The sequence below is a fragment of the Shewanella sp. 1CM18E genome (assembly GCF_023161665.1).
Lineage (GTDB): Bacteria > Pseudomonadota > Gammaproteobacteria > Enterobacterales > Shewanellaceae > Shewanella.
Window position 1 is genome coordinate 1 of record NZ_JALNTW010000002.1, and the last position, 57,671, is coordinate 57,671.

55 protein-coding genes and 1 rRNA gene are annotated in these 57,671 nt (G+C 44.1%); 11 read left to right on the forward strand and 45 right to left on the reverse strand.

What is annotated here, in order from left to right:
* Both MSG37_RS03295 and gmhB read right to left on the reverse strand, forming a co-directional pair.
* A 16S ribosomal RNA gene (locus MSG37_RS03295) occupies positions 1-550 on the reverse strand; the annotation flags it as partial.
* An 835-nt stretch (positions 551-1,385) separates the two neighbouring features.
* A complete protein-coding gene (gene gmhB / locus MSG37_RS03300) occupies positions 1,386-1,940 on the reverse strand; it encodes a D-glycero-beta-D-manno-heptose 1,7-bisphosphate 7-phosphatase (RefSeq protein ID WP_248469149.1) in 555 nt (184 codons plus the stop codon).
* A gap of 168 nt (positions 1,941-2,108) precedes the next feature.
* On the opposite strand from gmhB, the gene MSG37_RS03305 reads away from it, so the two are divergent.
* Positions 2,109-3,416 (forward strand): aminopeptidase P N-terminal domain-containing protein, encoded by a 1,308-nt coding sequence (locus MSG37_RS03305; protein WP_248469150.1) that lies wholly within the window; start codon positions 2,109-2,111, stop codon positions 3,414-3,416.
* Positions 3,417-3,946: 530 nt separating this feature from the next.
* Here MSG37_RS03305 and MSG37_RS03310 read toward each other — a convergent pair.
* Both MSG37_RS03310 and MSG37_RS03315 read right to left on the reverse strand, forming a co-directional pair.
* Entirely contained in the window at positions 3,947-5,287 is a 1,341-nt protein-coding gene (locus MSG37_RS03310) for an FAD-dependent oxidoreductase (protein ID WP_248469151.1), read from the reverse strand.
* Between the two features lie 39 nt (positions 5,288-5,326).
* A complete protein-coding gene (locus MSG37_RS03315; RefSeq protein ID WP_248469152.1) occupies positions 5,327-6,379 on the reverse strand; it encodes a proline racemase family protein in 1,053 nt (350 codons plus the stop codon).
* A 310-nt stretch (positions 6,380-6,689) separates the two neighbouring features.
* Between MSG37_RS03315 and MSG37_RS03320 the strand changes: the two genes are divergently transcribed.
* From MSG37_RS03320 to MSG37_RS03335, 4 genes are all read left to right on the forward strand, one after another.
* Entirely contained in the window at positions 6,690-7,691 is a 1,002-nt protein-coding gene (locus MSG37_RS03320; RefSeq protein ID WP_248469153.1) for a 4-hydroxyproline epimerase, read from the forward strand.
* A 41-nt stretch (positions 7,692-7,732) separates the two neighbouring features.
* Entirely contained in the window at positions 7,733-9,298 is a 1,566-nt protein-coding gene (locus MSG37_RS03325; protein WP_248469154.1) for an aldehyde dehydrogenase (NADP(+)), read from the forward strand.
* A gap of 312 nt (positions 9,299-9,610) precedes the next feature.
* Positions 9,611-10,282, forward strand: coding sequence for a GntR family transcriptional regulator (locus MSG37_RS03330; RefSeq protein ID WP_248469155.1), 672 nt, complete (start codon positions 9,611-9,613; stop codon positions 10,280-10,282).
* Positions 10,283-10,380: 98 nt separating this feature from the next.
* Complete coding sequence (locus tag MSG37_RS03335; protein WP_248469156.1) at positions 10,381-11,445, forward strand: ketoacyl-ACP synthase III; 1,065 nt, start codon at positions 10,381-10,383, stop codon at positions 11,443-11,445.
* 313 nt (positions 11,446-11,758) lie between these two features.
* Here MSG37_RS03335 and MSG37_RS03340 read toward each other — a convergent pair whose 3' ends face one another.
* Positions 11,759-12,337, reverse strand: a complete 579-nt coding sequence (locus tag MSG37_RS03340) for a lecithin retinol acyltransferase family protein (RefSeq protein ID WP_248469157.1) — start codon at positions 12,335-12,337, stop codon at positions 11,759-11,761.
* 252 nt (positions 12,338-12,589) lie between these two features.
* Here MSG37_RS03340 and MSG37_RS03345 point away from each other — a divergent pair, with 252 nt between their 5' ends.
* Positions 12,590-13,123 carry a heme NO-binding domain-containing protein gene (locus MSG37_RS03345; RefSeq protein ID WP_248469158.1) on the forward strand — a complete coding sequence of 178 codons (534 nt, stop codon included), beginning with the start codon at positions 12,590-12,592 and terminating at the stop codon, positions 13,121-13,123.
* Positions 13,124-13,146: 23 nt separating this feature from the next.
* Positions 13,147-14,910, forward strand: a complete 1,764-nt coding sequence (locus tag MSG37_RS03350) for an ATP-binding protein (RefSeq protein ID WP_282446567.1) — start codon at positions 13,147-13,149, stop codon at positions 14,908-14,910.
* Between the two features lie 65 nt (positions 14,911-14,975).
* Here MSG37_RS03350 and MSG37_RS03355 read toward each other — a convergent pair whose 3' ends face one another.
* The 4 genes from MSG37_RS03355 to MSG37_RS03370 all read right to left on the reverse strand — a co-directional run bounded on the left by MSG37_RS03355 (position 14,976) and on the right by MSG37_RS03370 (position 19,787).
* On the reverse strand, positions 14,976-15,653 hold the full coding sequence (locus MSG37_RS03355) for an exonuclease domain-containing protein (protein ID WP_248469159.1): 678 nt from the start codon (positions 15,651-15,653) through the stop codon (positions 14,976-14,978).
* A gap of 68 nt (positions 15,654-15,721) precedes the next feature.
* On the reverse strand, positions 15,722-17,569 hold the full coding sequence (locus tag MSG37_RS03360) for a DUF294 nucleotidyltransferase-like domain-containing protein (RefSeq protein ID WP_248469160.1): 1,848 nt from the start codon (positions 17,567-17,569) through the stop codon (positions 15,722-15,724).
* 203 nt (positions 17,570-17,772) lie between these two features.
* A complete protein-coding gene (locus tag MSG37_RS03365) occupies positions 17,773-19,491 on the reverse strand; it encodes a sodium:solute symporter family protein (protein ID WP_248469161.1) in 1,719 nt (572 codons plus the stop codon).
* A gap of 29 nt (positions 19,492-19,520) precedes the next feature.
* Entirely contained in the window at positions 19,521-19,787 is a 267-nt protein-coding gene (locus MSG37_RS03370; RefSeq protein ID WP_248469162.1) for a DUF4212 domain-containing protein, read from the reverse strand.
* Positions 19,788-20,390: 603 nt separating this feature from the next.
* On the opposite strand from MSG37_RS03370, the gene MSG37_RS03375 reads away from it, so the two are divergent.
* On the forward strand, positions 20,391-20,600 hold the full coding sequence (locus tag MSG37_RS03375) for a DUF2158 domain-containing protein (protein WP_248469163.1): 210 nt from the start codon (positions 20,391-20,393) through the stop codon (positions 20,598-20,600).
* 2 nt (positions 20,601-20,602) lie between these two features.
* Positions 20,603-20,869, forward strand: a complete 267-nt coding sequence (locus MSG37_RS03380) for a hypothetical protein (protein ID WP_248469164.1) — start codon at positions 20,603-20,605, stop codon at positions 20,867-20,869.
* 53 nt (positions 20,870-20,922) lie between these two features.
* Here the strand turns inward: MSG37_RS03380 and MSG37_RS03385 are convergent, their stop codons facing one another.
* The 14 genes from MSG37_RS03385 to MSG37_RS03450 form a co-directional block, all read right to left on the reverse strand.
* Complete coding sequence (locus MSG37_RS03385; protein WP_248469165.1) at positions 20,923-21,144, reverse strand: hypothetical protein; 222 nt, start codon at positions 21,142-21,144, stop codon at positions 20,923-20,925.
* Positions 21,141-23,078, reverse strand: coding sequence for a hypothetical protein (locus MSG37_RS03390; RefSeq protein WP_248469166.1), 1,938 nt, complete (start codon positions 23,076-23,078; stop codon positions 21,141-21,143). Before MSG37_RS03390 ends, MSG37_RS03385 begins: the two co-directional genes overlap by 4 nt.
* Positions 23,075-23,278 (reverse strand): hypothetical protein, encoded by a 204-nt coding sequence (locus MSG37_RS03395; RefSeq protein ID WP_248469167.1) that lies wholly within the window; start codon positions 23,276-23,278, stop codon positions 23,075-23,077. The genes MSG37_RS03390 and MSG37_RS03395 overlap by 4 nt, the downstream gene beginning before the upstream one ends.
* 94 nt (positions 23,279-23,372) lie before the next feature.
* The gene (locus tag MSG37_RS03400) at positions 23,373-23,786 is read right to left on the reverse strand and encodes a hypothetical protein (RefSeq protein ID WP_248469168.1); all 414 of its coding nucleotides are present in this window, start codon (positions 23,784-23,786) and stop codon (positions 23,373-23,375) included.
* Positions 23,787-24,391: 605 nt separating this feature from the next.
* Positions 24,392-26,872, reverse strand: coding sequence for a hypothetical protein (locus tag MSG37_RS03405; RefSeq protein WP_248469169.1), 2,481 nt, complete (start codon positions 26,870-26,872; stop codon positions 24,392-24,394).
* Positions 26,873-26,898: 26 nt separating this feature from the next.
* Entirely contained in the window at positions 26,899-27,264 is a 366-nt protein-coding gene (locus MSG37_RS03410; protein ID WP_248469170.1) for a hypothetical protein, read from the reverse strand.
* The gene (locus tag MSG37_RS03415; RefSeq protein WP_248469171.1) at positions 27,261-30,947 is read right to left on the reverse strand and encodes a tape measure protein; all 3,687 of its coding nucleotides are present in this window, start codon (positions 30,945-30,947) and stop codon (positions 27,261-27,263) included. The genes MSG37_RS03410 and MSG37_RS03415 overlap by 4 nt, the downstream gene beginning before the upstream one ends.
* A gap of 124 nt (positions 30,948-31,071) precedes the next feature.
* Positions 31,072-31,827, reverse strand: coding sequence for a hypothetical protein (locus tag MSG37_RS03420; protein ID WP_248469172.1), 756 nt, complete (start codon positions 31,825-31,827; stop codon positions 31,072-31,074).
* Between the two features lie 10 nt (positions 31,828-31,837).
* Complete coding sequence (locus MSG37_RS03425) at positions 31,838-32,293, reverse strand: hypothetical protein (RefSeq protein ID WP_248469173.1); 456 nt, start codon at positions 32,291-32,293, stop codon at positions 31,838-31,840.
* On the reverse strand, positions 32,293-32,733 hold the full coding sequence (locus MSG37_RS03430) for a DUF1320 domain-containing protein (protein ID WP_248469174.1): 441 nt from the start codon (positions 32,731-32,733) through the stop codon (positions 32,293-32,295). The genes MSG37_RS03425 and MSG37_RS03430 overlap by 1 nt, the downstream gene beginning before the upstream one ends.
* 2 nt (positions 32,734-32,735) lie before the next feature.
* The gene (locus MSG37_RS03435; RefSeq protein WP_248469175.1) at positions 32,736-33,137 is read right to left on the reverse strand and encodes an HI1506-related protein; all 402 of its coding nucleotides are present in this window, start codon (positions 33,135-33,137) and stop codon (positions 32,736-32,738) included.
* Between the two features lie 67 nt (positions 33,138-33,204).
* The gene (locus tag MSG37_RS03440) at positions 33,205-34,131 is read right to left on the reverse strand and encodes a Mu-like prophage major head subunit gpT family protein (RefSeq protein ID WP_248469176.1); all 927 of its coding nucleotides are present in this window, start codon (positions 34,129-34,131) and stop codon (positions 33,205-33,207) included.
* Positions 34,131-35,357: a phage protease gene (locus MSG37_RS03445; protein ID WP_248469177.1), complete on the reverse strand. Its 1,227-nt coding sequence runs from the start codon at positions 35,355-35,357 to the stop codon at positions 34,131-34,133. The genes MSG37_RS03440 and MSG37_RS03445 overlap by 1 nt, the downstream gene beginning before the upstream one ends.
* 82 nt (positions 35,358-35,439) lie before the next feature.
* Entirely contained in the window at positions 35,440-37,722 is a 2,283-nt protein-coding gene (locus MSG37_RS03450) for a restriction endonuclease (protein ID WP_248469178.1), read from the reverse strand.
* A gap of 218 nt (positions 37,723-37,940) precedes the next feature.
* On the opposite strand from MSG37_RS03450, the gene MSG37_RS03455 reads away from it, so the two are divergent.
* Positions 37,941-38,825: a hypothetical protein gene (locus MSG37_RS03455; RefSeq protein WP_248469179.1), complete on the forward strand. Its 885-nt coding sequence runs from the start codon at positions 37,941-37,943 to the stop codon at positions 38,823-38,825.
* Here MSG37_RS03455 and MSG37_RS03460 read toward each other — a convergent pair.
* The 22 genes from MSG37_RS03460 to MSG37_RS03565 all read right to left on the reverse strand — a co-directional run bounded on the left by MSG37_RS03460 (position 38,814) and on the right by MSG37_RS03565 (position 56,447).
* Positions 38,814-39,284: a phage virion morphogenesis protein gene (locus MSG37_RS03460; protein WP_248469180.1), complete on the reverse strand. Its 471-nt coding sequence runs from the start codon at positions 39,282-39,284 to the stop codon at positions 38,814-38,816. The genes MSG37_RS03455 and MSG37_RS03460 overlap by 12 nt on opposite strands.
* A 56-nt stretch (positions 39,285-39,340) precedes the next feature.
* Positions 39,341-39,607, reverse strand: coding sequence for a hypothetical protein (locus MSG37_RS03465; protein WP_248469181.1), 267 nt, complete (start codon positions 39,605-39,607; stop codon positions 39,341-39,343).
* On the reverse strand, positions 39,604-41,046 hold the full coding sequence (locus tag MSG37_RS03470) for a phage minor head protein (protein ID WP_248469182.1): 1,443 nt from the start codon (positions 41,044-41,046) through the stop codon (positions 39,604-39,606). Before MSG37_RS03470 ends, MSG37_RS03465 begins: the two co-directional genes overlap by 4 nt.
* A 2-nt stretch (positions 41,047-41,048) precedes the next feature.
* Positions 41,049-42,704 (reverse strand): DUF935 domain-containing protein, encoded by a 1,656-nt coding sequence (locus MSG37_RS03475; protein ID WP_248469183.1) that lies wholly within the window; start codon positions 42,702-42,704, stop codon positions 41,049-41,051.
* Positions 42,704-44,323, reverse strand: coding sequence for a hypothetical protein (locus MSG37_RS03480; protein ID WP_248469184.1), 1,620 nt, complete (start codon positions 44,321-44,323; stop codon positions 42,704-42,706). The genes MSG37_RS03475 and MSG37_RS03480 overlap by 1 nt, the downstream gene beginning before the upstream one ends.
* Positions 44,323-44,895 carry a DUF3486 family protein gene (locus MSG37_RS03485; RefSeq protein WP_248469185.1) on the reverse strand — a complete coding sequence of 191 codons (573 nt, stop codon included), beginning with the start codon at positions 44,893-44,895 and terminating at the stop codon, positions 44,323-44,325. The genes MSG37_RS03480 and MSG37_RS03485 overlap by 1 nt, the downstream gene beginning before the upstream one ends.
* Positions 44,895-45,194 carry an ArsR family transcriptional regulator gene (locus tag MSG37_RS03490; RefSeq protein ID WP_248469186.1) on the reverse strand — a complete coding sequence of 100 codons (300 nt, stop codon included), beginning with the start codon at positions 45,192-45,194 and terminating at the stop codon, positions 44,895-44,897. The genes MSG37_RS03485 and MSG37_RS03490 overlap by 1 nt, the downstream gene beginning before the upstream one ends.
* Positions 45,194-45,523: a DUF2730 family protein gene (locus MSG37_RS03495; protein WP_248469187.1), complete on the reverse strand. Its 330-nt coding sequence runs from the start codon at positions 45,521-45,523 to the stop codon at positions 45,194-45,196. Before MSG37_RS03495 ends, MSG37_RS03490 begins: the two co-directional genes overlap by 1 nt.
* On the reverse strand, positions 45,516-45,728 hold the full coding sequence (locus tag MSG37_RS03500) for a hypothetical protein (RefSeq protein WP_248469188.1): 213 nt from the start codon (positions 45,726-45,728) through the stop codon (positions 45,516-45,518). The genes MSG37_RS03495 and MSG37_RS03500 overlap by 8 nt, the downstream gene beginning before the upstream one ends.
* Entirely contained in the window at positions 45,729-46,343 is a 615-nt protein-coding gene (locus tag MSG37_RS03505; RefSeq protein ID WP_248469189.1) for a hypothetical protein, read from the reverse strand. It lies immediately after the preceding gene.
* Positions 46,344-46,445: 102 nt separating this feature from the next.
* Positions 46,446-46,874 carry a DUF5675 family protein gene (locus MSG37_RS03510; RefSeq protein ID WP_248469190.1) on the reverse strand — a complete coding sequence of 143 codons (429 nt, stop codon included), beginning with the start codon at positions 46,872-46,874 and terminating at the stop codon, positions 46,446-46,448.
* A 75-nt stretch (positions 46,875-46,949) separates the two neighbouring features.
* Positions 46,950-49,604, reverse strand: coding sequence for an anti-phage protein Ppl (gene ppl / locus MSG37_RS03515; protein ID WP_248469191.1), 2,655 nt, complete (start codon positions 49,602-49,604; stop codon positions 46,950-46,952).
* Between the two features lie 83 nt (positions 49,605-49,687).
* Positions 49,688-50,158: a Mor transcription activator family protein gene (locus tag MSG37_RS03520; protein ID WP_248469192.1), complete on the reverse strand. Its 471-nt coding sequence runs from the start codon at positions 50,156-50,158 to the stop codon at positions 49,688-49,690.
* Complete coding sequence (locus MSG37_RS03525; RefSeq protein ID WP_248469193.1) at positions 50,151-50,786, reverse strand: regulatory protein GemA; 636 nt, start codon at positions 50,784-50,786, stop codon at positions 50,151-50,153. Before MSG37_RS03525 ends, MSG37_RS03520 begins: the two co-directional genes overlap by 8 nt.
* 130 nt (positions 50,787-50,916) lie before the next feature.
* Complete coding sequence (locus MSG37_RS03530) at positions 50,917-51,207, reverse strand: hypothetical protein (protein WP_248469194.1); 291 nt, start codon at positions 51,205-51,207, stop codon at positions 50,917-50,919.
* Positions 51,208-51,229: 22 nt separating this feature from the next.
* Positions 51,230-51,880 (reverse strand): DUF3164 family protein, encoded by a 651-nt coding sequence (locus MSG37_RS03535; RefSeq protein ID WP_248469195.1) that lies wholly within the window; start codon positions 51,878-51,880, stop codon positions 51,230-51,232.
* A 3-nt stretch (positions 51,881-51,883) separates the two neighbouring features.
* Complete coding sequence (locus MSG37_RS03540; RefSeq protein WP_248469196.1) at positions 51,884-52,093, reverse strand: hypothetical protein; 210 nt, start codon at positions 52,091-52,093, stop codon at positions 51,884-51,886.
* The gene (locus tag MSG37_RS03545) at positions 52,074-52,622 is read right to left on the reverse strand and encodes a helix-turn-helix transcriptional regulator (protein WP_248469197.1); all 549 of its coding nucleotides are present in this window, start codon (positions 52,620-52,622) and stop codon (positions 52,074-52,076) included. The genes MSG37_RS03540 and MSG37_RS03545 overlap by 20 nt, the downstream gene beginning before the upstream one ends.
* A complete protein-coding gene (locus tag MSG37_RS03550) occupies positions 52,615-53,190 on the reverse strand; it encodes a hypothetical protein (RefSeq protein WP_248469198.1) in 576 nt (191 codons plus the stop codon). The genes MSG37_RS03545 and MSG37_RS03550 overlap by 8 nt, the downstream gene beginning before the upstream one ends.
* 41 nt (positions 53,191-53,231) lie before the next feature.
* Complete coding sequence (locus MSG37_RS03555) at positions 53,232-53,966, reverse strand: ATP-binding protein (RefSeq protein ID WP_248469199.1); 735 nt, start codon at positions 53,964-53,966, stop codon at positions 53,232-53,234.
* 74 nt (positions 53,967-54,040) lie between these two features.
* On the reverse strand, positions 54,041-56,278 hold the full coding sequence (locus MSG37_RS03560) for a DNA-binding protein (RefSeq protein WP_248469200.1): 2,238 nt from the start codon (positions 56,276-56,278) through the stop codon (positions 54,041-54,043).
* Entirely contained in the window at positions 56,271-56,447 is a 177-nt protein-coding gene (locus tag MSG37_RS03565; protein ID WP_248469201.1) for a hypothetical protein, read from the reverse strand. Before MSG37_RS03565 ends, MSG37_RS03560 begins: the two co-directional genes overlap by 8 nt.
* 210 nt (positions 56,448-56,657) lie before the next feature.
* Between MSG37_RS03565 and MSG37_RS03570 the strand changes: the two genes are divergently transcribed.
* Positions 56,658-57,377, forward strand: coding sequence for an XRE family transcriptional regulator (locus tag MSG37_RS03570; protein WP_248469202.1), 720 nt, complete (start codon positions 56,658-56,660; stop codon positions 57,375-57,377).
* The last annotated feature ends 294 nt before the right edge of the window (positions 57,378-57,671 follow it).

The following is a 57,671-nucleotide window of genomic DNA, read 5'->3' on the forward strand; positions in this document are numbered from 1 at the left end:
CGCTTGCACCCCTCGTATTACCGCGGCTGCTGGCACGAAGTTAGCCGGTGCTTCTTCTGCGAGTAACGTCACAGCTAGTGAGTATTAATCACTAACCTTTCCTCCTCGCTGAAAGTGCTTTACAACCCGAAGGCCTTCTTCACACACGCGGCATGGCTGCATCAGGCTTTCGCCCATTGTGCAATATTCCCCACTGCTGCCTCCCGTAGGAGTCTGGACCGTGTCTCAGTTCCAGTGTGGCTGATCATCCTCTCAGACCAGCTAGGGATCGTCGCCTTGGTGAGCCATTACCTCACCAACTAGCTAATCCCACCTAGGTTCATCCAATCGCGGAAGGCCCGAAGGTCCCCTCCTTTCCCCCGTAGGGCGTATGCGGTATTAGCAGTCGTTTCCAACTGTTATCCCCCTCGACTGGGCAGATACCTAGGCATTACTCACCCGTCCGCCGCTCGTCACCTCAGGAGCAAGCTCCCTTGTGTTACCGCTCGACTTGCATGTGTTAGGCCTGCCGCCAGCGTTCAATCTGAGCCATGATCAAACTCTTCAATTAAAGTTTTGTTTGCTTCATCCACCTTACAAGTAAGGAGAAATCAGCGGCTCAACGAATTCTGTATTACATAAATTATTTTTGATTTTACTTTCTATAAGAAAGTGAAGACCAAAGTTGCTATGAACACTCATTCATTAAGTAATTTTTGACTGCTTCGTTAGAAGACAGTTTCGAATAACTTAATCTCTGTGAGTGCCCACACAGATTTGCTTGTCATATTGTTAAAGAGCGTTGCCATCATTGGCGTTCTTGCGAACCGTTCCAAGTGGCTAGGGGTGCGTATTCTACACTTCCCGTTGTTGGCGTCAAGCGTTTATTTTAAGAAGTTTTTCAAGCGTTGATTTCTTAATCAGAAGTCATTGCAAGAAGCTCTTAAACCGCTTTCACCAGAGTTATCATCCTAAGGCATACTAACTCTCTAACACCGCTGCAAGTCCCTTGCTACCTAAGCTTTCGTTTAGCTAGTTGGCCTGCTGTGCCGTGTCAGTGGATGCGCATTATAGGGAGTTCTCGGACTAGCGCAACCCTCTTTCTGTAATAAAATTAGCTTTTTCGAATCAAACGAATAGTTACTGCACAATATGTGCTTTTTAACGGCTAAACGGCCTATTTAACGTAGGAGTCGCGAGTTGTAAAAGCCCAATCCCGTCAATAAGATCTACATATAGCAAAGTAAAAGCTCCACCTACTGAAGAAGGTGGTTTAGGGCTGAAAACAAAAATACCTCATAACTGAGTTATGAGGTATTACGTTTCACGACATTAGCTTATATATGTCAAAGTAGGCGCCTAGATGAATCATATATAGTGTTGCGTTTTACTATTTAACTTGCACACTAGCCCTGATTAGCTAAATACTCAGGCACATCGGCAATTGAATCTAAAACAACTGTGGCAGCGGCGATAGCATCATCAGTCACCGTCTTACCCGTTCTAACTAAAATACGAGTCGGCACACCTGCCGCCTGAGCAGCTAACATATCATCGCGTTTATCACCCACCATGACTGATTGAGATAAATCGATTTTCAAAAATTGCGCTGCTGAGTTAAGCATACCTGGTTTTGGCTTACGGCAATCACAATCAATTTTGTATTCACCAATGCCTTTTTCTGCATGATGCGGGCAATAGTAGATCCCATCAAGCTCAACACCTTTATCGACAAAGTTCCAATCCATCCACTCTGTTAATGAGTGAAATTGGTCTTCGCTATACATTCCTCGAGCAATACCTGACTGATTGGTAACGACAGCAAGCAAATACCCCATATCCTTTAGAGATGCGCACGCGTCAAATACACCGTCTACATATTCAAAATCGTCTACTTGGTGTACATAACCATGGTCTAAATTGATAACGCCATCTCTGTCTAAAAATACCGCTCGATTCACAATACATTCTCTCTAATATGCAATAGCTATTATTATTTCATTCCTTACAAGAAATTGCACCGTGAACTTGCTATAAAGCAGCGAATATCGTGTAATGAATAAAGTATACCATTTTATCCATTCGTAGCTAATCATTACTGTTTTAGTAAAGATAGGGAAAATAACAAGATGTCTGATATCTACCAACAAAGACGCCAAGCTCTACTTGCTGAGCTGCCAGAGAACAGTGTCGCAATTATCGCTGGCTACCAACAAAAAGTACGCAGTAAAAATATTAAGTATCACTTTAGACAAGACAATGACTTTCTCTATCTTACTGGATTTGAAGAACCTGACGCTGTAGCAATATTAGTTAAGCATGAAAGCTACGAATACTTATTATTTTGTAGGCCTAAAGATCATGCACAGGAGGTCAGCTTTGGAGAACGTGCTGGAGTTGAAGGTGCAGTTTCAATATATGGTGCAGATAAAGGCTATAGCATCGCAGATCTGGAGGATACCCTTCTACCACTGTTAAACAGGACTACAAATATCTATATAAGTGATGAATTAGGTCGCTTTGCTGCACAAATCGTGAATTGGGCAAATTATCAAAGACACCATTGCTCCTTTGATACACCAAAACAATTTACTAGCATTAAACCACTAGCCGAGCTGTTGCATCAAAAGCGGGTAATAAAAGACGAGAATGAGATCAAAAAAATCCGTTCAGCAGTCAGAGCCTCCGTTGCCGGGCACATCGCGGTCATGCGTGCCTGTAAACCCGGCGTTAATGAACGAGAGCTATCATCCCTTTTTGATTTCACTATCTCTAAAGGCGGCTGTAACGATGTCGCTTACCCGAATATCGTAGCCGGAGGCAATAATGCATGTTGTTTGCATTACGAACAAAATTGCTGCGAACTAGTTGACGGACAAATGCTATTGATTGATGCAGGCGGTGAATATGAACATTATGCCGCAGATATTACCCGCAGCTATCCTGTAAATGGCAGATTTACAGCAGAGCAAAAAGTAATTTATCAACTAGTATTAAGCGCACTTGACCAAGCAATTGCCAAAGTAAAGCCTGGCGCTAGTTGGAACGTACTATATGAAACCTGTATGCAGGTGATGGCTCAAGGACTAAAAGAGCTAGGGCTACTTACGGGTTCAATTGAAGAGATCATGGCAACTGAGAGCTACAAGCGATTTACCGTGCATAAAACTGGTCATTGGCTTGGAATGGATGTTCACGACGTGGGTCCGTATCATGATCAACAAGGAGATTGGCGTACTTTAGAAGCTGGAATGGTATTTACAATAGAGCCCGGTATTTATATACCGTTAAATGCTGAAGGTATTCCTGAAGCCTACCGCGGTATGGGGATCCGTATTGAGGATGATATCCTAGTCACTGACAATGGATTTGAAAACTTATCAGCCGACGTTCCCCGCACAGTCCAAGAAATTGAGCAATTAATGCAATCGGTATAAACGGGGCAAGCAATTAGTTTAGCCAGAATAGACAAGTCAGCTTAACTTGCCTGTAACCTTGATAAATTGCAGATCAAAGCGCTGATCTACCAATTAGCGCTTATTACCAAGAGTTTGGGTTAATAAGATCGGCTGCCGTACCCCCACCTAGAGCATAGAAAATGGAAAAAAATGCCCAGATAACGCCTAACCCCAACATAACTTGAATGATCAATAAAAGATCTTCCACTACTTTTAACGGATCTTCTATAACGGCTTTACAATAAGATAATAGCTTTTTGATACGCTGTCCCACTTGTGGTTAATTTATAGAGCAATTTTAGACTAACTCCAATTAGCACCAGGATCATCAATTCAACTTTATTATCGGCCAATTAACCAACACAAACGTATTAAGTGCACAAAAACCACGCTCTCATATTCAGCGAGAACCAGTTTTAATGCCAAATGCTTAGATGCCTCTACGCAGCTTCCAAGTACGAAGGCCATCTAAGCATCATTTTCTAAGCAGAGATTACTATTGAAGTAAACTAGCTAAACCTATCAATACTGTAGGGTTCTAAGTCAACACTTGATTGCTTGCCTTGAACTTCTTCTGCCAGCAATTGCGCTGTAATTGCAGACCATGTAAGCCCTAGATGTTGATGCCCAAACGAGAAAAATACATTGGACTGCTTCGAGCTCCTCCCTAGTACCGGCAAACTGTCAGGCATTGAGGGCCGAAAACCCATCCAACGTTCTCCATCAGACGCTTGAGCGTTAGCAAACAACTCGGGCAACAGAGCTTTAGCGTGAGGAAATAAACAATCCGCTCTTTCATTTACTAATGGTGCTTTTAAACCACCAAATTCAACCGTTCCGGCTAAGCGTGTGCCATCTAACATTGGAGTAATAATAAACTTACGGTTATAAGAAGCGACAGGCCTTGAAAGGGTACTTTTTTGCGGCATCATCAAATGATAACCACGCTCAGTTTCTAATGGCACCGTATAACCAAGTTGCTTAGCAAACGGTTTAGACCAAGCACCAGCGGCGATAACCACACATTTAGTGCTACGCCGAGACGATGACGTTTCTAACGAGATAGTTAAGTCTTGCTTACAAGCGCTTAGTTTTAGCACTTCTTCAGTAACTAATTCTCCACCAAGTTCTTCAAATTTTGCGGCTAACGCCAAACATAAGCTATAAGGATCTGGTGTATGGCCTACCTGAGTAAAGTACAAAGCATTCGTTATATTTTTGCTTAATGAAGGCTCAAGTAAGCGTGCTTCATCACCAGATAATAATGACACTGGCACTCCAGCGTTTAAATACGCCTTAAACTCTTTATCTACTTCTCGCATTGGTGTGTTTTCAAATACTAATAAACTCCCATTTAAACTCAGTAAATGTTCACAACCACAAAACTGCACGAGGGACTTCATCGCCTCAATGGCGTCTTGATTTAGCATTTTAATTGCTTGGCAGTTATGCGCCCTGCGTGAGGGCAACATATTACCTAAAAAACGCATAAACCAAGGTAGAGCTTTTAGAAAGTAACTAGGCTGGATCCGAAATGGTCCTAAAGGATCCATCAACATTCCCGGAAGTTTAGATAACATTGCAGGATCAGCTAACGGAAAGACTTGCTCAGTTGCAAAATGTCCCGCATTGCCTTTAGATGCCCCCGCCCCTGCACCTTGCTTATCAATAACCGTAACCTGAAAACCTGCGCGTATAAGTTCAATCGCTGCAGATAAACCTACAATGCCCGCACCGACTATAGTGAGCTTGTCTTTTTGCAAAGCAGTCGGTAGTAAAGGAGGCGGCTTTCCCCCTCCAGTGTAAGTTTCTTGCGTATTATAATTTTGAGTCGTATCAGTATTTAGCATCTTTCTCTCTTAATTATTCAATAAGTCATTGATCTTGGTTTAACGCAGAATAAAACCTTCTTGAAAGATGTCATCAGGATCGATAACAAACTGATGCTTGCCTGTAATAAAGGAACGACCAGAAACCTCAGGCAATACCGCACTTTTACCATTAAACTGCGATTGAGCCGTGGCACTCACAATCATGCGACCATCGACAATACTTTCTATCATTATTGGATTATTGAGTTCGACCTCACCTTTAGCATGAAGCAAAGCAATTCGCCCTGAAACCCCTGTGCCAGTTGGCGAGCGGTCGACTTCACCATCAGCAAAAATACACACATGACGAGAGTGAGCCTCAGGATTAGTCACCTTTTTTGAGGTAAAAATAGTGCCGTACAAAAAGCTTAAGTCGGTTTCAATTGGATGAATAAGCGGATGATTAGCCATAACCGCTAACTTAATCCGGCGACCCAAATCAATTAATTGGGCAACGTTGCTAGGCGCACAACTTATCCCTAGCGAGTCTGCGTCAACATAAGCGTAGTAAGCACCACCAAAACCTATGTCGTAATCAACCATACCAAAACCGTCAACATCAACTTGGCAATTAATCGCATCGGCCCAGGAGTCGACATTAATAAAGCTTGCGTGAACTTTTTCTTGCTTATCCCTATAGGCTTTTGCTGTGATTAATCCTGCAGGCGAGTCGATTTTAATCACGCGTGCATTACTTTCATCATCGGCTGCTAGCTCAATTGTTCCGGTTTCACACATCACCTTAACCAAAGCCAAAATACCATGGCCACACATACTGCTATAACCTTCGTTATGCAAAAATAACACACCAAAATCAGCACCTTCAGTCACAGCATCTGTGATCAGCGCGCCATACATATCCGCATGTCCTCGCGGCTCATGCATTAATAGTTTTCGATAAGTATCTAGATGAGTTTGCACATATTGGCGCTTTTCCAAAATCGTCTCGCCTTTTATCTCTGGGTAACCAGACATAATAATTCGTAACGGCTCACCTTCAGTGTGCGCATCAAGGGTAACGAATTCCTTAAAATCGGCGGATAGCTGAGATTTAATTGTGATAGACGTCATATTTTTATTGCTCCAACATTATTATTTGGATATTGTATACAACATTATGAAAGGCTTTAGTAGTATTTTTTACATACACACTAATAACAAATAGCTTTCAACCTAAAAACACATGGATACAAAATACGAGTCTGCTGAGCAGTAATAGACAGCTAATATGTAGATAGGTTGGTAAGCTGTTTTTCCGGCAAATTTAATCTCGACTAACTAAAGAGTTAAACCTAAACCATTGCATGGTGAATTCACCAAGCACTGGATTTTATTAGTCGTTACAAACCTAAAAACAATGATAACAAGGGAGTGTTTTCCCATGCAGAAAGGTACTTTTTTTTGCGTTGATGCTCATACATGCGGTAATCCAGTTAGGCTAGTAACTAGCGGCCACCCTCACCTTAATGGCAATACCATGAGTGAAAAACGCCAGCATTTTCTCAAAGAATATGACTGGGTACGACAAGCCTTGATGTTTGAGCCCCGTGGGCACGACATGATGTCAGGCGCTTTTCTTTATCCACCATGCACTGATAATGCCGATGCCTCAATTCTATTTATCGAAACCAGTGGCTGCTTGCCGATGTGTGGCCATGGCACTATTGGCACAGTCACTGCTGCAATTGAGTCTGGCTTATTAGTAGCTAAAACTCCTGGCCAGCTTATTTTGGATGTGCCCGCAGGACAAATCAGAATCGAATACCAACAAACTGCTGAAAAAGTAGATTGGGTGAAAATCTATAACGTCGCCGCCTACCTAGCACATCAAGACCAAATACTCGACATTCCTGGCCTTGGTCCACTAAAAGTCGATGTTTCCTATGGCGGTAACTACTACGTTATTGTCGATCCTCAAGCTAACTTTCCAGGGCTGCGCCATTGGAGCGCCGGTGACATCTTAAAATGGAGCCCGATTGTTAGAGCAATCGCCCAAGAACAACTAAGTTGCATACATCCTGACGACCCAACAGTTAGCGGCATTAGTCACGTACTTTGGACGGGCGACACAATAAGTAATGGTTCTGACGGTGCCAATGCAGTTTTTTATGGCGATAAAGCGATAGACCGTTCACCTTGCGGCACAGGAACGAGTGCTCGACTCGCTCAGCTTTATTGTAAGGGCCTGTTAAATGTCGGTGATGAATATACCCATGAAAGCATAATAGGCAGTCAATTTGTCGGCCGAATTGAATCCGCCACCCAAGTAGGTAACTACAAGGCAATCATGCCCAGTATCAAAGGCTGGGCACGAATCACCGGACAAAACGCCATAACTGTAGATGATAACGACCCTTACGCCTTTGGTTTTCAAGTGGTGTAACACCAAAAATTCTATATGAGCTGCAACCTTTAGGAGCAAGTATGACCGATTTCAACAACGTAAATATTACTGGCCAACATTTTATTAATGGTGATTGGACCGACCAAATTACCGAATTTGCCAGCAATAACCCAGTCACTAATCAAGCACTGCCATTTAAGTTTGCCAATGCCAGTAACGATAATGTTAAAAGTGCCACAAGCGCAGCTAAGCGAGCTTTTACACAATACCGCAGTTTAGCGCCTGCTCGCCGCGCTGAATTTTTAAATGCTATCGCTGATGAAATTCAAGCAGATATGACCTTGATAACTGAGACCGCTCACTTAGAAACAGGCTTGCCGATGGCACGCCTACAAGGCGAGACTGGGCGCACATGCGGCCAACTAAGATTATTTGCCGGAAACTTAGTCAATCCAATTGATACTCGTTATGTTGATCTTGCTAACCCAGAAAGAGCACCACTGCCTAAACCTGATACGCGCTTGTCGACTTTACCTCTTGGTCCAGTTGCAGTATTTGGCGCCTCCAACTTCCCGCTGGCTTTTTCAACAGCAGGCGGCGACACAGCATCAGCATTGGCTGCAGGCTGTACCGTTGTTGTAAAAGGCCACCCAGCCCACGCAGCAACCAGCGAGTTAGTGAGCAAAGCGATTGAGCGCGCTGCTCACCAATGTGATATGCCAGCCGGCGTATTTAACTTAGTACAGGGTGTAACCCCAGAGGTTTCAACTCAACTCGTCACGGACTCTGCGATTAAAGCGGTTGGTTTTACAGGCTCATTAAAAGTCGGCCGTATTTTAGCGGACTTGTGCGCAGCTCGTGCTGAACCGATCCCATTTTATGGCGAGTTAGGCTCAACAAATCCACAATTTATTTTACCAGAACTTCTTGAGCAACAAGCGCAAGAGCTTGCTTCGACACAAGTACAATCTATGTTAATGGGCCACGGTCAATTTTGCACAAGCCCTGGAGTTATCGTTGCTATTAAAGGTGATTCACTTAACCGTTATAAAGCCACACTTGCGCAAGATATTGCGGCCCAAAGTGCAGCCAGCATGCTAACAGCAGGGATCGCTTCTGTTTACCAGTCGCAAATTGATATCTTGTTATCCAATCCAAAAGTAGAATTAATTGCACAAGGTGAATCTTCACCTGCTAATCACTTTACTCGTCCGGCAGCGCTAAACGTATCAGCCAATGACTTTTTGGCATCGAGCGATATTCAACAAGAAGTATTTGGGCCTTGTGCAATATTGGTTGAATGTGATGATGCCGCACAGATGCTATTAATTGCCGAGCAACTTGAAGGCCAGCTCACAGCATCAATACATGGCTTAGAAGCGGAATTAGTGAACAATCAAACATTAATTGAAGCCTTAGCCTTTAATGTTGGTCGATTAATATTCAATCAAATGCCTACTGGTGTAGAGGTATGCCACTCTATGAATCATGGCGGCCCATATCCAGCAAGCACTGATAGCCGCACAACCTCTGTAGGCTCTGCTGCAATGGCACGCTTTGAGCGACCAATTTGCTACCAAAACATGCCGCAAGCAATATTGCCAGAGCGAACTAAAGTTGATGCTGTTGGCGTTAAAACCTTTTAATTTTCAGAAACAAATCAGAGAAGCTTTATCGAGCTTCTCTGATTTTAACGCCACTTAACGATATAGAATGATTGAGTAAAACAGCCGCTTTTATGTGTTGAAAAAATTGATGCGATTTATATTTTAGGTTTCTGAATGCAACTCAGGCGACATTTATAATTGCCAAAAAATCATCGTGAATTTTTTTCAATTAGCGATAGAAAAAGCTAAAAAGATGACGGCTAACCCATCTGTTGCCCTTTCTTTATATTGACATAAGCGTTACCCTAGGACGGATCAACGTGTATTAATAACAAGAAAATATCGGGTACTATGAGCAAAACAACACCTATCGTCCATAAAACTCGCACACAAATTGTGGTCGAGGTGCTTAGGGAAAAAATCCTTTCCGGTGAAATTGCCGCAGGTCAACCCTTACGTCAAAGCGCCTTGGCAGACGAATTAAATGTTAGCCGAATTCCTGTTAGAGAAGCGTTACTGCAGTTAGAAGCTGAAGGTTTAGTTAAATTCGAAGCTCATAAAGGCGCAACCGCAACGCTACTTTCTACAGAGCAAGTCACCGAACTTTTTGATTTACGAGCACTGATTGAATCCGACTTACTCGCCAAATCTATTCCAAATTTAAGCGAAGAAGATCTCCATCAAGCAGAAAGCATTATGCAAGAAATGGATGCGGCGTACCAAGATGAAGAGCAAATTGAAAACTGGAGTAGCCTAAACTCGCAGTTCCACACTTGCCTTTACAGTGCAGCCAACCGCCCGCACACCCTTGAAGTTGTTCAAGGATTAAATACTAACTGCGACCGATATATCCGTTTACAGCTATTTTTAGCCAGCGGAGTACCAAAAGCTCAGCAAGACCACCGTGAGTTGCTTGAGCATTGTAAAAACAAGAATATTGAAAAAGCTGTCGAGCTGTTGCGCGCGCATATCTTACATGCTGCTAATGAAATCCGCGTATTAGTGAGCCAACAAGACGACTAGCTCACTGTTGATTAGCATTATCCTTGCTAAGCTTCGCTTATAAAGATCCCATAAGGCAGAGCTCAGGTTCTGCCTTTTTAAGTTAAGAGAATACCTAAATGCAGTACGCCACTATTACTGGTTGGGGCAAGTGTGTTCCGCCCGCAACCTTAACAAACCATGATTTAGCCACCTTTATTGAAACCTCTGACGAGTGGATTAAGCCTCGTACAGGGATCAGTCAACGCCACATTAGCCACGTAGATACTTCAGAGTTAGCATCAGTCGCAGCTAAACGCGCTCTTGCAGCTGCAGGTATTGATGGTAATGAATTGGATATGATTATTCTGGCAACCGCAACGCCAGATACACTTATTCCAAATATTGCATCAACGGTGCAAGCCAATATAGGTGCAACCTGTGCAGCCTTTGATATCAACGCTGCATGTAGCGGCTTTTTATATGGCTTAGGTCTTGGTAGCTCTCAAATTAGAAGCGGCCAGTGTAAAAAAGTGTTGGTTATCGGTGCAGAACGCCTATCATTCTTCTTAGATTGGTCTCGCCGTGACACAGCTGTTTTATTTGGCGACGGTGCTGGCGCTGTTGTGCTAGAAGCCACAGATGAAGCAATCGGTGTATTAGGCTACGAGCTCAATAACGACCCTGATGGCAGAGATATCCTAAAAGCAGGTTTTGGTACCGCTATGGATCGTTTTGAAGCCTCTTCTTTAGACTTCTATATTGAGTTTAATGGTCAAGAGATCTTCAAACGCGCAATCGCTGGCATGGGCAAGCTAAGCACTAAAGTGATTGAAAAGTGTGGTATTGACAAAGAAGAAATCGATTGGGTTATTCCTCACCAAGCTAACGAACGTATCATTGATACATTAATTAGCCGCATGAAGATCCCGAAAGAAAAAGCCGTTGTCAACATTGCTAACTATGGTAATACCTCTGCGGCGACAATTCCGATTGCGATTTGTGATGCGCTTGAGCAAGGCAAAATTCAGCCAAATCAAATGATCCTGTCATGTGCATTTGGTGCTGGTTTAACCTCTGCAGCAGCATTAATCAAATGGGGCGATCGTGTTACACCTATTGCTACCAGCGATGCGGCGCTTCCACCTTGTGATAAAACGGGTATTGAGCTAGTAGCTAAAGCTGTTAAGCACTTTTGCGGTTAATACCTTAACTTTGTAGAAATAAGTGAATGGTCAAGTAAGGTTAATCATTCACTTTTTTTGCTGAGCTTAATGACCAAGTTTTGTCATTAACAGTTTAAGTATTACTAAAACACCGATTTTTTCGGTGTTTTTTTATGCCTGCAAAACACGAATACTTACCAGCATAAAACCAAATAACAGACTTAATTCAGAGATAAACCACCAGTTAGTTCAAAAACTCTTACCGTTACAACATTAGCAGTTATTGCTGTTATTGCTGTTATTGCTGTTATTGCTGTTATTGCTGTTATTGCTGTTATTGCTGTTATTGCTGTTATTGATAGATCTCATCCCAATATACTGCCTGAGAAAAGTAACTACCTATGTGGTTATTAAGTTTACCAAAGCTTGATACGGTAATGTCTTCACCGCTCACACATTGCCAGACAAAACGGTGGCAATTATTATCAAACACATCATATTCGCGATAACTAAAAATAGCCTGTTTCGCCCGTTCAAGCGTTGTCTCTCCTACCAAGGCTTGATGCAAATGATTACCCGCTTGATAAATTCGACTACCACTACGTCCAGCTAAAAATCGTCTTGCTGAAATAGCTCTCACTAAACCACTACCATGTAACTCCACCAGCGTGTCATCACCAATCCATATACCCGTGTGCTCGATAACACCGTAAACAAAACAACATACAATACTGCCGGGAACAGGTCGTACTTTTTGCCCGTCGGTGCCCCATAAACTCGGCACAAGCTCAGCTGACTTACCAAAAACGTGATCAGATTTAGCCTGGCCTCGCTTTCGCTTAGAAGCGATATTCTTTTGCTTTTCTTTTTCTTCAGCAACAAGCGCTGCACCAACGGCAGCAACTCCTAACCAAATTAACGGAAACGCCATATCACCGTCCTTAACAACCGATTCATTTAAAGTGACTTTCAACTTAAGGTATAGAAGAGCAATCGCTAATTGAATAGTAAAAATGTAACCAAAAAACCTATTGAAAGGCATTGTAATAATCGCTTTACAATTGGGGGAAGTGCTAATGACTTAAAAACTTAAATAAAAGTATGATTAAGTTTCTGATTATCCGTTGAAAGATTGCTATTAATACACTACTTTAAATAGTAACAATCGCATAAGGAGTCGTATATGAAAGGGATTATTTTTGCTGAATTCTTAGAACTTGTTGAAGATACCTTTGGCCTTGAAATCTGCCAGAAAATGCTTGATGAAAATCAAAATGACGGTGTTTATACTGCAGTTGGTACCTACGATCATAAAGATCTTATTAAACTCATTGTCACCCTCAGTAAGCTAACTGGGATTTCTGCAGAAGATCTGCAACAAGTCTACGGTAAATCAATTTTTAAAACTCTTTATAACAGCATGCCAGGTCTTGAAGGCAAAGCCGATAACACCTTTTCGTTTATTAACAGCGTTGAAGAATACATTCATATTGAGGTAAAAAAACTCTACGCCAATGCAAATCCGCCTGCGTTTAAGTTTGTTTCTGAAACCGAAACTCAGCTGATTATGGATTATCTCTCCGCTCGCTGTATGTCTCATGTTTGTCTTGGTCTTATTCAAGGCTGCGCAGAACACTTTAATGAAACAATCGAAATCAATATGGAGCCGATGGCTGATGATCAGTCAGAAGTAAGATTTACGCTAACCACAGTTTAATTTTGCCAGATTGAGCGATATTTATGCCTAATGATGAGATTATTCAATTAACTGAAAAAGTCAGCTTACTTTCTCGTAAAATTGAGCGAGAAAAAGCAGCCAAAAAAGCGGCGGAAAAACTCTTAGAAGAGAAAAGCCGTGAGCTTTATATTGCCAAACAGTTAGTCGAAGACTCATTAGTCAATATCAAAGAGAAATCAGAACAAGACATAGCGCTCCTGCAATTTAAAACTTACCTTGAATCAATACTGCTCGACTATAACCAGTTATTTTTACAAAAACCTATCTCAAATATTTTACTGCAACGCCTACTCGATGACCTAATTGGCATTGACGAAATCAAGGCCAGTAAAGTCAGGTTTAAGTCACTAGATAACAGCGGTAAGTTTCGCTCCTATTATGCTGGCGATAAAACGCTTATCAATAGCGATAGTAAAATTTCATCGCCGTTATTTTGGAGTGAGGATAATCGGCAAATCAAAATTATTATTAACTCAGGTGAAGTGATCTTAGGCAGTTTAACCTTAGTGATTGATTCCCCTTTGTCATGGCAGCACACGATTGAAAAACAGTTGTTACTGTTTTGCGATATGATCAGCGCCGCTCATAACCGCCAAGAATTACTCGCCCGTACCATTGAAGAAAAACAACGAGCAGAGCATTCAGAGCAATCCACCCGAGATTTTGTTGCCATGATCAATCATGAGCTAAGAACGCCTTTAAATGGCCTTTTAGGCTCAGCTGAATTGATGAGTGATACACAACTAACGCCCCACCAGCAGCAGCTACTTTCTACCATGCATCAATCAGGTGAGTTACTGCGGGTGATAATCAATGACTTACTGGATTTAAGTAAGATGAGCGCCGGCATGCTGCAAATTGTTGAAGTCGACTTTTCGCCGGCAAAGCTATGTCAAATGATTTACGACATTTTTAAACTGCGAACTGAAGAGTTCGGTCTAGAGTTTATCTTTAATTATCAAGATGACATTCCTGAACGATTAATGGGTGATCCTGACAGAATCAAACAGGTTTTGGTCAATTTAATTGGCAACTCTATTAAGTTCACTCAGCAAGGTAAGATCAGCGTCAACTTAGAGTGGAAAGCAGAGCGTTTTTGTTTTTCAGTCACTGATACTGGCTGCGGCATTCCACAAGATAAAATCGACACCTTGTTCGACCCGTTTACCCAAGTAAACAATTCAAGTAATCGTGCCTTTGAAGGAACCGGGTTAGGTTTAGCGATTTGTAAGCACCTGATTGAAGAGATGCAAGGAGAGATAAATTTAGAGTCCACTCTAGGCAAAGGCACTCAATTTAATATCAGCTTGCCATTAAAACCGGTACAAACTCTGCCGGAGAGTATTAGTGCGAGTGAGCAAAACTTCCCGATTGAAACCCTTTCATTACTCGTTGTTGAGGACAGTACTGTTAACCAAGTTTTAATCGAAATGATTTTAGCTAAATTGGGCGTTAAACCTAGCATTGTCAGTAATGGCCTTGAAGCGATAGAGTTTTTAGATAATCAACAAGTCGACATTATATTTATGGATTGCCGCATGCCTGTTATCGATGGTTTTGAGGCAACCAAAAGACTCAGAGCCGATGGTTACAGTAAACCGATTATCGCCTTAACCGCTAGCACCACCTCTACGGAAACCGAGCAATGTTATCAATGTGGGATGGACGAGATAGTTAACAAACCCTATCAAAAAGAAGATATTAGAAAAGCTTTAGTAAAGTGGGGCTGTAAGTTAAATTCAGCGGTTACCACGAGTAGTTCTTAAAAATATTCCACGAATTAAGTGAGTTTACGGCTTGTATTGCGGCAATTAATTTAAGGTTTAACCCACTAAACCATTAAGTCTGTGATAGCGAGCTCATCTTTCCCCGCAATGGCGGCCATTTGCGCTAACAACAATTCGCCGCACGCTAGTGCATCAACCGCCGCATTATGTGCAGCATAAACAGGTAAGCCGTAACGATTACGGCATGCATCAAGCCTAAGTGAGCCCTCTTTAAGTACATCATGTTGTCGCAGCAAACGTTTTTTCTCTAACGCCATAGTGTCTATCGCAACAAACTGTATTTCATGCCCTAGCCAGCGCAGACAATCAGCTTTTAAAAAGCAGAGATCCAGCGGTGCATGGTGTGCAACCAATATATGCCCTTTGGTTTTTGCTAAAAACCACTGCATAGCTTGTTCAATACTCACTGCATCAACTAATTGCTCATCGACAATGCCATGAATGGTTGCACTATTACCAACACTGCCTTCAATTTTAACCAGCAACTGCTCAGCCTTAGCAAGCTGTAAAACACCCGAGGTTATTGGGATAACGCCAATACTCAATATTTGATCTTGTTGACTATTAAGCCCCGTCATCTCTAAGTCAAATGCCATAAAAGATATTTTACTTACCGGGTGCGATAATTGTTGACTAAGTGCACGATAATAATCTGCAATTAACTTCTGCTTACACAGTAATGCGTTAAGTTGCAGTCGCAGCTTTAAGTAAATGGCATTCAATTTTATCTAAGTCCTCTCAAGCCCTTTTAAGGCTTTAGTCCATCTCTGTAGCCATGTTGTAAGCATCATTAATAACTTCTCATCATTTTCAGCTTCAATCCTACTTGGCCATCATGGACAACTTTAAATGCATCTCGAAGTTGATGCCTAACTAACGAAGACACACTTTTAGGCATTAGGTAATTGGTTATCGGTAATGAATGGGTGTATTGATAGCCCTGATTAGAAAGGCGCATATGCGCAATAAACTCATGGGCATCAGCAAGATTGAGTGCATCTTTACGATTAATAATGTTTTGCTCCATAAGCACACGAATACGCTTTGCGGTATTCACTTCTTTAATCCCCGCCGACAAGGCGTACACCCGGGCAATATCATTAATAAGTGCATTCCCTTTATGCTTTAGATCGATTCCTTTTACTTCTGAACCATCACGCTCTAATACAAACTTTCTAAAAAAGCCCAGCGGCGGCGCACTCGTCAGTGAATTACCAGTTAACCCTGCCAAGAAAATATCGTTTCCTTTGGTTTTACTCAGTACTGAATCTTGTAAGCCATCAAATAAAGATTGTGGCCCGTAAACACTGCGCATATCAAAAAAGATACTGGCATGCATCAGAGCTTTCGGTTCTGGTGTATTCACCCATTTATCAAATACCGATTGCCATTTCTCTAACGACATGCGCCATTTAGGGTTTTGCGCCATAATATCGCCCGGACAATAAATATAGCCACACTCGTCCAAACCTTTACAAACCGCACGAGATAACGCTTCAAAATAACCTGCGGCGGCTTCATCTGGTTCATGAGCAAGCAATAAACCGTTGTCTTGATCTGAACATGCTGCTTGATCTTGTCGCCCTTGTGAGCCAAAAGCTAGCCAACAAAAAGCCATTGGCGCTTCGCCTAGGATCTGTTGATTGAGCACAATTAATCGCCGAGTTAACGCATCAGTGACAGAGGTTAGCACACGGCCAATCTCTTCAGCTCGAGCATCAGCGCTAATTAAGTTTTGTAGCAATAAAGGAATTTGTTTACTGACTTGAATTAAACTAGCGATATCCTTTTGTCGCTCAATCTCACCTATCAGCAATAACGGCTGAGAACTTTGGCCGCGAAGAATGTCTGTGCTGGTCACAATCCCTTTCGCTTTGCCATCTTCAATCACTGGCAAATGATGGATATTATGAGCACTCATCAGCAGCATAGCTTCAAACACCAGAGCGTTAGACTCAATAACTACCGGGGTGCTTGTCATTGCTTGATGCACAGGTAAATTTCCATCAAGGTTTTCTGCAAGCACACGATTACGCAGATCTCTATCGGTTAAAATCCCCACCAGTTTGTGATTATCGATAACAAGCACTGATGACACTCTGGCGCCACGCATCAATCGACTCGCCTCAGCTACCGTTGCTTTCATATCAATGGTTAACGGTGTTTGCGACATTAAACTGGTAATACGGCTTGTTGTGGTTAAATCTTTGGCCTTAAAACGGCCTTGGTGTCTAAGCCTTTTTGCAAAGGCTCGATTAAAGAAGCGGTCAAACTGGCGACTCTTTTGCCGCAGCAGATCAAACATTTCAGGCGGTAAGTGATACACCAAACTATCTTCTAAAATAGCGACTTGAGTATTGGCATGCTCACCAGATAATAACGATGGGAAGCCAAAGTAATCCCCCTCGCCCAATCTATCTAGCAATTCCCCTTCTTTGTCCCTCACTTCAAAAGCCCCACTGCGTACAATATAAAGCTGTGGATTGTCCGGCGCTAACGGAACAAACCCTGCGGCTTTACCGTAATAACCAATAGTGAGCGATTTACAGCATTGAGACAGTGTCACTTCATCTAAACTATCAAATGGCACTCTATCTTGCAGAAACTGTAAAATGGGATGTAGTTCGCTAGCATCCATAAAGTGATGACTCCAACCAAACTTGTTACTAGCACTATATATTGAGAAGCAATCTAAGCTCTATTCGACCAAAGGCCAGCGACAATAAAAGAGCTAAAATATGCAAGATAATCTAATGGGTAGGTTTAACTTAAAGTGCACTGATAGATGAAAATAAAAAAGAGTGCCGCAGCACTCTTTTATCGATACAACTTTATAAACGCTTAGTGGTCGTGAGCTCCACCGGCCCCTTTAGGGAATCGAATTGATTCCACCATATCAACCACATCTTGCGGTACAGCCTTAGTCACACGGCTCACTCCAAATGCCACAGCAAAGTTCACCATCATGCCAAACAGACCAATACCTTCAGGTGACACACCAAGTAACCAGTTATCAGCCGTGTTTGCACTTGGGTTAACAAACTTAAAGTACACAATATAAGATGCAGTAAATAGCAGGCCGGTAATCATGCCTGAGATCGCACCTTCTTTATTCATTGTTTTAGAGAAGATCCCCATGATAATTGCAGGGAATAGTGACGATGCAGCAAGACCAAATGCAATTGCAACAACTGCCGCCACAAAGCCTGGTGGATTAATACCGAAGTAACCCGCCATGACAATACCCATTGCAGCTGCAATACGTGCAAACATGAGCTCTTTTTTATCTGAAATATCTGGCATAAAGTTTTTCTTCAACAGGTCATGCGAGACTGAAGTAGAAATTACCAGTAGCAAACCTGCTGAAGTCGATAATGCTGCAGCAAGACCACCGGCAGCCACTAATGCAATCACCCATGCTGGTAGGCTAGCGATTTCAGGAGTTGCAAGCACAATGATATCGCGGTCAATCTTCATTTCGCTTTCAGGACCCTTTGCGTAATAAATCTTGCCGTCTTGGTTTTTATCATCCCATTTTATTAGACCTGTCTTCTCCCAGTTTTTAATCCATTCTGGCGCAGTTTCATAGGCAACACCTTTTGACTCTGGACCATTAATGGTTTCAATCATATTCACACGAGAGAACGCGGCTAAAGCCGGAATGGTGGTAAACATAATCGCGATGAATACTAGTGTCCAACCCGCAGATACACGTGCATCTTTTACTTTAGGCACGGTGAAGAAACGTACAATAACATGAGGTAAACCTGCTGTACCAAACATCAAAGCACCGGTAATAAAGAAGATATCAATCGTGCTCTTAGAGCCTTCAGTATACTGGGCAAAGCCAAGATCTTTAGACAAGCCATCTAACTTATCTAATAAGAACTCACCAGTACCATTACCAGCGGCATCAACTAACTCAGCACCAAAACCTATTTGCGGTAAAATATGGCCCGTCATCATCACCGAGATAAAGATCGCCGGAACCATAAACGCAAAAATAAGAACACAGTATTGAGCCACCTGCGTGTAGGTAATACCCTTCATGCCGCCTAAAACAGCATAGAAAAATACTACCCCCATACCAATATAAACACCGGTCTCGACTTCTACTTCAAGGAATCTTGAGAATACAACACCTACACCACGCATTTGACCTGCAATATAGGTAAAGCAGATGAAGATGGCGCAAAAGACCGCAACTGTTCTCGCAGCCTGAGAATAATAACGGTCACCAATGAAATCTGGCACCGTAAACTTGCCGAACTTACGTAAATATGGAGCCATGCAAAGCGCTAGCAGAACATAACCGCCCGTCCAACCCATTAGGTATACCGAACCGTCGTAACCGACGAAAGAAACAATACCTGCAAGGGAAATAAATGATGCTGCTGACATCCAGTCTGCCGCAGTAGCCATACCGTTCATTACTGGCGGCACACCGCCACCAGCTACGTAAAACTCTTTCGTTGACCCAGCTCTAGACCAAATCGCAATACCGATATAGAGGGCAAAGGTTAACCCCACAATTAAGTATGTTAATGTTTGTACATCCATCTCATGCTTCCTTATATAATTGGGTCAACTTAGTCTTCATGCACGCCATATTTCTTGTCTAACGCATTAGCCTTGGCAACGTAGACAAAAATCAATGCAACAAAAACATAAATAGAGCCCTGCTGGGCCATCCAAAATCCGAGTTTGAACCCCATGAAGTGGATTTCATTGAGTACATCAACTAACAAAATACTGCAGCCAAAAGATACCGCAGCCCATACCGCTAATAATTTAAGTACTAAGCGTAAATTCTCACGCCAATACCCTTCCGCTTGCTCATTACTTTCAAAACTCATAGTGACTCCCATGTACTGTTTTTATATTTAAGTCATGACTTAATCTAACAAGCACAGAGCCAACAACAATCGCGACCTTAGTCTAACGCCAACGTAAAGCCAAAAGGCACGCAACAAAAAACCATTACAAAACAACAATATAAATATTTACGCGCACGTCAACCGAGCTATTTTTCAAACAAAACCTTAGACCAAGGTAGTATTGGTTTGATAACTAATTGGCAGGATTTTGTAGCGCGCCACGAAGTTTGGCAGAACGGTTCGGGTGGTTTGGCAAAAGTCGAGTCAAAAGATTTTGCAGGCGTGATGTAGCGCATCGCGAGATTTGAGAGAAAACACTCTAAAAGAATTGAGATAAGATTTTTAAACTAGATTTAAAATAGTTTTAATTAGCCAATAAAATAAATTTACTCAGGGCCTTTTCACTGTATCCACATAGAAAAAACATTCATTTCTACAACTCATTAGATTGTCATCTTCACTCACCTAATCCCCCCAAATACGAGACAAAGATCACAGTGTAAACATTAACCAAATTATGCCATTGAATTACAAATTAAAAATCCTCATGTCTTATTTGTACTTTCAAATAGGATAACGATAATGACAAAAGAGAGAAAACCAAAATACGAACTCGGTAATGTTGTGACCCTCGTTAGTGGTGGGCCAGATATGGCAATTAAAGAAATTGTAATCTCTATTAACAAAGAGTTTCATGGCAATTATAAAGCTCAGTGGTTTGCAGGTAAGAAGCTTGAGATGGGGGTATTTCCTGAGGAGTCACTAAAATTGGCAGCTAAAAAGGCTGACTAAATATGACTCCTACCGATGTATCAGACTGGATGTTGCTAAAACTTCAGAAAGAAGACTGCATCTATCAAGATGACGTAGTTGATTACATAGTCAAATCTGGAGCCGAGGAGCTGCTAAAAGAAAATGCGGATGGAAATTTAGTACTTTCACAAGCAGTTTTAAAAGCATTTAAATTAGCAACGCCTGATAATGTGGTTTGGGTACGCTCAGACTTTTATTGGCGTTGGCGAGTTACCGAGGATGAGCCAGGAAGGCAAGCTAGAGGCTAGTCAAAGGCCCTTATGGGCCTTTACATTATATATTTTAACATTCTCTTATACGTTTAAATATCCATTTCGCTGAACGGTAGGTCTGCGGCTTGGCCTTGTACTTGGCCGTCTATGATGTAGACCTTTCCGCTTGCGACTGAATCGCCTAACACCGTCTGATAACTGCCATCTGCGTGTTTTACTGTGGTGGTTCCATTGCTGGTTGATATTACCGTTGCCACTGCGCGTTGCTGCTTTGGGGTTAAGTTGCCAAGGCGCTGATATAGGTTGCTCATACTGCTACCTCATTCCGTAATAGCCTCACGGTTTGATTTACAGTTACCTCACCAGAAGTTGAGTTAACACTGGCATTAATCGCAAAGCTATCGCATACCGACTTGAACAACTCAGTGCCTTTGCGAACGCCCACCAACATCCCAGGCCGCATCGGTGGTAGGTCTGCCATCACTTTAGTTCTAATACTGTTTTGTATCTTATTACCTGCGTTGGCCAGCTCAACCGTTGCGCGCATTCTTGCGGCCTGATTATCTGTAATCAGTTTATCGACGATATCAGCTGAAAAGTTATCGCCTGCAGAGCCTGTACGCTTGACCTTAACCGCAACACCTTGCTGTTCACCACGCACAAACACCGCATTAGCATCAGGTCGAATTTCACTCTTTTCGTTAAAGTCCATAATCACAGCGTCATGTAAAATTACATCTGGTATGGCGGTAGCAACATTCCAAGGTACGGTTGGCCATTGAGGGATCACCGTTATTGTCTTTGTTTCGTTATTGATATCTAGCATCGCACCGATAGCATTTGCCATCATGTTCAGAGCCTCGGCGGGGGTCTTAGCTGCATAGCTAAATGCATTAGCAGGCACATTGAAATCAGTGAGCTTGCTTTTTAGTGTCCAGCCCATGTTTTCAATAATGTCGCCCATCAGTCCCATAAAGCTACGAGCTTGGGTATTCACATAATTACTGGCTTTTACATACGGCGCAGACAGTTCAGCAAGTCGTCCTCGGCCTGATGCAGTGTAATTTGATTGTCCAAAGGATTTGTTTTCGCTGAGGCTTTCACACCACAGGTAAAAGTCGTACCCATTAATACTGATTTTAAGTAGTTCATTTGCAGCACGCTCAGCATCAATACGAGATGAGAAACTCATATTGCCACTGCTAGCCCACTGCCCTCTAGATTGAGAGATTGTTACCGACTTAAGTACAATCGCTAGTCCATCACTTATACGCTCACAGCGAATTTGAGGATGCATTAGGTAACTCCTTCTAATTTGAGGTTCGATTGGGATCTTAAAATCTATGGGAGGCAAAGATGGGTTAGTATCAACTTGGCCGCCGCCATCATCGAAATAACAGTATTTTTCAGACTCGCTAAACCTTAAGGTAATGGGTGAGTGAGCATTATCTAGCGCTGACTCACTAAAGCGCATGGTAAGCAAACCGACCTCGGGTGGTCGGTATTTTGTCGAGCAGATCCACCTCGCTTGATGTGGCCCCCAAGCAATTGCTAATTGCTGATTGATATCACTGCCCGTTATTAGATAACTAAGTGCAAGCTGAACATAGCACTGTTCGCCATTGTTAAAACTTAGCGAGGTATCAAGCTGAAAAGTGGCCGTTAGCAGCCAAGCCGTTTGCAAACAAGCCTCGGTAGCATCAAGGCTTAGCCAATCAACCGCTATGTTGTGCTGGTGCAGTGCAGGCAAGGCCCAAGCAAAGCTATTCACTTGCTGTTGCTGAGCGCCAAGCAATATCGGCAGGCTGATATTTGAATTGTGCAACGGCCCCAAGTGCCACTCCAAGGCGATTTGCTGCTCAGTAACTTTATCGGCAACCCAGTCAAGCTGATAATGATTAGCAACTTTGTTGGTTTGTCCTACTACAGCCAATTGCACCTCGACCTGTAATGGTTCTAGCCAAGGCCACATAATATCTAGCCCTAAACTACCATCTCGGATAGGCGGCTTGGGTGGCTGAATGCCCTCAAACCTCAGCTTTAACGGTGAACGGGAATCAACCCAAAGCTCTGTTAACTTAAGCGTGACACCATTAAACGGCGGTTTATCAAAGCTTAGCTTCAAGGGTGAGGTAGTATCGAGCCAAGGCTGCGATAGCCTCAGCACAACACCGTCAAACTTGAAATTCAGCGATATTGGTGATTCGACGTTCGACCAAGGTTCATTGAATTTCAAGGTCTTCATTGTGACAAGTTCACCGTGTTACCATCAACCAACTGTAGTTTTACACCGTCGGCAACTGCGGCATTGTACTGTAGGTCATTATCAAGTATCCCGACAAGTAATAGAGGGTCTGCCGTAAAACGAACATCCAGTACTAATTTATATATACCTGACGGGGGGCGCAGTGCGTAACCGAGGGTCTTACCTGTCGTTCTATCCATGACGAAAACAGCTTCGGATTTTTCGTCCATGTCCAACTCTAACAGGCCGATGTTAAGGTTAGGTACAGGGTCTCGGCTGACACGTAAGATTTTATTATTCATACCATGACACCATATCAATAAGCATGTGGGACGCACCAGCATGGGCTTGGCGAAGCATCCAGTATTCACGACCATCTTGGTTCACCACTTGAGGCCACGGTTGGTCTGCATACCCGCCTTGTGCAAACTGGTACAGACCAGCCATTACGCCCCTAATCGACGGACGTGTTGTACTATCCTTGATGTACAGACCGTGAGCATCTTTTGTGGTGTTAGTTGCTGATGCCACACGCATATATACGTTCGATAAAGTCAGTGGAACCGGCGAACTCCCTTTTGATGTCGCCAATGTTGACGTTGAGAATAAATCACTGAACGGCATACCCAATTCATACATCACATGTTCACCACTGTTGTCGGTGTCAAGAATACGACATAAATCAGTACCGTTACTTGCAATTTCCATCGTAAACGACCAAGACGAACCAGAATGGTCGCTCTGAGTGTAATAATACGCGACGAAAGTGTTTTGGTCTGACGGTATCAATGAATCAAAATCCCCGTAAAAACCCGTCCATGAATCCGACACCCCCAGTGACATGTTAGATCTGTCAGATTGTGTAACGATGAAATAAAACCCTCGCGTTGTCCCAATCACAACCCACTGCTTACTGGTAGCTCTCGGCGCTGCTAAACTGTTATACGGGGCTATGTCGGGTATCCAAGTATCTAATCCCGTCATCGTTTTGGCGTGCTTGTAGTTAACCTGACCGCCAGCGGTGTCACTTGTACCCCAAAATTGAACATAACCGCCGCTACCGTCAACAGGTGAGTTTCTAAACACAACCTTGTTACTAGCAACGTCCCCGTAAGGCATTGTCCAACCAAGTCCCTGCTTATCACCGTACCCATCAACTAAACATGCCTTAAGGACTGCTAGAATCTCTGTAGGTTTTCTATCTACTATCTGCGGCGCTCCCACGTCGTCCCATCGATATACTGTTACTGGTAATGCCATTTTTATATCCTTAATCTGCTAAATTGCTTAAATAGTCCACACGCTTAAAAGCGTTACGATTCATTACCACGGAACGAAAGTACCGCTTTATCGGTGGTTATTTGACTGTGCCCTGCTTGCACTGTTCGCAGTGCCATTAATGGTTTAGCTGAGGCGAATGTCTCAAAACGAATCGCCTCGCCTGCATTCCAACCACCACCAAACGCTGCAGCTCGAATAATAAAAAATGGACTGTTTGTAAGTGGGTTGATGGGAGCTAAATCGTTTAGCGTGTCGCCTACAGCAATTTGCCCTAGACGCTTACCAATACAGCGAAATGCGGTTGGTGAGGTAAACAGTAATACCCAATCTTCATTAACGGCTGTGTCGTTAGTTAACTCAATTGGGTTGTCCACTGTGTTGAGGTTGCCCGTTGCAGGCGCACCATCTACCTCCCAATTGTTTGCCCAAGCAGTCATATCGCGCACCTTACTCACTCGCGCTTGCAAATCCCCAAGTACCTGCACACTCGCAACGGTTGAGTTGATTGGATACTCTTGGGTTAAATCACTCGACAGCACTAGCGAGGTATCATTTACCACTGACACTAACGCTAGTTCGCCGATGGTATCGCTTAGCACAAAAGGTGCAGTAAAGCCGGTAAAGTCACTATTGATGCTAACTGCACCTGCTTGCTTATCTAGAGTGTAATGATCATTGGTAGCGGTCCATAAACTGGCACCGTTGGCATCGGTAATGTCCGCAAATCGAGCACCTACCCGAATATTTTTAGTTTGGCCTGCGGCAGGGGCTGTTACTGCCTGGTATTGGGTATGCTGCAGTGCAACGGTTCCCCACTCACGAAAAATATCGACTATGCCCTCATTAGGAATCCTGAGTGGATTTAAACCGTAAATTTCGGCGGGTGGTAACTTACGAAATTGTTCCGTAATGTCATAGCGCAGCGTCGTTAAATCAACGGCATTGGTGAATACCAGCTCCACTAACCCGTTAGTAATCGTACCGCTAACACCTGCACCTGTAATGGTGCCGCTACTGTCGGCGCTGGCACTAACTAATGCTCTATCAGATATTCTTTCTACCTGCAGGTAAAAACTCTCAATAAGTGGTGAAGTAGCGGCTAATGCAAAGGTCGCATTGCTGTCGCCAGCATCGACTACAGCACTCGACTCAACAATACCTGCATAACTGAGTGTAAATGGTCCACGGCTTACATTATGATGAGTAACTTGCCCTGTTAAGTAGTCGATAGTGGCAAGCAGCTCGACCCCATCATAGAGCTTGCCAGTATTGTCCCCTGCTCGCTCATACACTTCTTGGTTTTGATAATTACTATCATCGAACACCACTAAGCCCTTTATAGTCCCCACTGTGAGCTGTTTGCCAGCAGGGAACGCCACGCTGCTTTGATAGATGTCATAGCGATAAGAAGACTTATAACGCAAGGTGACATTGTCTTTGATATAGAGTTGAGCATTTGAGGTGAGCGTGACCGTAATATTGCCCGAACCATGAGAAATATCTTGTACATAATGCGAACCTCTATAGCTCGCGGTCGGCAGTAATGAAATCGCAGTTAAACCGTCTGGATCTTGCAAGACGTCGGGGGCGCTAAACACATAGCTATAGGTCCCCTCACTACTTGGCTGAGTTAATATTTTATCAAATACCTCGCTCACGGTTAGATCACCACTGTCATCACTGCCGCCAGTAATGGTGTTACCTGGTTTGGGAACTTGAGTAATAATGGCGGGTAACAATGACGCCTTAGTTTGCTTAACTGCTAGCGTCGCCGCTGAGGCTGCAGCGGTTAACTTAGTGACACCATGAAACACCAGTGGTGATGCAGAGTTAACAAATCGTAATTTAGTACAGCGACTCTGACTGTTAATACTCTGGTTAGATTCTGGTGTAGCAAAAGGAATGGCAGGTTCAAACGTAATGTAGCCCACTTGTCCGTGACCCGTTTTTGAAGCTGAAACCACTTTACAGAAATGTGTTTTACGAGGCCAAGCAGCATCCTCGTTACCAGTGTATTCAACGCTAATCGCGATAATATGCCCAACACCTAAGTAAGTTGTTTTCCAATATTCACGGCCATTAAACATATAGCTAGATTGCAAATAATCGGTTGAAAAAGAATTTTGATTAACCAAAAATCCAGGGCCACCATCGCGAATTAACCGTCCAGCGGTTACTGACGACTCAAGGATCTCTTTCATATTGGTCATTCTGGCTCCATCGTCTAACGCATCAGACTCAACCAAGAACATCGATACCAGCGGATCGGTTGGCGGTTCACTGATAAAGATATGACCATCAAGCAAAATGCTAGTGTCTGTTGTATCGAGTGCAGGGTAACACTTGGCGATATCAAGCGATGATTGGGCATGGTCAATATCTGATATGGCGCTGAATAGCTCGTTTAGCTTACCTGATTCAACTGATAACTTAGTCCGTTGCCCTCCAGCTTCATCGCTTGACCCGAGCAGTTCGGGCTTAAATACTTTTAAATTCTCGCGTGTAATAGTCATATACTTTCTCTTCAAATAATGGCTAATTAAACAGTGATTAATTTGAGGGTGATTGCATCAATTTGCTCTGGGTCGTCATCGCTGTAATTGATCGTAGGAACGCCGCTAATTGGCTGACTACTGTAGTCCCACATCACTGTTAACTCAGTGCCATTAATGTTGAGGTTAAAGCTGTTTGCGCCTGCTGTATTAGCGTGGGTTTCAAGTGTTTCAAATTCACTCAAGGCTTCAGCATCGCTATAAAGCACCACAGGCTTTCCCGCTTGTTTACTCGCGACTTCTATATGCTGTGAGCCATCTAATGAATATTCAGCTCTACTCACGAAACTCGAATAACCAAAGCGATTAAGCCAAACAAATTGCGGTAACGGTATGCCATCTAAATGAATCATGAGGTCGCCTTAATCTGTTCTAGCTCGCTAAATAGCTGCTGCTTAAACTCTTCAAGTAAGTCAGCTTTCACCACTCGTCCCGACGGCATAACCAATTCAAGACGAACCGTTTCAACACGCCTAGTGTTAACAGTTTTTTCAGCGTTATAGCTACTGACAGTTGGTGTTGGTGCTACAGTTCGCGAAATACTAGATTCACTACTTGTTGCTTGCTCCTGCTGGCGACGTTCAGCAGCTTCAGCGTCCATCTGTTTAAGCTTGGTTTGATAGATTTCTTTACTTAGGCGCAGCGCCTCTTGGGCACTGGTTATGGCGGTTTTATCTTGAGCTGTTTTTGCAGCGTTAAGTTGAGCCTCAAGCTCGGCCTGTTGCTGCTCATAGCGACGCTTTTCAATAGCGGTTTGATTATTATTAAGTTGGTCGAGCTCATCTTTAAGGCTATTAACGGTGCCATTAATATCATCACGCAGATCTAAGATGCGGTTACGGGTTGCATCTATGGCCGCTTGTAGTGGTTTAAGCTCTTCATCACCTAATTCACGAAGTTGAGCTGTCGCATAGCGACTGATCTCATTAACCCGTTCAAGGGTAATGCTTGAGCTTTCAAGCTCATCAGTCCAACGACGAATTGCCAAGGTTTCGCTAATGATACGTTTTTCACGAATAAAGGCTTGGTTACTCAGCTCGGCAAGAACATGCCAAAACCCAGTGCTCACCTGCATATTGCGCATGATCATCGCAGTCAGCTGATCTTGCCTATCTTTTAGCTTTTCAGTCGAATCAGCTGCAAAGTCAAACTGCTTATTAAGGTGCTGATATGCACCCGCAAACAAATTGACATATTCAGTCGCACGCCCCGTGGCCTTCTCAAGTGCTGCCAGTTCTTCTTTTTGCTCGGCGAGGGTTTTGGTTGTTTTACCTGCCTGCTCGTCTAAATCTTGTTCACCATCTTCAAGCCCGCCCATAAGACGCTCTAAGATCCGAAGAACTTCAATAATGCGCTCTTTCTGTTTTAAGTATTCTTCTGCAGTCAACGCACCATTCTTGTAGGCATCATCTAAATGCAATAACTCTTTTGAAACGGCCTCATACTTGTCTTTAAGCTGAATATAATTGGCTGACTCTAACGCTTGCACTTCAGTAAGCTGCTTAGTCTGTTCACTAAGCTTTCCTTGCAGCTCGGTAAGCTCTCTTTGTGCTTGTGCCTTGTCTTTGCTCGATGCTGTCGAGCTATTCATCACATCACGGCATTGCTTAAGTCGAGTCTCAGTTTGCTGCAACTCTTTAGATAATTTAGCTTGTTCAGGCGATAACGTTTTAACGCTATCGCGGTAACCATATTGCTTAGCAACTAAGTGTTCTAACTCCAGCGACAACCCCAAAGTTGCAGCTTCAGCTTTTAAGGTTTGTGGTACCGTTTGGCCTGTGGCTTCAGCAGCGGTTAAAGCCGCCTTAGCCCAAGCGATAAAGGCATCTTTTTGTTGCTCAATTGGCTCACGATTGTTCTTTATTAAATTAAAAGCGATTTCAGCTTTAGTACTCGTTTCCTGTAATGCTTGGCTGCTAGTAAGTCCAAGCTCTTTATAAGCTTGCTTTAGCGCGTCAGCGCCTTGGGCTGTGGCGTCAATATAGACTTGTTGTTGCTCAAACTTGCTACGTAATTCTGTTAGTAATTTTACGTGCGCCGCATACTCATCACCTGCCGCCTGCAGCGGAGTAATTGCAGCATCAATTTGGCGGATAAACCCACCCATACCGCCTTTAACATCATCAAGTGACTTGGTTTGCTCACTTAAAGTCAACGTGAGGCGCAGCGCTTCATCTATGGTTAACCGTATAGGTTCAACCACTTCAACCGCAGCTTGGGTTACCTCTTCCATTGCTCTGGCAGCATTAATCCACTTACCACTTGCATCATCGTAAGTGAGTAAACCATCTTCAACTGCCTGGTTAAACTCAGCCATGGTGGTGAAAGCAATTCCGGTTTGCTCACTCAGGTCTTGTAAGGCTGCTTCAAGTTGTTTAGTACTATTAGCGGCTTCACGTTTTGACTTTGCCAGGGCTTCTTCGGCAATCAATAGCTCTTGATAAACCCGAGCCAGCTCCACTAACTCTGCAATGAGTGCAAGGTACAACCCTGCACGGGCTGCAGCAGCCAATGCTACTTTGAGCTTTCCGGCAGCTAAAGTGGCTGATTGTGAGGCTGCTGTGGTGCCTGCAATCGCTCCGCTATACAGCTTTAATACGCCAATAGCCGCATTTGCACCTGTCACTACCTGACTAAAATAACTGCCCACTTTTAAGGCCAGCCAAGCTTTTGCCACAAAGCCAATTTCTTCACGATAGTCATAGAGCATTTCTGCGCCATCTTTAACCGCAGAACCTATGCTCACAATGGTGTTACTAACTTGCTGCGCCCACTCCTTTAAACGACCATCATTGGCCATGGCGGCAAACTCAAGGTTAAGTGCGCTAATCTGGCCCTTAAGCCAATCGAGTGCACCTGATTGAGCAATCAAGTCGTAAAAGTTGCTCATATTGTCTTTCAGATTTGACACTTGGCCGCTGAGCAATGCCATTTGCGCCGCGGCACTTCCATCACTCGCGCGGCCCATTTCATCGATAAGCGCTTGGATCACATCTCGACCCAACTTGCCTTGTTCGCTCATCTTCTGCAGCTCTTGGGTATTCTTACCAGTTACCTTGGCAAGCATGTCCCACACAGGTACACCACGTTCAATTAGCTGTAAAATCTCTTCGCCTTGCAGTTTTTGTTTTGCCCAGGCTTGGCCCAAGGCTAAGGTAATCCCCTCCACCTCTTGAAAACCGCCGCCCAGTTTAAAGGCCTGGTCAACAATGGCTTTCATCGAGCCGTTCATGGGGTCAAGGCCAAAGGCTTTCACTTTAACAAAGGCTTGGTTAACTTCACTCAGCTGTAGCGGCACATCAGTGGCAAACTGTTTAACCCAAGCCGTCGCTTGTTTGCCCGATTCAAAGCTCCCCATCACTGCTTGCATCTGCACGCCTAAGCGCTCGAACTGATCGCCCGTGGCAAACACATCTTTCACCGCTTGCGCTACACGGTCTAAACCAAAGTATGCTCCCGCTAATGCAGTGACTTGGCCCACCACGCCACGTAAGGATGCCGCATTATTTCTTGCCTGGGCATCACCGCGGGCAAGTTGGCTGGTAAACTTGTCCACCTTACGGCCAGAACCATCAAGCTGAGAGCTTAGCTTTCGTTGAGCGGTAGTGAGATTGTTGTAATCAACACCGGATTTAGACAACGCATTTTGCAGCTTGGTATGGCTAGCCGTTTGTTTTGCCAGCTCGGCCTGCATCTGCTCCAGCTCTTTTTCAGCCGTGTCGATTGAGCGCGCAAGCTCTACAAAAGGAGCATCAGTCTCGCTCGCGCGTTGCTTTAGGTCTTGCAGTCCCAGCGCAGCAGCCGTTAGCGCAAGCTCTTGTTGCTCTAACTCATTGCGTGAACGTTTAAAGTTATTAATCAAATCTTGCTGGTTGGCAAGGCTATCGAGTTCACTGGCCAGGGCAGCCGCTTTAGGATTAGCCACATCCGACTCTTGGCCGACGCGCGTTAGCTCATCAACTAAAGCTTGAATGTCTTGCTTGCCTGTGGATTCAGCCACAATGCGCAGTGCTAACTCTAAGGTTTTATCGGCCATGATTTACTCATTTATTGTTGGTATTAGGTCGGCTTTAATCACAATTAAATCGCCATTAAACAGGGGTTAAAGGGCAAGATGAGTAATCACTGCCCTTACAATAACGATGTTATACATGGCTAAATTAGCTGGCAGGTGTGTCTAACTCGGCATACTCAAACGGATGGTCTTTACCCGTCACCAACTGAGCCTTACCCGCCAAAGTCGCACTGACAAACTCGCTGGCAGCAAAATCTAATGCCGCAGTAGGCGATAAGCTTGCATCGAAGATATCGAGCTTAATCGGCTTACCCGTTTCAAGGTTGGTGCCTTCACCGAAGAGGCGTGCACGCACCTGCGCATTAATGCCGCCCTTAACTAAAGTGCCGCTAATGGCATTGTGCTGGCCCGTAACCGTTACATCACCACCCGCTTCTACTGCTCCACCTTTTATTGCTCGCACAAGGCCAAGGGCATAATTAACCTCATAGTCAGTGCCAAGCTCCAAAGTAGCTGCAACTTTTTTTACTGCAAAACCGACAACGGCAAAGTTAGATTTAGGCAGCTGTGCCCAACGTTGATCGGCTGGCAGGGTTAAGGCTTCATCGGTTAAGGTACCGCTGCCTTCATTAATCACTTGAGTGTCACCGAGTAACGCCATCGCAATAAGCTCTGCAGGTTGGTCGTCAAACATCCATTCAACTTCTACTGGCTTAGCAATTTTCACCACACTCAATGCCTGGCCGTAGTTCGCTTTCTTTTTACTGCCACGTACTTTTTCGTCGGCGTCGGTTTTTACTGCCAGTTTGGTGGTGTTAATGGGACCAATGATCCCCGTTGATTGCCCTTGGGCATTTAAGCGGTCAACAAAAAAGTTGCCTGCGACTAATAAGCCACTCATAGCTAGTTCCTCAATTCATTAATAGATTAGGGTTAAAACGTAACTGCACAGTAAACGCCAACGGGTAGTAACCGTGGCTCTTACTAAAGCGGGGTTTAATGGGGCTGTTGGTGCGTAAAAATGGCCCAAGCGTTTGGCCATTAATGGCGATGGTTTTGCCTGAAATAGCCCGTAAAGACTGAGTCAGCAACTCACCTGCACTGCGCTCATGTATCGATAAACGGCACGCGAGTACCACCAACCAGGTTTGTTTTATCTGCGTTGTGGTACCGCCCTGGGCACTATCGGGCAGCGCATCACCCACATACAACAAGTGGGCTGCTGGGGTAATTTGGCTGCGCTCATCAACATCGCTTAATTCATTTGCTTGATAGATTTTTTTCAGGGTCTTATTAACGAGTAACGGCGCTAGCAGTTGGCTTAACGCATCGCCTGCCACTAGGTAGTCATCTTTAATATCAAACATCAGATAAACCCTTTAGCTGAGCGGCGACCAAACACACTACCCGCACTTTCAATGGTGACGGTTAACTCGCTTTGCTCAACATTGTCGCCACGACCATCAAGCCCCAAGCTAATATCCCCCTTGCTGACCGAGGTTAAAAACTTCACCACCGCTTGATAACGCTTTTCAACCTGCTCTGGGGCACGGTCGCCATACAAAAAGTAACGGGCGATATCGCAGCAGTTACGCTCCAATACGGTTGGCACCGTCGCTAATGGCAAGCTATAGCGGCCAACAATGTAACCATCAATCTCAGCGCTGGCATCGATGAGCGTTTGCGATAACAACGCTTGATTAATTTCACCAGGCACGCTGTCGACGCGCTCAGTGAGCAAAACCAAGTCTTGCTCACCAAAACGGCTGAGCATGTTATCGGGGCTGGCATACATCACTTGCGCCATGGTTATTCACCACTCTCTTTGTTAGCCTGATATTCAAGCCATAGCGCATCACGTTCACTGGCGGTCATTGCTTTGGCCATAAGTGCTTCAAGCGCTGCGCACTGAGGTTTACCGCCTGCGGTAAAGTGTTCACGGTTATCACTTTCTAGCTTGGCAATCGCTTCAGCAAAGGTTAATGCCTTAACACCGTCTGAAAGCTCCACACTCCCCGCCGTTGGTGCCACATCAGCCATTGATACCCGCAAACGTTTGTCAGCCTTAAACGCTGCAATTTGTTGATCCGACAAGTCGGCCAACGGTAAATAATTGTCACCTTTAGTAAGCGCAATGCCCGCACGGCGGTAGCCAGAGTGCGCCATACAGACCACCAGCAAGACTTGATTTGTTGATACAGATTTAGCCATTTCATTATTACTCCTCGTTAATTTAGGGTTGGGTTCGTCCGTGTACCCAATGCTGTATTTGCTAGCCCTAAAGCTGAGGCACGACCAAGATTTCAAACTTGCCCTTAAGCTCGTTATCCACTGTGGTGCCGCCCTCATCAATGCGCTCACGGGTCATTAACTTAAGCGCTTTGTCTTCAAGTGAGGCTGGCACCACCAGCAGGTTAGGACGGATCTTGAGCTTCTTGCCGCCATCACGACTAAAGGCGGTCATCTTCTTGTATGCATCCCAAAGGTTGCTGGCGTTCAAGTCGCGCTTGTTAGCAAACGCCATCTGCCAGAAACCAAAGCCTGCTTCGCAGCGCATATCGGCGCCAAACTGAAACTCGTTCGAGGTCCATACCGCCGGATCGGTTGGGTTAAACAAGGTGTTTAAATCCAGCTTGCGGCGTTCCTGGAAGATCAGCGGTTTAAGTGGTCGGCTGGTATCAAGCAAGAACCAAGGCTCACCGCTGTAACCACTGCCCGACTCATCCACCATGTTAGTGATAGAGGCATCAGCTCCTGTGCCATCGTGTTTAGCGTTTACGGGGTGGTCAGTATCGAAGAAGTTCTGGCCGTCATAACAAGCGGTGCTAAAGCCCGCGCCAAGCAGCTGGAACACCAAATCATCAGGGAACTCTTGCCCCTCTTGCGCCAACATCTGCACCATTGGCTTGTAGGTACCGACGGTGTCGTCTTCAACATCATCGCGGTTAATGCCAATGGTGTTTTCAAAGGTGCGGTTAGTGATTGAGTAGCCATGCTCTTTAATCGAGTTAATGACACGGTCGCCAATCCACTCACGAAAAGACGGCATAGAACCTAGCCAGCCATAGGTGTTGCTCTTGGTGTTACTGGGCACCACGCTTGCCACTTTCATGTATTGCGGCTCAACATTGACTAACGCGTTTTGGAACTCGCTGCGCACCATGGTTCGCAGTGCTTGCAGCACGGGGGCATTAATTGCAGCCATTAGTTTTGCTCCTTATCAGCAGCCTTTGCCTTGGCATAATCGGCATGGGACATGCCCCAAGCATCGGCGAGGGTTTTCTCATCTGCCGACAAGGCGGCAAGGTTGTCTTTCTTTTCAGGCTTGGTCACCGTAGTGGTTTGGGTAGTGGTTAGTGCATTAATCGGCTTGCGGCCATCAAGGTGAGCAGACAGCGCAGCCATACCTTGTTGCTTGCCCAGAGCCAATAAATAATCTTGCTCACAAGCCAATACACGACCTTCATCAATGGCATCTTTCACCGCTTGATCGATGGTGAGCTGACCGTTTTGCGCGCTAAGCTGCGCTAGCTGGTCACGCAATGCGTTCACCGTAGCCACAGGCACATACTCGCTAAGGTTTACTTGGTCATTAGCGTTGCTATTAGTGTGGGTATTCGAGTTAGCCGATAACGCAGCAAGACGCTGATTTAAGCCATCAACACTGGCTGCTGCGGTGCTTAGCTCATCGAGCGCACTCAAGGCGGCGGTTTCTTGCTCTGCAGTTAATGCGTCGGTATCAGATGCGACTTCGATACCTAGCCCTGCCAGTAACTTTTTCAATAATGGGTTCACATGGAATTCCTCCGGTTGGTTTTCGATTTCATTAGCATGAGCAGTATTAGACTGAGTGTGCTTTGTTAGCTGTTCAGAGCTAGACAGCCCTGAGCTGTTTGTAGCGTTTAGCAGCGCTGAAAGCTGAGCTAACGGCAACATGCCATCAACGCCTGGGCGATTTGTCAGTGCTGCAGAGTGGATAAATTGAGGGCGACCCGTATTGGTGTCGTAGCCAAACACTAAGCTGAAGTACTTGTATTCTTTGGCGTTAAGGTAGGTGATAGCGTTATCGGTAAAGCGCGGCTTTATAAATAAACCTTCGCCCTCTCGATATTGCACATCATCGATGCTAAACCAACCTGCTGCGGGAGCGGGCTGGCCGTTCTTCTCTTTGTTGAGGGTTTGGTGTTCGTAGTCAATAACCAGATCACCAGCTTGATGCGGGGTATTTGTCTGCAGGGCAGTAAACGCTGTTTCATCCATCAACCACTTTCCCGCTGCTACATCTGCAGGTCGACCATCAACCGAAGCAAATAGGCCATCAGGCAACGCCTGAATGTAACCATCTTCTGCAACCGTAAAGGCGACATCAGTATTGACGTTAAGTTGGCTGCTTAGGGCTGCAAAGCCAAAAGCGGTGGATGTTGCAAGCATAAAAAAGGCACTCTCAATAACATTGGAGTGCCTATTCTGGCTTAGGCAGTTAACCTAGCGGATTGGAAAGGTTTCGGGGTTACTATTTATCTACATCGTCAAAAACACACCTACCACCATAATCTATCGGAGTATGGCTAGGAACTTCTTTATTAGAGAAAAAACTACTACCCTCGTCTTCTCCCTCGAAGTAATTTGACTCGAGGTTGCTCTTACACTCGACCAAAACTTCTTTAGCTTCTTTAAGGTAAGCTTTACTTTCCTCATCATTGAAAATTCTTAAATATACGTCGATCGCGGATGAAATGGGTTCAAGATACTCTTCAGGTTCTTCACCATTCCAATCTGCCTCGTAATCGTCTAACTCACTAGTAATTTTCAGCAATGATTCACTTTTAATTGTATGTAGCAAACTTTCCTTTTCAGCTTCAGTAAGTAACGACATACAAGACTCGTCTAAAGCCCCTGCATCAAACCATTTTATCGCAATATCAAAGTATCTAGAAACAGCTTTAAGCCTCAACGACTCATCTAAAAGTCCTACTGATTTTAATTTGAGCAACACTTTCAAATCAGAACAATACTTTAAACTAGAAATAACTCGTAGAGATGAAACGTATTGAGGATAACTACCAACTAGCATCTTTAAAAATTCATAATCACATCTTTCAGATAGAAAATATGATAATCCAATTGAGTTAGAATGAATTTTCAGATCAAGCACTCTTATTCTGTCAATCAATAACCCATAATATTGATTAGACAAAATAATTTTGCTACCGAGAACATCATCTAAACCACAACTTACCTCCCTAAATAGCTTTAAAATATTTGCGCCAGACACGTATTCATCAAGAAATTCTCGATCATTAGAAAAAATATTAGCCAAGGCATCTTGAATGGTAGGATGTTTGAACTTCCAAAAATATTTTTTCCCTTTTAGGAAAGATATCGTAAAACTTTCTTCAAGAAACTTTAACGACTGCAAAACATGATAAGGTGAACTACCTAGTCTACTTAAATAATGTATGTCTATCAGTTCATTAGGGACTGGGCTTTCAATTTCGCCTCCATTTCGGAATAACACGGTTAGTGCTGCTCTGCTATGAACATCCAAATTTCTAGTTGTATCAATCAAAAAATCCATTGGTTTTTCGAAAAAATCAATTACATTTTTTTCACTTAAAAATAGACTTTTTGTGAAGTTTTTATCTCCAAGCCTTCGCGCTACTTCTGGGGAGAAACCTTTGCTAGAAACAATGCTGGGTAAATATTGTTTTAGTTCTTTTTTAAAATCAGCATCTTGATTACCTAGTTTTATGTGGTTATATAAAATTTGCTCCTTCTCATCTTTGGACAGGTTCTCTACATAAATTGTTACTTGGGAGTTCTTTATTACAGGTGCAGCCGATTCTTTTAAATACCCCTTTGCCTCTTCATATATATATGTTCTGGAGGTAAATATAATTCTCGCGCCCTTATTTATTGCGGCATTAAAGTGCCCCAACTTCAAATTCCAGTCATTAGCTTTAGAATAATCTAATTGGGTAGCCCCAAATACATCATCGACCCAAAATATTTGATTTTTTTCAAGTGGATTCCAATGCAGACTTAATTCTTCTGGAGTACTAATTTTTATTGCATTCAACTCCCATAAATCTATTGAAGCTAACACTAAAGATGCTGCAATCATGGATTTTCCAGATGCTGGTTCACCTAATAAAAAAACAAAACCATTGTCAGTCAATGCATCAACACTTTTGTTATAAGCATCGGTAATTACAAACTTTGCAACCTCCTTACCCATAGAGGATAGTATCTCATTGGCTTGTTCATAAGCCCTGCTATCTACAATTTGAGCTAAATCACCTAACCCATAAACCCTTGGAATTAACATGCGTAGTCTAGCTGACTCTCTAATTTTTTGACTAATCCATTGACCAGAAAAGACCCTGCATTTATTGATACCATTTATCTCTTCAAATGCTTTAACAATTGCACTTTCAGCCTCGCCAGATACTTTAGCATTAGTCATAATTAGATAGTTATCACACAATCCCATCTCTGCCAATTTCTTAACTTTATCCAGCTCACCACTTACAAGGCTGAGGTTAAAGCTAGCATCTGGTTTTATCGTATGTTTACATTGAATGGTAAAAGCGCCCTGGAAATTTACACTAGACTCTGAACTATTAAGCCAATTCCCATAAAATGCTAAATCACGACCTCCGTCATTTACTTCTGAAAAGACTTGGACAGTCTGACCGAGTACCTCAGATAAAACCGTTGCACACAACTGCTGGAACGCCTTCCAACCTAAAGAATGCAGTTCGTACGTTACTTCGGATGCTTGAACCTTAGTCATTATCTTCCTTTACGGGCTTTACGCTCATAACTAAATGATAACCTAGTTTAAAACCAGTTTAAATCATTGTTAAAACGTACAATCGTTTCAAAGAGAGACATCGGTAACAACTTGACATTAAAGCGCCTTAAAATGCCACTGAGGCGCTTTAAGTTTTGATTAACAATTGCTGGCATCGTAGAATCATCTACACAAATTTTGTCCCCCATGGAAGGCACATGACAACCCACCCTCCTAAGCAAACAGGATCTACAACTCAAAACGAAGCAGTTGAAAGTGTAAGTAACGAAATATCCTTCAAATGGCTTATCTTGCTGTTAGCTATAGTAGCCGCTTGCTTAAACGCCCTATATTTTATGAATTTCAATAGCGGTTGGGGTAACCAAGCTGACTTTGGTGCCTTTGGTGACTTTCTTGGCGGTGTGCTCAATCCTATACTCGGCTTTGCTACTGTAGGCTTGCTTATCTGGTCGCTTAAAATGCAGATGAATGAGCTAGCACTTTCCCGTGAGCAACTATCTTTAACTCGTTTAGAGCTTAAAGAGACCAAAGAAGAAACTGCACTAAGCCGTCAGGCAATGGAGGCACAGGTAAAACACCTGCAAAAAGAAGCCAGTTTAAATGAGTTAATGCGCCTCATGGCTGATTTAAGAGAGCAGTTTAAAGCTCAATACAGTTCAAAAGTAAAAGTGGATAACGAATTTGTCAGAATAATTATCAATATGCCTAAAAACTTTGGTTTAAAAACCGATGATATAAATAACTTAAAAATAAGTAATTTACTATATGAAGAATCAGGAACGGCCGCTTACAACTCACAAGAACTGATCATTTACCTGAAAAATAAGTTTGAAGATGGAACCATGGAAAGACGCCCGACTCAATGGCATGAACTTGAAACTTTGTTAATTCAATTTGGACACTTAGTTATCAAGTATCATCAATTATCTAGTAATCCAGCTTTTGCAAACATCTATTTGACCGAAGCTAAAAGGATGTTGAAGCCATTTAACCACGTATTCTCTTCTAAAGAAGTGGCTATGGTTCTAGGACAAGTAGATGGGATTCTACATCACTCAAAACAGACTAAGTCAAACAACTAAAAATCTAGATAGCATCTGTAAGATTTGTTGCTCATCTTTATCAGCTAGCCCCAAAAACTCCCTCGCGGGGATATCTTGATTTGGCATCATGCTACGTGGGCTGGTTGTGCCGCCAAACTGATGCATGGCGGCGTAGACTTCATTACTACCAAACTCTAAGCTAGCACTAGATGAATCGTTTGTAATTTGATAATGCAGGTTATTAGCAAGATTGCCCTCTTCGGTGAGTATGCGATCGTCTCGCCTTTTACGTGCAAGAGTGGTGGGGCTTAGTGGTTCCCAAGGCGTGCCGTCTGGTGTTTGTTGGTCGATAAAACGTTGTTGATGAGTTTCTAACAGATATTCGCCAATATCATTTAATGCGGGGGTTAAGTCTTGGCTTTGGTCAAGCAGTTGCTGTAATACCTCGCTAATGGCTCTATCACCTTTAGTGGTGATTTTAATGCTACTACCCGCCATAAGTGACCTCCTTAATAGCTACTTGTCTTTTGACTATTCATTAAGAGGGTTATTAACTAACGGTCTGTCATTTCATCGAGGGGTGTTAGAGCGTAAAGGCTCTCCCATACTTCGGCGAACGCGGTTAATTCATTAACGGCATTTTCGGCTTCAGCCTGCTGCTCAAGCTTTTCGATTTGCGATACTTTGTCCTTAAAGCTCAAGGTTGCGTCATTAACGATAAGCAAAGCTTTATCGACCAAAGGCATTGGCTGGTTAAATTCAGCTGAGGCTGTGGCTCTTGCTAGCATGGCGGCTAAATCTTTATCCATTGGTGTTGTCATTTTGGTTCCTTAGCGAGTACGCCCACGATGAGTTTATCAAAGTATTCTGCTATTTCAGGGCTAAACTCAGCTAGTGCATTGCGATTAAGCACCCAAGCGGTGAAGTGCTCGGCATGCCATTCATAATAGTTACTGTTACTGTAACGGGTTAAATGCTTTGCCATTGGTCTAGGTGGGCTACCAGCTTTAAAGTGTAGCTGATGCCCTACCTCGTGTAACCAAGTGACTAAGGTTCCGCCATGGTGCGCGCTGACACTTTGCGAGCGGATTAACGCTGACATTGAAAATACCGTTTTCTGTTCAGCATTAAACATGGCCGCTAGCTTTACCCCTTGGCGTAGTTCATTAACCACCATTTTATCTAAGCGAATGGTGCTGGCCACTTTTACATTAACGTTATCGTATGAGGATGAAGTAAAGCCCCAGGCACGACGATAGCCGTTCGTAGTATATAGCCGCCTAGTACGGAAGTGGTCATTCTTCAAATACTCAGCCACCGATTGCTCAATGGCTTTTGCGCCAGCGTTACTAGCTCCCATTTCTGCTTGTTTTAAAAACAGCGACTTAATCTTGTATTGCTGCATGAACTTGCCCAGCAGGTCCACTTGCTCAGCGCTTGAGGTTTGTTTAATTACGTTTAAAGCCTGGTTTAAACTGGCGTTAGTGACTCCTTTAACCGTGCTAAATGAATCTGGTACGATGCGTTCTGTCGCCTGCTCTGCTTTTCTCTTAGCTTTATTTTGGATTTTCGCTTCAGTTTGCTGCTTGCGCTTTGCGGCAATCACTTCGCGTTTAGGTTGGTAATCAAAGCCTGCATCAATGCCTTTGGGTATTTGATGCACCTCTCCAGTGGTTTTATCGAGCCAATCACGCAGACCATCGTTAGGTCGCTCACTCAACCTTAAACCCCGTCGTTCAAATTCATTTTTGCTTACACCATACACTCGGCACTTACAGCCCCAACCGTTACTTGGAAAGTGGTTTTGCCACCAAGGATCATCTTTGGGCAGTAAGATGTTATGCCACTTCAAGTGCAGCTCTCTGGGTGTTTGGCTGTCACCGTGGGCGTAGCGCCAGTAATCAAACTTCTGCAGTTGCTCAAAGCGGCCTGCATTGTAGCTTTGGCGCATATTGGTGTTGTAGATGATCCTCGCGCGCCAATCTGCGCCGCCCGTATGTTGCCAGCCATGTTTGGCGGCTATGTGCTTAAACTCACTTTTAAACCAGATAAGCGATTTGCCCTCGCTGATTGCACTATCGAGTGCCTGGCGAAAGTCATTGAGCAAATCAGCTTTCATCGCCCCAGCCACCGCAAAGCTAGTGTTGTGGGCGCTGCGCCAAATATCATTCCAACGTTCACTGGGTAAATTTAGTTTGCTACGGAAAAAACTAATCTGCTCGGCAAATGTAAGCGAGCCATAGCTAGCCTTGGTCGCCATTATTAGCGTCCCTCACTCACATCGTATTGACCTGCGAGATCGGCAGCTGCAAACGCGGTTTGCATGATTTCACTTGCTTCATCTACCGATAGTTCTAGCTCGGCTAATGCCTGCTGCAGCTCTTCGAGTGACTCGGCATTAGCCACCAGTGTTGCAATTTGCTCGGTAAAGCTGGCTAACACCGGAGCCATATTGCCTGCTAATTGGTTGTGCATCTGCTTAAGCTCGGCTTCAGATTCTGCAAGCTGTTGCTGCTCTGCATCTAGAGTTAAGTGGTTAATCTTAGCGGCGGTTAAGGCGGCTAGCGTATGTTGATTAGCGGATAGCGCAGCATCTTCGCCTTTAGCTGGCTTAGATGCGGGGCCTACTGGCGGCGTGGCCGCTTGGCCTTCGGGTAGTAATATCGCCTCGCCATTTACAGGCTTTGGAATACGCGTTTTATCATGTAGCCATTGCTGTGGCACTTGCATGCCCATGCTAACCAGTACCTTTAGCGGTTCGGCTAACTCGGTTAAATCTTCAGGATCGCTAATATCGAATACTAAACGAGGATGACGCCTAGGGCTTTGGTAACTCTTACAATTAAGGGCGTACAGCGGGGCAACGAGATCACGGGTTAAAGTTTCAGCCAATTGTGCTAAGTCTGAATCGCGCAGCTCTTGGCGCACCTCGTTATGTACATTACCAAGGGCGTTGGTTGAGCTTTTGCCATCGGCCTGGCTGGTGAGCGTGCCGCCTAAAATAACCTTACTCATGGTCTTTTCAGCCCAGCTCATCATGAGTTCAAACGGATCTGCTTGGCCCTGGGCGGCGCTATGAAAGTCCATCACCATGCCTTTAGGCATAATGCCACCCGCGTTATGGCCAATACTCATTACCGCCTGCAGTAGAGCGCGCTTTTCATCATCGTTCGCACCACTTGGGTATTGGCCTATACGCAGTGGTAAACCGTAGATCTCTAAAAATTCAGCCAAATCACGCACACTGTAGTTTTTAAAGATAAATGGCCACACCAATTGGCGCACTAAGCCACCACGGCTTAAGTAACCTGATTTAGCTAGGTGGGTGTGTTTAATCCAGCCAAAGGGCCACAGCTCAGCACCTTGATGGCTGGCATCGCGCAAGCGCAGTTCATTACGGTTTTCGGGGTGAGTCATAAACCAGGACGGATCACGATACTCCGGCACCTCGACAAACCATTCGCCTAGCTCGCGCGTCCAGGCAAGTTCATGCATGCTAAAACCTTTAAGAATGGCATCGGCCATCGACTTAATAAGGCTCTTTATCCAGTTGCCTTCTTCGAGCATCTCTTGCAAATATTCAGTATCGGCTTTCTCTTGTGCGCTGGGGTTACGTGGTGGGGTTAGGTAATAATCAACGCCGATTAGAGCACGTTTTCGCTTGTCGAGTTCGGCGTATAAATGGCCGTCTTTCTCTTCAATATCTTCGGCCAGCTCACACTGAGCAATCAAGTCGCCCTGCTCTGCCGCTTGCAGTATTTCAGCTGCGCTTGCAGGCGTTAAGCCACTTGAAGGATGCTGGCTAAAGGTGCGATGCAGGCCAGTAATACGCACATCATCGGTTTGTAGAGCCTTGGCATCACGCTGCTTAAAGGGGCGACCATTGGCGTCGAGTATTACAGATTTCTTTTGTTGCATTACCAGCAGCCTCGCTGTGATTGAGTATGATCATCATCGCCACTTGGGCGTGCATTGGGGTTACGGTGATCACTTTTAGGAATAGGAGTAAATTCGATGGGGGCACCGTCGAGGGTGGCGGCGTAAACCATGAGAAACAAACTAATGGCCGCATCACCATGACGCTCTTTATCTTGGCCTGTACGTACATCACCTAGGCATGGTGTGCCTCTGCGGTTGATGGCGAGCGCCCGCAAATCAGTGCTGGTGTTATCGTCTCTGGGAATAGTGATTAACCCGTCTTCAAAATGGCTTTTAAAACGTGGCATTTGCTCACGATAAAAAGACTCTGACAACATGACGCACTCAATCACCTCAGTGCCATATTTGTCTTGAGCGTATTCAGCCAAGGCTTGGCCATTGCCGCGAGCATCCATGCCGCCACCGCGAAGTCGGGGCAAACGGTCGACAATGTAAAACAGGATCTGCTCTTGCTGACGAAAGGGAATATTTTTAAGCTCGACTTGCAGCTTTACTTTGATGTGTAGGTCTTGCGCTATCTCGCCCACATCGATCACGGTTAAGTCACCACTGCGGGCAAAATCCTCGCCAAACACATGGGGGCGGCTTGGATCTAAGTTATCGAGTATTGGCTTAAGTTCATCTTCACACCATTGCAATATTTCTGCTGCACGCAGGTTTTCTGGCCATTGCCCAAAGTCATCTTTTTTAGCCAAGCGAATAACCGGACCACTCTCACCAATACTGCCCATGCGTGCTTCAATCAAGGCACGATTTAAATAGGCACCACCGCCAGATTTAGGCACACAACCATACTCTTCAAGTGCATCCTCTTCAGTGGCTGTGGCTTTAAGTAAGGCCGCTTTCCAGTTGTCTTCTTCAGCTTTGCTCCACTCGATGCCACGAATTTGGCAAATGCGTTTGTATAAGCCTTCATTGCAAGCATCATCGAGTGTTATGCGGTGAATGCTGTAATCTTTTTTACCCGCACGGGAGTCATTAATCAGCTCATTAAATAGGTTATCGATGCCGTTATGGGTACTGATTAAGCGAACCTTTGCGCCCCACATGGTCAGCGCTAATGCAGCTTTTAACACTTCGGCTAAACGGTCATGAAAGGCGGCTTCATCTATGGTGACGTTGCCTTGCATACCACGCAGATTTGAGGGGTTACTTGATAACGCTTGGATCTTAAAGCCCGAGGCAAAGTAGATGGCGAAGGTTAAGATCTCTTTGCCGTCTTGCCCCTCATCGATAAAGATCTCTTCTTGTATATCGCCAGCCGCTTTATCAAATACCTTAGCCCACATGGCTGCAGCGTCGATAAACTCTCGCGCCATCTCTTTGTTTGAGCCAACATAAAAATGATTAGTGCCGCCTTGGCCACGGGCGGCTCCTGCAGTTAATGCGGCATCAGCCGCTTCAGCCCAGGTTAAACCGGTACGGCGTGACTTTTCAGCCAGCTTGAGTTGTGACTCATCCGCTATCCAGCGTTTTTGATACCCAAGTAACACTTCTTTAGGATCATAACCACGCAGGCAACTTGCTTGATACTCAGCGTCAAAAGCTGGCTCATATGGGGGCTCAAATGAAGAGTTAGTTGGATCACAGGTTAACATTAAGCAATTCCCAAAATTTCTTTCTTGAGCAGGCTTACCGCATCGGCAGTTAAACCCGCAGATTTAGCGACCTTCTCAGCAGTATTGGCAGCCTCCTCGGCAAACAGTTTACGGATCTCTTTTTCGCGTTTATGGCTCGCCATAGCTGCTGATTCGAGCCGCTGCACTGCCAACATGGCATCTTTGATCATGCCTACATCTGCCGCTTCACCGTCTTCGTTTAAAAGCGCTTTAAACAGCTGCGAACGCGCCATTTCTAATATCAGTTTGGTGACTTCACCTGTGGGTTTATCACCTAACTCTGCCGTCCATACTTGGGTAATTTCTCGCATCTCACGCAGGCTTTTGCCAACCGCTTCCATCTTGGTGGCATAACGGTTTAAACCTGCACGGGATAGTTGTTGTTCTTCGGGTAAGCCTGCCGCATTGATAAGCGCATTAATCTCATCAAGCAGTTCCATTTGAGTAATGGAGCCATCACGTAAACCACTGTCTAAGGTTTTGCGGATGTCATCGGGCAGCAAGTCGACCTTAGAGCGACGACCGCGGGTTGGGGTGTCTGCGGTTATCATTAGCACTCCCCAGCCCGAGGGCGTTTAATGCCCGGCACTACTGCTCGGCCTTGAGAAACATCTTCGCCTCTAGCAGTGAGCACCGCCTTTTGAGTGCTGCCGAGCTTTTGCAATGTAATTAAGCCCTGCTCTGCTAGCCAAGCAAGTTGAGTGCGTAAGCTGTCACGGCTGATATCTAACCCGTATGCATTAAGACCATCTTGCAAGATGGACTCATTTAAGTCGAAACCAGATACCTCTGCTAGCAAACGTAAAATCACCAGCCGCTGGTGTTCTTTCATGATCTCTTGTAATGCCATTAGTCGTTCCTTAATTCGTTTTCCAGTAGCAGATCTGTTTTACGCTCAAGACGACTAATGCCCTCTTGCGTGGCGTTAATGGTTTCAGTAAGGCCACTTAGGGTTTTATCTAGGCGGTGGACCTCTTCTTTGGTCGGCAGGTGCTTAATATCAGCCTTGACCTGCGTCATCTGCTGATCGATTTGGCTCAATTTTTTATTAAGGTGTTCATGATCACGTCGTGGGGTAAATCGTTGATTGAACCAAGCCAGTAAACCTATAAAGGCCAAGTAAGCAAAGGCGGATAACCATTTAAAGTTATTGTTAATAAACTCCAATGCATCAGCCACGGCGGCCTCCAGTGCGCTGACGTTCACGCAGATCTTCATCTTGTTGGCAACTTAAACAGCGCTGCGCCCTTAGCCGCTGAGGTTCAACAGCCTCTAAGCAATCCACACATATGCCATTGCCTTGTGCTAATGGCTTACGAGCCCTTGCGATACAGCTTTCACGTTCACGCATCTCAAGGTCGCTAGCCCAGTCTTCGGCTTTCATTTAAGCTCCTGCGCTGCCACGTTTAAACAGCGGCCCCAAGCCCGTAGTAATACTGCTAGCAACACCAGCTACAGTACTTGCACCTTCACGCCACTTGCCAATTTCACGCAGCCCCATATAAGCCAGCAGTGGTGAAATAAGTAACAGTGCCATATCAAGTGAGGCCCCTGAGCCTTTATCAAATGCTGCCGCCGCTTCTAGCCCTAATACATATGTTCCAGCGATGTAACCCGATAAGCGCGCCATATAAGGGCGGGTCTTACTCACATAAAGGTTAGTGCTGTTATCACCGTTTTGAATCGTCTGCTGAGTTTGCAGGTGCAAACTGGTATCGCGCTTAGCCTCGATGCGCGCCAGCTGCACTTCGCATTCGGCAGCCACCGATTTAAGCTGCAACAAATCTTGGGGCGATAGTAAAGTCAACGCCTGATTAAGGGCTTGCTCAGGGCTAGGTTTACCTGCTGCAATATCAACTAAGTTGGCTACCTTATTTGCGATATCCTTTTTGGCTTTACCGGAATCGTCATTATCAAAAAAACTACCAATGCCACGAATAAGATCGGGACCAGTTTTAATTAAGGTAGAAGCGATTGCAGTGAGTGTTAGCGGGTCCATATTCGGTCCTTAGTGAGAGCAGGTGTATGAATAATTGGTGACTGAGTGCTTAGCGATTTGGATGGCTTCAATTGATTCCTATTTGAATGTGGCTAGAGAGCATCATTGCCCCCGAATCACTATGGTGCAGCTTTGCTCACCGACTAATGCCAGTAGCTGTTCAAGAGCATTACGACTTTGTAAAACGCCCCACTCTTTACCTACAACGCCAAAGGATTCACCTGGGGCGATGCAACCCAGGAGCTCGCTCACACGATTGGCAACATGGATTAAACAGTGGGTTCGCTGGCTAGGACCGTACAGAGTTACGCCTAGAGTGGGCGCAGTAATAGCAAGGCATACGCCTTTGCTCGGGCTCTGGTGGCGTTGTATTTGATACGTGCCTTCAGGGATGCAGCTCTTGCCCTTCTGGTTATTTAACCAAGAGCATTCAACGGTAACAGCAACAGTATTACCACCAGCGTCTTTAAGTTCGCCAAAAGTACCGTGCTGAAAGTAACGGCGGTAGAGGGTAAGCTTTTGTGCAGGCATAAAAAAACCGAGACAAGGAACATAGGTTCATTGTCTCGGTTTATGGTGTTTGGCAGGGTTTGAAAGATTTCGGGATTAGTTTGTCAATCTGCTGTAACGAGACTTAAATGCATCTTTACCACCTTCCATTTGTGCACATATTAAATCTTTCATCGCTGGTTCCTGAATAGACCCCATTTGGCCTACTGTCACTTTGCCCTTATCAAACTTCATAGAAATTACATTTTCCGCATCACCATTCACAACTAGCGGCCCCGAGTGTGTAACCAATATTAATTGTCGTCTAGATTTGTTCTTTCTTATGTTTGGAATGACATTTGTCGACAGCATTGCACAATCCAGATCATCTTCTGGTTGGTCTATTATAATTGGTTCGTCGCCATAACTGAGTAAAAAGCTTAACATTGAAGCACTTTGTTGGCCTGGTGACGCATCTTCTAAATTAGACCAGCTATCATCATCCCTTTTAAACTGAATAAAAATACCATCTTCTGGAAACCAAGTGTTCAAGGTTCTTAAGCGATCATTGGTTAGCTCACTCAACTTTTTAGCAAAAGAAGCATGAAGCCCTCTATCCTTCATGATATCCATAGTGACCGTATGGAAATCCTTTAATTCTCTTAATTTAACGTAAGTATCTAACGCTATTTTAGAATTTCTTTTTTCAATCTTAACTAATGGGTCAAGTAACCCTTTTTTTGATGCAACATCATATATATGTTCACTAAATGACTCAAAGCCTACAGCTTGCTTATACCCAGCAATCAAGTCTTCTTCTGGTTCCCCCAAAGGTAACACTCTGATCTTTAAGTTTTCAATTTTCAGTAAATCAATAAAACTTTGTCGTCTATTTGTCAGCTCTTGTCGACTATCTACTAGCTGCTGGTATTTATCATTGAGTAAACCAATAGTTTTGACAAGCTGGACAGGTGATGACGCCAAACCTCTAGCTTTATCTGCTAAATCAGAACGCTGCGCAACTAATTCAATCAACCTTTCCGGTGAAGCACCTTTTTCATTTAATGTTTCAACACAATCTTGAATCGCATGAGCATTTTCTTCAAGTAAAGCAGAATTAACTGTATATGGAGGGCGTTCGATAAGGCCATCAACCTTAGCCCTATAATCACCTATTAGTGATTTTAAGCTTTTAGCAAAGTCAATATTTAACTTATTTGCATCCGATACCCATGATTCAGTTATAGAGTCCAATTCATATTCAGGTTCTAACAATTCAAAAACTGACTCTTCACAAGCTTGCTCTACATCATTCAAGCTTGTCTGTATCCCCTGAATAAATTGGTCTAAATAGCCTTTTTCTTTATCTAATTGCTCTTTTTTTTCAACCAGTTTTGAGTAATCTGAGTCTTGAACTTGTTCAATACTTAGACTTATATCTTTATACTCGCTTTTAATAGTTTTTAACTGTTTACTATTACCTATAAGCCTCTCTCTTTGAGCAAATAAAGCACCATACTCATCCTCTAGGCTTTTATGTACAGTAAACCAAGAATCATAATTCACCTCTTTAGACTGATCTACTATTCGTAAAAATGCATTACTAGCATTAGCTATTTCAAAAAGCATTTTTTGACTATAAATAGAAATAGGAAATCTTTGTGAAGAAAACGATTCAGATGTGATTGTCCCGTCAGAGTCTGTAAATTTAGCTAACCGCTCTATAGGCGAAGCTTTAATTAAAAACTTTTGGGAATCTTTATAATAATCAAGCTCAATCAGGGAGTTTTTCCCAAGCGTTTTAGCAACAAATTTATCGTACTTTAGTTTAATATCCTTTGGTAACTCATTATCAAGCCCTAAAGCATATCGAATATACTCAACAACAGTAGACTTTCCACTCCCTCGACTACCGATTATAGCGCTATACCATGGACTAAAACCTACTGTGATAGGCATTCCATTGTTAGAGCAAGTATTTGTGTTTATTCTTATTTCACTAACTCTATTACCTGGTTGCGCAGGCGGCTTACCATCGATACTTCGAATAATCGAATATTCATGATCAGCAAGTGCAGTTTTCAAGCCATCAAAGTTTGGAGAACTCATCTTGACCCAGGTGTAAAGGCTTCCGGCAGTGCTACGCTCATGAGAGTCTGAACCAATAATTAATGGCTTATTTTCAATAAACTTTCTCTTTTGCTGATCAACGTCTTGAATATCACCTTTAAGCTCTATTGCATCGATTTTCTTATTAAATATTTGTCTAATCGCACCTAAATTTTTCTCAGTTGTTAACAAACCTTTTGGTCTATCCACATGAGCCAAAATCGTTAAACCATTGTTTGCCTTAATAATATCTAAACACTGTTCAACTCCCGAAGTTAACACTAAGCTATGATTTGGTATATTTAGTGGTTTACCGCAAGCACCTACGACACCAGCGATTTGTTCTGAATTAAAATCTTCTGGAAAAACACCTAAAATATGTACGTTACCAGTAGCTGTTAATTCAACACTAGGAAAAATGCTTAAAGGCTTAAATCCGTTTTTTTCACCAGCATCAAACTCTTTTTTTAACTCTTCGAAAGCCAGCTTTGCTTTATCAACAAAGGCCCCCGTATTGTGATCTGAAAGAATAATGGCATCAATATCAGCCCTCATATACGCTAATAACCAATCTTTAGGCGAAACAGGGTCATCTTCCCTATAATCTTCAGAAGCTGGAGAATGACAATGAAAGTCAAACTTAAACCAATCGGTACCATACATAAAACTTATCTCAACACAGTCATAAATTGTGTTGATCGTACCACAAAACTTCACCTAAACAATTAGTTACAGCTCACGTATATTCAAAACAACCTTCTCTGCTTCCTCGCCACAAACGCCGCCCTTTGCTCGGCAATAATCTGACTCACTCGTCGCTCTGTCAAGCTATAGTCTCGCGACAATTGCTCAAGGTTATTGCCTTTAAACTCTCGCCAGATACGAATATCACGCAGCGCATCTTTGAGACGTTCACCATTAGGAATATAGATATCTCGGCCACCAAGATAGGCACTTAAGGTCGTTGCTAACGCTTCACTGATTTGTACGGCATTGCTAATAGCTTGCCCTTCCAAAGTAACACGCATTAGCTCACACAAGCTTTGCAAGGTTGATGGCCAGCGTTTGGTGAAGTCTTCACGCTCATCTGGTTTGAGGTTTTGTAGGGTTTCGAGTGCTTGTTCAAGTTCTTGATGGCTAGTTTGCAACAGGTCCATCTGATCGGTACTTTCATGTTGAATAGCATCAGCATGCTTTTTAGGCATTAAGTTATTCATGGGCGGCCCCTCCGTAGGCTCCGTTTAAATATAGGTCGACAACTTGGTTATAGCTAAGAGATTGATGGTTTGATTTTGCGATATTGTTGAGCGTTCTTGATTGAATACGTTCTAGCAGCTCACGGCGGTGCCAGTTTTTAAGGCTCTCTAGCACTCGATTGGCTTGTTGTGGATTGAGCCAGGCCACGCTATCGACTTGTTGTTGTGACTTGGTCATACGGCGTGCATAACTATCTAATGCCGTTTCGCTAGCGTCTTGAATGATGTTGTGGTGACTCATAGTGATCCATACCGCACGGATTTTATCGATTAGTGCCACCTTTGCATTGCCTGATGCAGGGCTTAAGCGTTTACCTTTAATGTTTGGTTTAACGTTCGCTTTAACTTTCGCTTTAATGCCCTTTTTATCGTTGTTTAAACTTGGTTTAACCCGAGTGGGTTTAAAGCCTTTTTGCTTAAAACATTCTAGTGCTTGTTCAAGCTCACTAAGCGTCATGGCACGCAGTGAGCTTTTGCCTGTGGCATGTTTGAGCATACTGCGATAAAGGTCATCGTCTAACTGCAGCTGCGTCTTGGCTATATTGATTAAAGTAAATAGGCGTTTAGTATCTGGCGTAATTGTGTGCATGGTTATCTTCCCCGTTTATCAATGCCTAGCGAGTCGGCTAGCTGATTTGCCCACTCAGCGGTTGGCGGCTCACTGCACTTTTCGTTCACTGCTCTTGTCGCTCACTGCACTTATTGATCACAGCTCTTGGTCAGCTTTCTTGTTGTGCTGATGGGTCAATATTTTTCAGCGAACGAATGATGAAGAAACCTATTAGCCTGCGCTTTTCTCCGGCAAACTCAGGGCTGAGCTCTTTTAACTCATTCATGAGCGCTGCACTGATGAGTAGGCAGTAGTGCGGCGTGGATAACGCCATTTTGCTTAGTTCGCAGCGCAATGTTTCAAAGTTCGCTTCAAGCAAAGCTGCAATACGTAACTTAAATGCGACTCGGTCGAGACTGGCTTGGTTTTCGTCAAACAGGTGCTGTATTGGACTAATCATGATTTGCTCCTTACATACCCATTTAAAGGGTGCTGATATCCATTGATAACTGAACATATTTGCCATTTGGTAAACGCTCATATAACCGCAGGTATTCGCTGGTGCCGGTGATTTGAATGGCATCAGCAATGGCGTCCATGGCCTTTTTCCAAGCGGCATCGTCGATATCTAACTGACGTAAGCTAAGCACTTGGTTAACGTTGATTTGACCTTGTTGGTCGACGCGAAATGCATGCTCTACCATGGCCATTAGGCGGTCGTCTGCTCCACCTGACCAGGAATGAATACACTCATCGATTAAAGTTTTAGCGGTTTGGATACGTTCATCAAAAATACGGTGTTCACCCACTGCGCGGCGTACCTGGTATTGACCGTCGAAACTGCTAAGTGAGACGTTGCCTTTTTTACCGCCTATATTGACGCCGTATTCATTGGCTGAGAGATCGACAAAATCGGTGATCTGATTCATGGTGGCGAGTTTGAAATCGAGCATTGCTTGGCGCAGCGCTTTGCCTTTAATGACAATATCGCTAACCACTTCGTCACGAAGCTTGTCGATGGCTTTGATGCGCTCTTCTGGTACGAGATCGCCTTTTGCGTTTTTACGATAACCAGCTGGGATGCCATTTGTATTGGCTTGAGTTCCAACTTGAGTATTGTTTTGACTGTTCATTGCTTATTCCTCATTCCAGCGCACGGTGACGCCATGAAATTGCACTGCGCCGCTACGGCGGCGAATGCCCTTTATGTTTTCGATAATTTCGACTGCCATGGCTTTAAACTCTTTGGTTGGCTGGTCGATATGGACCACTTTGTGTTTACGGCTTAGCACCTTCATGCCGCGTAGGCGCAGTGCACAAACGACATTAATTTTTTGGGTGTTCATGTTGCCTCCTAGCGGCTTGTTGCTGGATTAGTTTGTTGTACCTAAGCTCTAGTGCCTTTAACTCTTGTTTTAATAGGCTGCACAGTTGCCTTACCCCGCCACCATCCGTTTGTGATTGGCGCTCTAGGCGGTTATAGGCTGCATCGGCGCTATAGCGCTTTGGTGCATCACTTGCCGAGAAATTGGCTTGTATTGCGATACGCTTAAACTGCTTTTGTTCTGGCAGGGTTGAATGCGGGCAACCACTACGACAGGCGCGGTATAGGCGCAACTTTATTGGGTTACTGGTTACCGTGTTGTTTTGATGTTTGTCGCATTGATGCAAGGGGATTTCGCCCATAATTGGGCAAACAACCGTGCGGTGCATGTAGGCTCCTTCGACTAGCTTTTTCATCCGTTGTAAGTCGCCTGGGTATTTGCTGTTTATCAGTTGGCTAATAACCGTTTTGGATACTCCAAGGTTTTTTGCAACGGCTTCTTGACCGTGTTCATTAGCCTGTTCGGCTAATATCTGCTGCCATTTACTCATCGCTTGGCTCCTTAAACGGATAGAAAGCTTGGCTATTTTGGTCCCACATGCCTTGCTTTTGAGTGGTTGGATATAAGCGACCGAGATCTTTAATCAGCATGTATTTAACGCAGGAGTAGCCGCTTTGATTGAGAAAGCGCCCTTTCTTACGGATAAAGCCTGATTGCTCTAAGTGCCATAGATAGTTGTTGATTAAGGACAACGATGCATTAGTGGTGGTTTGCAGTAACTCGACACTGAATGCACGATGAATACGGATGGTGTTCCAGATCTGTTGTGATCGGGTGCCCTTTTTTACTCGGCGCTCTTTTCGCTTTGGTACCATTGGCGTATGCAGTTGCAGTGCCTGACGTTCAATACAAACGCGGTACAGCGTGCCTTGATACTTGTTTCGTTTGTCGATTACTTCTATTGCACGCTTTCTGATTAGCGTGCGAGTAAAGCCAACGATTTTGTTGGTTTTGATATTTAAAACCTGTGCAATCTCTTTGCAGCTAAATGTTTGTCGATTACACATTAGCCCCCAAGCTTGGTGCCTTATAGAGCTGGAGTTTGTAGGGATATTCATTGGTTATCCTTATCTATTTTATTAGCGCACGGGTCTAGGCTCTACACTTGGCGGCGTGAATGGTTGAGGAACAGCTGGCCGTCGCCCCATACCGCTTTGTCGACAAAATCAAGCTCATTAGATAGTGCAAAGCGCTCAATTTTCTCTAGTGCGATGAGAGTTCGGCGCACCTCGCCACCACTGCGTTGGCGAATGTAGTCGAGTAGGTCTTCTCCGACTTCTACGTCTATTTCGAGTAGCTCTGTGGCAAACATTGAAACGTCTTCGTTATCTGCAGGCATAAACTCGACCCACTCTGAAATACGGTTGAATAACTGCTTGCGGTGACTGATGCGACGGGCGATCTCTTCCATGCCGATAAGTACGACAGGCAGCTCTGTGGCGTCGTAGATATCACGAATGGTTTCCATAGTTTTTGACTGGCCTACGATGTGGTCTGCTTCGTCAACAAACAGCGCTATTTGCTGCTCGTTCATGGTGTTGATGATGAAATCAACTGACTTACGCAGAGGAAAAATAGGCTCGCTGCCTAGCTCTTTCATTACGCGGGCTAAAAAGCTGCTTGGGGTGTCGGTAGCACAGCAGCGCACGAATGCAGGCAAGCTGCCCATGCTAGTAAGTTGGTTAACCATGTAGGTGACGGTGGTGGTTTTACCAAAACCACTGGCACCATGGATTAGCCCTATCCCTGGAGTGATATCGCTACGGCTTTGCAGATTGGCAAACATGTCTTGTGTGCGTAGGACGTTTTTTACTTCAACGATTTTATGTTTCATAATGGCATTCCTTTGGTTTGCGTTGGTTTTACTGTTTGTAAGGCTCAATGACCTCGGGTTTGAAGGCTGAGCAGCTATTTCACTTGGCGGTGGGGCTGCTCAGCTTTTTTCACTTTTTGTTGATTTAGAATTTTGTCTAGACGATTACGTTGTAATAAGTTGTTTAGGCGATACTTCTTCAGCCAGTCTTGTTCTGCTTGGTTTAGTTTTCGGGTGAGTGATTCTTGTGTAAGCATCACGGCTTTTTCGTGATCGCTACGGACGATGCGTGACTCTTGCTCGGCCATGTTTGCTTTACGTTTGGCGATGGCCTCTCGTTGGCGCTCTATGGCGGCGAGTTCGGTTTCATTGAGTTGATGTTGCTTATTGCTGGTCGCACTGCTTAAGCCTGCAATTGCATTGTTGTCGTGACCTGTTGTGCGCTCGATATAGCTGAGGCTGGCACGCTGTAGTTTCTTTTGTGCCAATTCGTCGGCGTAGAGTGAGTCGATACCAAACTCTTGCTGCAGGCGTTTAGCTGACTTACGAAATGCAGCCAACTCTTTTTGGGTTTGCTTGCGGCGCTCACGAAATTCACTTGGGGCGATACCGCGATTAACGAGATCCATATTGACGGCATCAACATAGGTATCCCATTGGTCAATGGGATAAAGCGTGGCACGACCGATATCGCAAGGATCAACAAATACTCGTACCGTTTGACGTTGCCATGCGGCTTCCATCAATTCTGGCGCTGTATATTGCACGCCGTCTGCTTTAACACTGCCACGTACGACTTTTGCGGTGCCGATGAAGTTGAGTAGAGTGTCGAGAATGTGGGCGTTACCAATTGCTCGCTTTTGGTACCCTGCTCCTGCATACAACTCAAATGGCGTTTTATCGGTTTTATCGTGGGGTACGTGGTTGTAATCAAACTCTAAGTAATCGTTTAGCGCTTGCTGCAGTTGTTCTGGCGTTAACGCTAGCCTTAATCGCTCAGCTTCCGCTTGTTTTTTACCTTCACCAATACGCTTGGCAAAGTTGTACATGGCTTCGATTTGTTGACGGTCGCTAACGCTATGACCGATATAGCCTGGCATTTTTTCCATTAGCACACGGCTCATGGTGCCAAAGAAACGCTCGATAAACGGCTTTTCCCAACCACTAAACGCATTGGCTTTGGAGAGCTTTAAGTCGAGTAGATTGAAGATGGTTGTAGTGCGTTGTGATACATAGTCACTACCATTATCGGTACGCATGATTGCGCCCTCTTCTGGTAAGCCCCACTCTAGTAGTGTTTTACGCAGCAATAGGCAGATAGCTTCGCTATTTGAGGTTGGTGCAACAATTAATTGCACGCGGCGGGTATAGGCATCAATCACCGCTACTATGCTGTGGCGTTTTAGCTTGCCATTAACGTTGAGCTCAACATCTGTGGGGGTTGAGTCAAATTCCCATACTTGATTAGGCCCATCAATATGCGGGTACATACGCGCAAACAGCGGACGGTATTTGTCGGTATATAAAGTGGGATTGGTGGTAAAGGCATGCTCTAGTTCATGCTTGTCGGCATATTGATTTAACCAGCGTTTAAACGAGCTAATTGAGGGTAATTGCCAGCCATATTCATCAGATCTGACCATTGCCATATCACGCACTTTAGCGGCTTGCTTTAGTAAGTGTGGCTTTTTGGTAACCAGCGCCATTAGAAACTCATCTAGGCGTGGTTGGTCATCGATTTTAGACTTAACATTACCTTTGTATTGATCAACAAGGCCGATGACTCCGTCTTGACTATAAGCTTTTGACCAGCGGTAAAGTGTTCTTTCGGCGACTTGCTTAACGTGAGTGCGTACGGCTTTATCAGCTAGCAACTGTTCAGAGTTGAAACCAATTACAAAAGCGTTGATACCATCACTTTTATTACCAGCATCTATATATGGTGCAATGAATTGCTCGTAGGCAGTGACAACCTTCTCACGGGCTTTTGCTTTTTCTTGCTTGGCTTCATTTAGGCACATGAACGCTGTTAAGCCTTGGCTTTTGTTGCTGATGCGTTGTTGGCGAGATTGTGATTTCTTAGTCGCATCTTGCTTTAGTGCTGATTTTGCAGCTACGACACAGGCCTCTGTACTTTGCTCAACGGCTTTAGCGCGCAAATATGCTTTTGTATCTAAAGGCAAAGAATCAAAGTGATATTCAAAGCCCTTACCTTTTGCTTTTGGACGGCTTGTCCATCCATGTTTATGGGCGTTAAGGCGAATATTCCTATCCGATTTAGGCAAGCCAGGTAACCCTGTAAGGTCCTTTGCCGTATACCATTGCTTAATCATCACTGACTCCAACTAAATCAAAATCAATAGCTAGAGACAGGTGGAACATAATCGCTTTGGCTAATTCTGTTCTTGGTTTACGTCCTGTCGCTGGTGCAAAAAGCTTTACGCACTTTTGTACGGTTCTAGGGTTATAGCCATTAGATAATGCCCAAGACCTGCAACTCATACCCTTTGCTAACAAAGCTGCGTGTATATGGTTTGCCTTTTCTATCCGCATATATTTATACTCTTCATATGACTGTTCGCACTGCGAACCCTTAAACACCATAAACGTACGTTCGCACCGCGAACGAATATACATATAGTTGATCCGTTTGTTCGCATCGTCAATACTTTATGTTCGTTTTTTTCTTAAAAATTAACGAAGAATATATAAATGTCTGAAAATAAAGGGGATACATTGGAAAAGGATCTAGCTGAAGAGATTGGGATCACTGATCCGTTTCTCGAAGAGCAAATAGGATCATTCGGTGAACGTTTAGAGCAGTTAATTGAGCGTAAAAAGGTAAGCAGACGCATGCTTGCGACTATGGCGGGCACGACTGAAGCGTCGATTAGGAATTATATTAAAGGGCGCATGCCTCAAATCGACATTGCTTATAAGATAGCCAAAGTACTAGATGTCTCTATAGATGAGTTAATATCGGGCGAACCCGCAGAGTCTTCTATATCAAGCGAGTATGTATTTATTCCGGTATACAACATTAAGGTTAGTGCTGGACACGGTTTGGTTAACACTAAACCTGAAGATGTTGTTAGACGCTTGGCATTTAGAAAGAACTGGCTCAATTATCGAGGATTCAAAGATTCCGACCTTGTCATGGTAATGACTCAAGGCGACTCAATGGAGCCTACTCTTCATTCTGGTAACTCGCTGCTTATTGATACTAGCGATAAGAATCTAACTGATGGTTGTATCTTTGTTTTACGTTTCGGTGATGAGCTTTATGCCAAACGCCTACAAAAGCGTTTCGACGGTGACATTCGCCTTATCAGTGATAATAAAGAGTATGAAGATCAAATCGTCAAAGCTGATGAAATCGACACACTACAGATTATCGGCAAAGTGGTTTGGATAGGTAAAGACCTGTATTAAAGCTGGTTTAAAGGGCTATTAATCGCGCGATGATAGCCCTCAACCTTTTTTGCCAAATTAACTGAACTCAAAGCAGCAAACTGACTAACCCTGCCAAATCATCCGATTTGACCAAACCCTGCTTCAACTTCAATATCTGACTAGCCAAGCCCCAATACGAAAGGCTTTCCCAGCTGTTCCTACGAGATCTCACCTATTCTCGGTTCAATCCCCTACTTGCCATACCTAATGACTGGTTACAGATTTAGAGTTAGAAGTGGCAACTAATTCAAGGGGAATAGATGAAAGAATGGC

Excerpts from the sequence above, each read along its gene's own strand:
- MSG37_RS03305 (WP_248469150.1), top strand. The coding sequence starts at position 2,109 with ATGTCTGATATCTACCAACAAAGACGCCAAGCTCTACTTGCTGAGCTG.
- MSG37_RS03310 (WP_248469151.1), bottom strand. The coding sequence starts at position 5,287 with ATGCTAAATACTGATACGACTCAAAATTATAATACGCAAGAAACTTAC.
- MSG37_RS03315 (WP_248469152.1), bottom strand. The coding sequence starts at position 6,379 with ATGACGTCTATCACAATTAAATCTCAGCTATCCGCCGATTTTAAGGAA.
- MSG37_RS03320 (WP_248469153.1), top strand. The coding sequence starts at position 6,690 with ATGCAGAAAGGTACTTTTTTTTGCGTTGATGCTCATACATGCGGTAAT.
- MSG37_RS03325 (WP_248469154.1), top strand. The coding sequence starts at position 7,733 with ATGACCGATTTCAACAACGTAAATATTACTGGCCAACATTTTATTAAT.
- MSG37_RS03330 (WP_248469155.1), top strand. The coding sequence starts at position 9,611 with ATGAGCAAAACAACACCTATCGTCCATAAAACTCGCACACAAATTGTG.
- MSG37_RS03335 (WP_248469156.1), top strand. The coding sequence starts at position 10,381 with ATGCAGTACGCCACTATTACTGGTTGGGGCAAGTGTGTTCCGCCCGCA.
- MSG37_RS03340 (WP_248469157.1), bottom strand. The coding sequence starts at position 12,337 with ATGGCGTTTCCGTTAATTTGGTTAGGAGTTGCTGCCGTTGGTGCAGCG.
- MSG37_RS03345 (WP_248469158.1), top strand. The coding sequence starts at position 12,590 with ATGAAAGGGATTATTTTTGCTGAATTCTTAGAACTTGTTGAAGATACC.
- MSG37_RS03350 (WP_282446567.1), top strand. The coding sequence starts at position 13,147 with ATGCCTAATGATGAGATTATTCAATTAACTGAAAAAGTCAGCTTACTT.
- MSG37_RS03360 (WP_248469160.1), bottom strand. The coding sequence starts at position 17,569 with ATGGATGCTAGCGAACTACATCCCATTTTACAGTTTCTGCAAGATAGA.
- MSG37_RS03365 (WP_248469161.1), bottom strand. The coding sequence starts at position 19,491 with ATGGATGTACAAACATTAACATACTTAATTGTGGGGTTAACCTTTGCC.
- MSG37_RS03370 (WP_248469162.1), bottom strand. The coding sequence starts at position 19,787 with ATGAGTTTTGAAAGTAATGAGCAAGCGGAAGGGTATTGGCGTGAGAAT.
- MSG37_RS03375 (WP_248469163.1), top strand. The coding sequence starts at position 20,391 with ATGACAAAAGAGAGAAAACCAAAATACGAACTCGGTAATGTTGTGACC.
- MSG37_RS03380 (WP_248469164.1), top strand. The coding sequence starts at position 20,603 with ATGACTCCTACCGATGTATCAGACTGGATGTTGCTAAAACTTCAGAAA.
- MSG37_RS03385 (WP_248469165.1), bottom strand. The coding sequence starts at position 21,144 with ATGAGCAACCTATATCAGCGCCTTGGCAACTTAACCCCAAAGCAGCAA.
- MSG37_RS03390 (WP_248469166.1), bottom strand. The coding sequence starts at position 23,078 with ATGAAGACCTTGAAATTCAATGAACCTTGGTCGAACGTCGAATCACCA.
- MSG37_RS03395 (WP_248469167.1), bottom strand. The coding sequence starts at position 23,278 with ATGGATAGAACGACAGGTAAGACCCTCGGTTACGCACTGCGCCCCCCG.
- MSG37_RS03400 (WP_248469168.1), bottom strand. The coding sequence starts at position 23,786 with ATGGAAATTGCAAGTAACGGTACTGATTTATGTCGTATTCTTGACACC.
- MSG37_RS03405 (WP_248469169.1), bottom strand. The coding sequence starts at position 26,872 with ATGACTATTACACGCGAGAATTTAAAAGTATTTAAGCCCGAACTGCTC.
- MSG37_RS03410 (WP_248469170.1), bottom strand. The coding sequence starts at position 27,264 with ATGATTCATTTAGATGGCATACCGTTACCGCAATTTGTTTGGCTTAAT.
- MSG37_RS03415 (WP_248469171.1), bottom strand. The coding sequence starts at position 30,947 with ATGGCCGATAAAACCTTAGAGTTAGCACTGCGCATTGTGGCTGAATCC.
- MSG37_RS03420 (WP_248469172.1), bottom strand. The coding sequence starts at position 31,827 with ATGAGTGGCTTATTAGTCGCAGGCAACTTTTTTGTTGACCGCTTAAAT.
- MSG37_RS03425 (WP_248469173.1), bottom strand. The coding sequence starts at position 32,293 with ATGTTTGATATTAAAGATGACTACCTAGTGGCAGGCGATGCGTTAAGC.
- MSG37_RS03430 (WP_248469174.1), bottom strand. The coding sequence starts at position 32,733 with ATGGCGCAAGTGATGTATGCCAGCCCCGATAACATGCTCAGCCGTTTT.
- MSG37_RS03435 (WP_248469175.1), bottom strand. The coding sequence starts at position 33,137 with ATGGCTAAATCTGTATCAACAAATCAAGTCTTGCTGGTGGTCTGTATG.
- MSG37_RS03440 (WP_248469176.1), bottom strand. The coding sequence starts at position 34,131 with ATGGCTGCAATTAATGCCCCCGTGCTGCAAGCACTGCGAACCATGGTG.
- MSG37_RS03445 (WP_248469177.1), bottom strand. The coding sequence starts at position 35,357 with ATGCTTGCAACATCCACCGCTTTTGGCTTTGCAGCCCTAAGCAGCCAA.
- MSG37_RS03450 (WP_248469178.1), bottom strand. The coding sequence starts at position 37,722 with ATGACTAAGGTTCAAGCATCCGAAGTAACGTACGAACTGCATTCTTTA.
- MSG37_RS03455 (WP_248469179.1), top strand. The coding sequence starts at position 37,941 with ATGACAACCCACCCTCCTAAGCAAACAGGATCTACAACTCAAAACGAA.
- MSG37_RS03460 (WP_248469180.1), bottom strand. The coding sequence starts at position 39,284 with ATGGCGGGTAGTAGCATTAAAATCACCACTAAAGGTGATAGAGCCATT.
- MSG37_RS03465 (WP_248469181.1), bottom strand. The coding sequence starts at position 39,607 with ATGACAACACCAATGGATAAAGATTTAGCCGCCATGCTAGCAAGAGCC.
- MSG37_RS03470 (WP_248469182.1), bottom strand. The coding sequence starts at position 41,046 with ATGGCGACCAAGGCTAGCTATGGCTCGCTTACATTTGCCGAGCAGATT.
- MSG37_RS03475 (WP_248469183.1), bottom strand. The coding sequence starts at position 42,704 with ATGCAACAAAAGAAATCTGTAATACTCGACGCCAATGGTCGCCCCTTT.
- MSG37_RS03480 (WP_248469184.1), bottom strand. The coding sequence starts at position 44,323 with ATGTTAACCTGTGATCCAACTAACTCTTCATTTGAGCCCCCATATGAG.
- MSG37_RS03485 (WP_248469185.1), bottom strand. The coding sequence starts at position 44,895 with ATGATAACCGCAGACACCCCAACCCGCGGTCGTCGCTCTAAGGTCGAC.
- MSG37_RS03490 (WP_248469186.1), bottom strand. The coding sequence starts at position 45,194 with ATGGCATTACAAGAGATCATGAAAGAACACCAGCGGCTGGTGATTTTA.
- MSG37_RS03500 (WP_248469188.1), bottom strand. The coding sequence starts at position 45,728 with ATGAAAGCCGAAGACTGGGCTAGCGACCTTGAGATGCGTGAACGTGAA.
- MSG37_RS03505 (WP_248469189.1), bottom strand. The coding sequence starts at position 46,343 with ATGGACCCGCTAACACTCACTGCAATCGCTTCTACCTTAATTAAAACT.
- MSG37_RS03510 (WP_248469190.1), bottom strand. The coding sequence starts at position 46,874 with ATGCCTGCACAAAAGCTTACCCTCTACCGCCGTTACTTTCAGCACGGT.
- ppl (WP_248469191.1), bottom strand. The coding sequence starts at position 49,604 with ATGTATGGTACCGATTGGTTTAAGTTTGACTTTCATTGTCATTCTCCA.
- MSG37_RS03520 (WP_248469192.1), bottom strand. The coding sequence starts at position 50,158 with ATGAATAACTTAATGCCTAAAAAGCATGCTGATGCTATTCAACATGAA.
- MSG37_RS03525 (WP_248469193.1), bottom strand. The coding sequence starts at position 50,786 with ATGCACACAATTACGCCAGATACTAAACGCCTATTTACTTTAATCAAT.
- MSG37_RS03530 (WP_248469194.1), bottom strand. The coding sequence starts at position 51,207 with ATGATTAGTCCAATACAGCACCTGTTTGACGAAAACCAAGCCAGTCTC.
- MSG37_RS03535 (WP_248469195.1), bottom strand. The coding sequence starts at position 51,880 with ATGAACAGTCAAAACAATACTCAAGTTGGAACTCAAGCCAATACAAAT.
- MSG37_RS03540 (WP_248469196.1), bottom strand. The coding sequence starts at position 52,093 with ATGAACACCCAAAAAATTAATGTCGTTTGTGCACTGCGCCTACGCGGC.
- MSG37_RS03545 (WP_248469197.1), bottom strand. The coding sequence starts at position 52,622 with ATGAGTAAATGGCAGCAGATATTAGCCGAACAGGCTAATGAACACGGT.
- MSG37_RS03550 (WP_248469198.1), bottom strand. The coding sequence starts at position 53,190 with ATGAATATCCCTACAAACTCCAGCTCTATAAGGCACCAAGCTTGGGGG.
- MSG37_RS03555 (WP_248469199.1), bottom strand. The coding sequence starts at position 53,966 with ATGAAACATAAAATCGTTGAAGTAAAAAACGTCCTACGCACACAAGAC.
- MSG37_RS03560 (WP_248469200.1), bottom strand. The coding sequence starts at position 56,278 with ATGATTAAGCAATGGTATACGGCAAAGGACCTTACAGGGTTACCTGGC.
- MSG37_RS03565 (WP_248469201.1), bottom strand. The coding sequence starts at position 56,447 with ATGAGTTGCAGGTCTTGGGCATTATCTAATGGCTATAACCCTAGAACC.
- MSG37_RS03570 (WP_248469202.1), top strand. The coding sequence starts at position 56,658 with ATGTCTGAAAATAAAGGGGATACATTGGAAAAGGATCTAGCTGAAGAG.